This window comes from Pseudomonas sp. R1-15 (assembly GCF_051132085.1).
Lineage (GTDB): Bacteria > Pseudomonadota > Gammaproteobacteria > Pseudomonadales > Pseudomonadaceae > Aquipseudomonas.
Genome location: NZ_CP071660.1, coordinates 2,649,084 through 2,705,089, shown reverse-complemented (window position 1 = coordinate 2,705,089; position 56,006 = coordinate 2,649,084). Strand labels below are relative to the sequence as shown.

Sequence of the window (56,006 nt, the reverse complement as noted above, 5' to 3'; positions counted from 1 at the left end):
TTGCTCCTGCTGGGCAGCTGCATGGCCGGGAGCGATGCCGCATCGGCCTCTTTGACAGCGGAGAAACCTGACATGTGGATGATCGTCGGCGAACAACGCTTTGCCATCACTCTGGCCGATGCCACCGCAGCCCAATCGCTTGCCGCGTTAGCCCCGCTGACACTGGAGATGAGCGATCTCAACCGCAACGAAAAATACGCCACCCTCCCCCGAGCGCTGCCCGTCAAGGCGAGCCGGCCGGGAACAATCCGCAACGGCGACCTGATGCTGTACGGCAAGGACACCCTGGTCGTCTTTTACAAGGACTTCAACTCAACCTACGCGTACACGCGCCTGGGCCACGTGAACGACACCTCAAGACTGGCTCAAGCGCTGGGCCAGGGGACGGTGCAAGTAGCGTTCTCCCACGATTGATGCCTACGCATCGGCAGGACCTCCCATGAAAAAGATCCTCGTTTTATTGACCCTTCTCGTCAGTTCGCTCTCAGCGATAGGAGCCGATATGTCCCAAGGCGCAGACAATTTTTATAGCAGTGATGAAGTGACCGTACAGAAGGTCAACTTCAAGAACCAATACCAAATGAACGTGGCGGGCAACCTGTTCATTCCGAAAAAGCTCAATGGCAAGACCCGCAATCCGGCAATCGTCGTCGGCCATCCGATGGGAGCGGTGAAGGAGCAAAGCGCCAATCTGTATGCCACCAAGCTGGCGGAAAAAGGCTTCGTGACCCTTTCCCTGGATCTGTCGTTCTGGGGCGAAAGCGAGGGACGACCGCGCAATGCAGTCTCGCCGGATATCTATGCCGAGGACTTCAGCGCGGCGGTGGACTTTCTCAGTGCCCAGTCCTTTGTCGACAAGGAACGCATTGGCGCTCTCGGCATCTGTGGCAGCGGCAGCTTCGTGATCAGCGCCGCCAAGATCGATCCGCGTATGAAAGCCATCGCAACCGTGAGCATGTACGACATGGGCGGCGTCAATCGCAACGGATTGAAGCATTCCCAAACGCTGGACCAACGCCGCGCCATCATCGCCCAAGCCACCCAGCAGCGTAATGTCGAATTCGCCGGTGGCGAAACGCTCTACACCAGCGGCACCGTGCATCAACTGGATGAAAACACCCATCCTATCCAGCGTGAGTTCTTCGATTTCTACCGCACGCCCCGCGGCGAGTTCACGCCCGCCAGCTCTTCCAGGGACCTGACCACGCACCCGACGCTGACCAGCAACATCAAGTTCATGAATTTCTATCCGCTCAATGACATCGAGACTATCTCGCCTCATCCGATGCTGTTCATTGCCGGCGCCGATGCGCATTCCAGGGAGTTCAGCGAAGAGGCCTACAAGCTTGCCGGTCAACCCAAGGAACTGGTCATCATTCCAGGCGCCGGGCATGTCGATCTTTATGACCGGGTCGATCTGATTCCTTTCGATAAGTTGACGAGTTTCTTCAAGAGCAATCTGAAGTGATGATATTTGCTCGACCGTCCTTGTCGGCTAGCCCCGCTTAAGCTTGCTGAACGCCAGCGGCTCCCACACTCGCATTGCCAGCAACAGCGCAGTACCGCGCTTCTCGGACAGTGGCGCGCTCAACGATTCGTTGTGGAGCGCCGCCAGTTTGCTGCGCAGCTTTTGGATCTCGCCTTGCAACTGGGCGTAAGCGGGCTGGGTCAGCATCCCATGGGTGAAATGCAGGGTTTCATCAGCAAGGTCGAATCGACTGGCCATGAAGTCCGGCAGGCCCTGTTTCAGGAAGAACCCTCGGATAGGGCCGTCCGGTAGCCAGTCGAAATCCCGCGCCACCAGCAACCTGATGCGATTTCCCGGTTTCAGGTCTGCCAGGCCCATCCGCTCCAGCACGATCAAGTGGCCGATGCACTCGGCTTTCGATATGCAGTAGGCAGACACAATGTCTTCCAGCGTCCAGTGATTCACCGCACACACCGCTACCAACAACAGCTTTTCGTTTGAAACCAGTTGCGCTTCCTGTTCACGCGTCAGCATGTGCAAGCGCGGGGTCAAACGCTCCGCCTCCTGGAGCAATTCAGCCATCGTCATGCCCAGCAACTCACAAAGCTGGGCAAGGCGTTCGACCGTCAGGCGACCGCTCGCCAGCAGGCGCTTCACGCTAGGCTCTGACAGATCAAGCGCCTGGGCAACATCACGATAGGTCAGGCCGGCGGCTTTCAGCCGTTGCTTGATGGTGATGATGAGTTGAGAAATCTGGTTCACGAGTATTGATATCCGATACCTTTGGTATCAGTTTAGCGAAAAATCGACGAAGACGTTGCGAATCACGCCACCTGCTCCGCATGCTTGGCTCTCAAAAAAACCGAGAGCTCAGCATGTTTATCAAAAGCGTGACGCCCGTTTCCCCAACATCAGGCGAATCCTTCGCCGGAGATCTGCGGATTGGCGATATGGTGTTCATCCGGGTCCCCGCACGGCCCTTCCGAGAGGTTGCCAGCGCGACAAACTCTTGGACGAACCATGTCGGTGTGGTGGTCGACGACCATGGCGATGAGCCGCTGATTGCAGAGAGTACCTTTCCGCTTTCACGAACCACCTCGCTCAGCCGTTTCCTCAAGCGCTCCGAACAGGGACGCTGCGCCGTCGCCAGGCTCACGCACCCTCTTACCGACACGCAACGCGAGGCGCTCAGGAATGCAGCTGATCATCGGCTGGGCCGATTTTATGACACAGGCTTCAACCTGGCCTCGCGACGCCAGTTCTGCTCCCGTTTCGTTCGTGAAGTCATCGATGAAGGGGCGAACATCCAAGTCGGTAAAGTGGAAACGTTCGCGACGTTACTACAAGATAACGCCGAGCCGAATCTCGCCTTCTGGCGGCTGTGGTTCTTCGGCCGAATTCCTTGGCAACGTCGTACCGTCACCCCGGAAAGCTTGCTTCAAAGTTCGGAGGTGCGCATCATTTTCGACTCCCAGGCGAGTGGCACGGCATGATCCAACCAGGACCAAACACCATGGATGAACACCAGGAAGCCATCAAGAACAAGATCCGCGCCGCAGTAGCAACCAGCGATTCTGACGAGATCACCTATCGCTCTGAGTGGCTCGGTTACATGCCCTTCCCGGTTTTCCGATGGGTTGAACATCGAGGAAAGGATTTTTCCGGCGACTTTCCTGCCGATTGGACCCTGGAGGATCTGGCGAGTCTTGAGCGCGCGGGGTTTCTGGAACTGCTTGAAGCCTACGAGAACCCGGAAGACACGTTTGATCGGGATATCAGGTATCGCGTCTTGATTGAATAAATCAGAAAGTACCAAAGACGTCGGTCTGCGCTATCTACACAGGACGAACGCAGCAACCGTGGCGAGGGAGCTTGCTCCCGCTGGGCCGGTCCGGCGCTTCGGGCGAAGCGGCCCTGAACCAGCATCTCCGTTTTACCAGGCACACCGCATTGCTCGGTTTTGCGGCGGCTGCGCCACCGAGCGGGAGCAAGCTCCCTCGCCACGGTGGGTGTATTGGCATCGGAGGGTCAGCCCCGGGGCCGACAGCGGCAGCCAATATGGGGCCTGACTGCGCGCTTTTGAGCAAAAGCGGCTAGGCACGCTCTGCGCGTATAGTCGACTCTAACGCCGACCGCACCTCCAAGAGCCTTCCTCCGTGCCTGAGCTACCGAACGATTTTGCCTACAAAAAACGCTTCGGCGCTGTACTGGCGTACATCGATGCCAATCTGGAAGGTGATCTGTCGGTAACGATGTTAAGTCATGTGGCGAATTTCTCGGCATTTCACTTTCACCGCCAGTTCACGGCGTTCATGGGCGTGCCTGTTTCGCGCTACGTGCAACTGATGCGGCTACGACGCGCGGCACATCGCCTGGTCGCGTTTGCCGATTATTCGGTACTGGACGCCGCGCTGGATGCGGGTTTCAAGAGCCCCGAGGCCTTCTCCAGGGCGTTCAGCCGGGCGTTTGGCGCCGCGCCAAGCGCGTTCAGGAAGAATGCAAACTGGCAGGTCTGGAACACGGTTTTCGCCGTCCCTCATTTTTCCAGGACACTTCTCATGCAAGTACGCATCATCGAAATTCCTGAAATCAACGTAGCGGCGCTTGAGCACCGCGGGCCGTCCGGGCTCGTCAATGCGAGCGTCCGTCAGTTCATCGAATGGCGCATGCGCAGCGGACAGTCACCGGTGGCATCAAGCCGCACGTTCGGCATTCCTTATGGCAACCCCGATACGACGCCTGCGCACGCCTTTCGATTCGCGATCTGCGGTGAGATTCACGAGGACGTGACACCGAATGAGTTCGGCGTACGCCCGCTCGTCATTCCCGGCGGTCGCTACGTGGTGGTACGCCATGCTGGATCGCCCGATCACATCGGCGAAACGATCTACCCGATCTACCGCGACTGGCTCCCCGCAAGCGGTGAGGAACTGCGTGACCAGCCATTGTTTTTCCACTACCTGAGCGTCTTTCCCGAGACGCCACAGGAGCAATGGCAGACTGACGTTTATGTTCCGCTGCGATAGCCGATGAGCAGCCCGTCTCCCATGTACCCGGATGATCGGGTCCCCCGTGTTCTAATCGCCAACACGTCTTAAGCAGCCCGGCAAACTGATAGTTCTGACAGGTCACACGTCCGTTCGAGCGGCGCATATATCTCGGACCGGCTAAAGGAAGCAACCGACTTCCTTCATAGCCCACCTCAAGGACCGTGATCATGAACATACTGCGTGCCGACGAAATCACTGCGCCAAGAATTCCAGCAAAAGGCGAGTACACCGAAGCCGCCCGACAGGAGCGCCTCGCGTTCCTGAGGCGGCAGACCGGGGCCGGCCTGGAACAGATCGCAACCATCAGTTTCGAAAGTGAACGCGTAAGGCACAACACCGAAGCACTGATCGGCTCGGTTGAAATTCCAATCGGTGTCGCGGGGCCGCTGAAGATCAATGGTCTGTTTGCCAAGGGCTTCTTTTATGCACCCTTGGCGACCACCGAAGGCGCGCTGGTAGCCTCCATTTCCCGCGGTGCGACAGCGTTGACCCTGGCAGGCGGAGCCAATGCTGCGTTTCTGGGCCAACGCATGATGCGGGTGCCGAGTTTCGAACTGGACACCCTGGGTGATGCCCTGCATTTCAGCGCTTTCGCTGTCGGCCAGTTGAGCGTCCTGCAAGCCCTCGTCAAAACGTTATCCCGACACGGTCAGCTTGTCTCCCTGGAACCGCAGGTGATGGGACGCATCGTCCACGTGCACTGTGTCTACGAAACGGGGGATGCCGCGGGTCAGAATATGACGACCACCTGTACATGGCAGTTGGTTCAGAAGCTTCGAACGGACTTCGAGCAATACTGCGGCAAGGCCGTCAGGAATTACTTTATCGAGTCCAACCTGTCCAGCGACAAGAAAGCCTCTTTCCAGTCATTGATACGCGGCCGGGGGGTACGGGTCGTAGCAGATTGCATCTTGCCTGGAGACGTCGTACGCAACGTGCTGCACACGACGCCCCAGAACCTCATCCGTTGCTATCAACGTGGCGCCAGCGGGGCCATTGCCGCCGGCACGCTGGGGTTCAACATGAACATCGCCAACGCACTCGCCGCCCTCTTCACCGCAACAGGCCAGGACATCGCCTGCGTGCACGAATCGGCAATCGGCTATCTGAATCTGGAACAAACCGACGATGACAACCTGTACGCAGCCTTGATCCTGCCAAGCCTGGCCATCGGCACGGTAGGCGGTGGCACCGGTCTGCCTCAACAACAGGAATGCCTTGAACTGCTGGGTTGCGTCGGTCAGGGAAGCAAGTCGAAGCTGGCGGAAATCCTGGCCGGGTTCTGCCTGGCGCTGGATTTGTCGACGTTGTCCGCCGTGGCTTCCGACGAGTTCGCAAATGCCCATGAACGGTTGGGCCGTAACCGTCCGACGTAGGCCAGGTGGGCTTGCATCAAGCGCTGGGTGCTTGCACTCGATCTACGTGTGCACACCTTATGTGCGACTGACGGACCGTCGATGAAACGCTGGTTTAGTGGTCTCGGGGGAATAGTTCAGACAACCAAACACCTGACAAATCTGCTAGCTATACAGCTCTGGTAAACAGGCAGATTGTGAGGTTTCGATAACTATTCCCCCGAGCTTGGCACATGAACGAACCACGTAAAATCACCGCCAACGTCTATGTTTACGACCCCTTGGATCGGTTGGTGAACGCTCACTCGACTCAACGGTTCTACAAAGGCACCCGTATCGCGACTGAGATTCAGGGAGAGCGGAGAACCTGTTTTTTCGAACATGAGGCCACGCCCCTGGCAGAGTTACACCCCGGCGATGTTGTCAGCTTGCTTGCCACGGATCAGCAAAGATCGGTGCTGCACGGTGTCAGTCATGCAATTAGCCAACCGCAGAGTTACGCCCCTTACGGCCATCGTCCAAAGACGAATGGGTTACTTAACGTACTGGGATTCAACGGCGAACGGCCAGACCCAGTCACGGGCCATTATCTGTTGGGACAAGGCCATAGATCCTACAACCCCATACTGATGCGTTTTAATTCCCCTGATTCTTTAAGTCCTTTTGACGAGGGTGGCATTAATTCGTATGCATACTGCTCAGGAGACCCTATAAATTACATCGACCCCACCGGCACCAACTCAATCTTCAGCTTGATCTCCGACGGACTTAACTTATTTAGAAACCGAACAACCAGAGCCTATTATAAAAGCTCTGGAAAATTAAGGGCCAGAGCATCTTCATCTCTCGCCAACGTTGAATCAGCACCTCGAACAATAGCCGGTGAAGATGTGGTGTTGAAATGGAATATAAAATACAGTAAAACGTCAATAAAAACCATATCCAAAAAAAGTGACTTGGGGATCCTGGAGCAGCCTGGGCGGGTGAACAAGTATGTGTTAAACAAGGATAACACCCTTGTTGTGGGATCAATTGCAGATGATATGGATGAAAGCATAGTCCCTTCGCATGCAAGCATAATAAAATACGCAGCCACCCACGATAACGTAAGCCGCGAAGTGGTAAGTGCGGGCTATATCATAAGGTCTGATGACGGATACATCGTCACCAACCATTCCGGTCATTACATGCCAAAACCCAAAAGAACAACGCTCGCCAAGTTCAAATTAAGAGCTTTAGGCGTTAGAGCCAGCTCTGAAAACGTAGACTTTACTTAGATGGCATAGACGCAATCGATCGTGGTGCATGATTAGTCGCCATGCCCTCTCATTCCAAGCATGGGTTCACTCTGCTTGAGAATCAATCCGCTCCACCAGCCGCGCCTGCAACGCTTCAAGCTCCTGCGGATCGGCCTTGCCCCGTCCATGAGCCTCGGGCGCCTCGCCGTTCCAGCGCGGGATGATGTGGACGTGGATATGGAAGACCGTTTGCCCGGCGGGCGCGCCGTTGAACTGCGCGATCTGCACGCCATCCGGCTGCAGCTCGTCGACGAGGATGCGAGTGAGGCGTTGCGTCGCCGACATCATCTTGCCCAGCACCGCGGGGTCGACATCAAGAATATTGCGCGCCTGGGCCGCCTTCGGGATGACGAGCACATGACCGCGCGACTGCGGAAAAATATCGAGGAAGGCCAGTACATCGGCGTCTTCGTAGATTTTATAGCAGGGCGCTTCGCCGCGAAGAATCAGCCCAAAGATGTTCTGCGGATCGTATTGGCCGTACAAGCTCATGGTTGCTCCTCGCAAATACTTCAACTTTTCAGCGTCAGCGCTATCTTCAGCTGCAATTCGTTTTCGGAAAAGGGCTTGTGCAGAACCGGACACTGAGCGAAGTCAGCGGGCAGGCCGCTGACGCCGTATCCGGTGCTGAACAGGAAAGGAACGTTACGTGCACGTAGGATATCAGCCACCGGGAACACTCGTTCACCAGCCAGATTGACGTCCAGAATTGCCAGGTCAACCTCCAGGGTGTCCGCTTTTTCCCGAGCCTGGGCGAGTCGTGGGACTGACGCCACCACCGTGCAGCCCAGCTCTTCGAGCATTTCCTCGATCAACATGGCGACCGCGCCTTCGTCCTCGACAAGCAGAACCCTGATACCAGCAAACGGGGTCATGCAGATTGCTCAACGACCATGAACGAGAAGCGACAGAGAACGCCCTCAGGTGCAAAAGTCAGGACAAAGATTCCGCCAAGATCGCGCTCGATGCAGCGCTTCATCAACCGCGAACCGAGCCCTTCACGTTCCGGCGGAAACACCGGAGGGCCGCCCTGCTCGCGCCAATCCAAGGTCAGCAAGGTGCCGTTCGATTGCGGCTGGACGTTCCAGTTCAGCGAAAGCCTGCCCGTCTCGACCGACATCGCGCCGTACTTGAGCGCATTGATCGCCAGTTCGTTGAGGGTCATGGTCAGGCCGAGCGCGACCCGGGTATCGACGTCGATGGCATCACCCTCGATGGTGATACGGCCAGGGTCGGCCCCGAATATCGGCACCAGCACTTCCCGGGCCAGGGAGGCCAGTGGGGTCTGGCCCCAATGCCGCCTCGTCAACAGATCGTGGGCGCGGGACAACGCGAGAAGCCGGGCTTCGAAACGGTTGTAACCATCCTTGGCATCCACCGCATTGCGGGCGGTCTGGGCTGCCAGGGATTGCACCGTGGCCAGGGTATTCTTGACCCGGTGGTTAAGCTCGTCGATCAGGGTTTTCTGCCGGTCTTCGGCCTGCTTGCGCTCGGAGATGTCCACCAGCATGTTGATGGCGCCAACCAGGTTGCCCTCCGCGTCGTGTAGCGGCGTGGGATAAGGCGCGAACGGGACCCGGCTGCCGTCGGGACGCTCCGCGACTGCCTCCACCCCGCGTATCGGCCGGTTTTCCTTCAAGGCCACTGCCATCGGGCACTGATCGTGGGGCAGGAAATTGCCATCGGTGGTGAACAGTTTCCAGGTCACGCACCAAAGGTCGCCCAGTTCAGGCGTACGCCCCGACAACTCGACCGCTGCCCGGTTGAAAAAATTGATCCGGCCTTGCGCGTCCGTGGTATAGACCGCCGCGGGCAGCGCCTCGAGCAGGTTGCGCATGTGCCGTTCGCTTTCGAGGATCTGGTTTTCCATGCGCCGCGCCTGCGTGACGTCCTGGATAACCCGCACGCCATAACGAAACACGCCTTGGGAGTCCCGGACCGATGAGCTGTGGATGTCCAGGTAGACGGTTTCGCCGTCAGGCTTGAAGGCGCGTTTGCGCAGCACGTAGTTATCCAGCTCGCCAGCCACCTGGCGAGCATACAGCGCGGCGTCTTCGTCGGTGCTGTCGGAGTGGGTATACCCCAGGAAAGTCATGTTCAGCAGTTCTTCGCGCGAGCGCCCGAGCATGTTGCAGAGCGCATCGTTGACCCGCAACAGACGGCCATCCGCCCCGGCTTCGGCAATGCCGATCGTCGCCGCCTCGTAGGTCGCGGACAACCGGTCGTCGCTCTCCTGGCGCGCCGTCTCGGCCGCATGGACCGAGGTCACGTCCACGGTGAAGCACCGGGTGTTGAAAAGCTTGCCGTCCTCGAACCGCCCGTTGGAGGTGATGGTGACATGCTTGATCGAACCATCCTTGGCTCGAAGGCGAGCCGGATAGTCTTCCAGGCATTCGCCGTTGCTCAATTTGCTCAGGATGTCGCCGATGACCAGCTCATCGACATGGAACTCGGTGATGTGGCGGCCGATGTACTCCTGCGCCGAATAACCGAGCAAGGCCAACTCAGCCTTGTTGGCACGCACAATAGTGCCTTCGCCGCTGACGATGTGCAGGCCCACCGCACTGTTTTCGAAGAAGTCTTCCAGGTCGGCATTCTTGCGCCGTAGCTCTTCGGCCATCGCGTGGTGCGCCGAGACGTCCTGAAAACAGTTGATAGCCCCTTGGATAGTGCCCTGCTCATCCCTCAGGGCCCGGATGTTCACCAGCGCGACGATCCGCGAGCCGTCCGGACGCTCGATGAATACTTCCTGGTTGCGCGTCGCCGTACCCGACTCCAGCGCCCAGGCCATCGGGCAGTCCTCCAATGCCAACGGCGTACCGTCGGCCAGGAACAGGCGATAGGAACCGCAGAAACGGTCGCCGCCCTCTCCCAATATCGGCGCTCGTCCCCACAAAGTGGCCGCCTCGCTGTTGTAGCGGACCAGCCAGCCGTTGTGATCACACAGATACACCGCGCCAGGAATGGCGTCGAGCGCGTTTGCGCCCATCGCCAAGAGTCCTTCATATTCGCTCGGTGTACGCGTCTCCCTGGGAAACGCTTCAATATTCGACATTTCTATCCCCAATCCGCCTGGCTGAATGCGCCTGCTACACAACGACCCGGTATCCCCTGAGTCGGCGATCCCAGCCCGGACTATTCCTTTACATGCCGGAGCGGATTTTTTCATGCAGCTGCAATGGATACTAGATCCTTATTCAACCGGCGAGTTCAGGAAAATTGCGCGGTATGGCACGCCAGTCTCAGAATCGGAACAAGGCGCGGGGCGTTTCTACCATAAGCGCGCGCATAAACGGCAAAGAAATCTGCAAATCCTGCAGCTGGCGCATCACCGTATCGAAGCCGATGACTGCCTCGTGTTGTGTATGCGGCCAATCACTGCCCCATACCAGGCGATGGGCGCCGAAACTCTGCTCCAGCAGGCCCAGTGCGGACCTGGCGAATGCCAGATTCTGCTGCTCGGTGCCCGCCAGCCGATAGATGCCGGAAACTTTCATCCAGACTTGCCCACTGGCGCCCAGCGTCATCAGCTCGGGATATCCCGGTTGATCAAGGCCCGAACGGGCATCGGGGCGACCGAAGTGGTCGACCACCAAGCGCACGCCGAACGGCATCAACTGGCGAATCAGTCCCGGCAGATGTGCTACCGGGGCATGCAATTCGACATGCCAATCCAATTCGGCAAGGTGGCCAAGGAAGTCTTTCCACAGGGTTTCGCGAAAGTCGGGCGAGGCCGTGCCCATCAGGTTCAAGCGAACGCCGACCACGCCCAGCCGCGCCATCTCCTCCAGCTCGACTCGGCTGATATCCGGTTCCACCACCACGACCCCGCGCAGTTGCTCCGGCGCCTGTTCCAGCGCGGCGAGCAGGTAGCGGTTATCGGTGCCGAGAAAGCTCGGCTGGACCAGAACCCCATGGCTCAAGCCATGGGTCTGCAGATGGTCCAGGTATTGCGCAAGCGTAGCGTCATAGTCCGGTGTGTAACGCCGCACGGCAGCCAGCTCCAGCTCACGGCTGAACACGTGGGCATGGCAGTCGATGCCGGTCATCGACGTAGTACAGGAATCAACCATGGTTCTCATCTATCAAAATTAAAGTGATCAGGCCCGGGCGCTCTCGCTGGCAGATGCCACGGCGGGCGCCGGTGACGCAGATGCCTCAAGGCTACGGCCGCGGGTTTCCGGCAGGCAAAGCGCCGCGAGCACAGCCACGCCGTAGGCGATGCCGGCGTCGATGCCGATGGCTGATCCCAGGGACATGGAATCGCTCATGTGCCCCACCAGGAACGGGAATACCGCCGACAGCACCCGGCCGAAGTTGTAGCAGAAACCGACGCCGGCACCGCGTACATCCGCCGGGTACAACTCGTTGAAGAACGCCCCGAGGCTGGCCGGAATGCCGGCTGCGAAAAAGCCGAGCGGGAAGCCCAGGAACAACATCTGCGTATTGCTCAGCGGCAGGAATACGTAGCACTGCACGGTCACCACACAGCACAGCGCGAACAACAGGATGTTCTTGCGCCGGCCGATGCGATCGATCAGCAAGCCACTGACGACACAACCGCACCAGAAGGCAAAGATGATCACCGCCAGGTAGCCGCCGGAATTGAGCACCGACAGGTTGCGCTCGGTCTTGAGGAAGGTCGGCAGCCAGGTCATCACCGCGTGATAACCGCCGTGGGCACCCAACCCCAGCAAACCGCCGAACAGGGTCACGCGAATCAGTTCGGGGCGAAAGATGCCGCCCAGGGACTTGAAGAAACTCTGTGGAATCGCCTGTTCCTTTTGCAGCCGCTGGAAACTGTCCGGCTCCTCGACGTTACGCCGCACCCAGATGATCAGGAACGACGGCAGCAGGCCGACGATGAACATCACCCGCCAGGCCATGTCCTGCGGCACCAGGGAGTAGATCAGCGTAAAGACCCCGACAGCCAGCCCCCAACCCACCGCCCAGGCGCTCTGGACCGTGCCCATGACCTTGCCGCGGTATTTCGGGTTGATCGTCTCGGCCATCAGCACCGCGCCGGCGGCCCACTCTCCGCCAATGCCAAAGCCCTGCAATGCCTTGACGATCAACAGTTGGTGAAAGCCCGTGACGAACGCCGACAGGAAGGTGAAGAACGAGAACCACAGGATCATCCATTGCAGCGTGCGCACCCGGCCATAACGGTCGGACAGCGTCCCGCCGACCCAGCCACCCAGGGCCGAGGTCACCAGCGTAACGCCGCTGATCAGCCCCGCATCGCCCTTGGACAAGGCGAACGCGGCGATCAACGCCGGTATCGCCAGGCCGAACATCTGGACTTCCAGCGCGTCGAGCGACCAGCCGCCAAAACACGCCCAAAACGTCTTGCGCTCCCGCGAAGTGATCTGGCGATACCAACTGAACATGATTCTTATCCTTATGAGTGGAACAAAAGGCAGCCGAGAGCGAACCGCGCCGCTACAGGGCCAGTCAGGAAAAACACACAGGGCAAGGGCAGCGGCGTTCGAGACGCCGCTAGCCCGCCGAAGTCAGCGGATTTCGACGCTGTAGCGGAAATGCTCGGCATGCCCGCGCGAACGGCGCCATTCCAGGGGGTTGCCGGCGTAATCGCGGGCCAGGCGCTCGATCACCACCACCGGGCTGTGGACCGGAACCTGCAACAAGCGCGCATGCACCTCGTTGACCGATTCGGCCGTGAGGGTTTCCTGCGCATAGGCAACCACCTGCCCGCAGATTTCCTCGTAGATGGGATAAAGCAACGGCCCTTTCTGGTTCAGGTCGATCTCTAGCAACGGCTGGAATCGGCCACGTGGCAGCCAGATTTCTTCGGCGAGCACCGGCTCGACTTCCAGCAGGCGCACCCGGACGATGCGGATCACCGGCGCATCGACCGGCAACCCCAAGGCCTGTGCGACCGCCGATGGCGCCGCCACCGGCTCGACAGACAGAATGCGACTCTCCGGAACCCGGCGTTCACCGGACGCCGACTGAAAGCGAAAGAAACGAAACAACGATGACTGGAACTGGGGACGACGAATGAAGGTGCCCCGCCCTTGCTGGCGCTCCAGGATGCCCTCGCTGACCAAAGCATCAATTGCCTTGCGCACGGTTCCGGTGGACAGCTGGTATTCGGCTGACAACGCCGCCTCGGTGGGAATCGCCTCCCCCGGACGCCAGCGATTATTGGCGATCTGCTCCGCCAACTGGTCACGCAAACGTTGATATAGCGGCAGGCGGGCGTCGCTGGACAGGGCGTTCATAGGACTATATTCACCTTGTTATCTAGTCATATATATGAATTTGAGCCGAGTATTTGCTTCGCCCCGCCGTATTGTCAAGACGGGGCCTGATACTTTGCAGACCAACGGAAACAGCAAGCGCAGCGAATCAGTGCGTTGCGTGACGAGGCAATGCCAACGAAATCAGGGCAGCGAGCAACACGAATGCACTGGAAATCCACAGGCACGCCGCCAGCCCGTACCCCTGGTAGACCCAACCGGAAAGCAGCGTCCCGGCCAGCCGGCCGATGGCGTTGGACATGTAATAGAAACCCACGTCCAGCGACACGCCGTCCTCCTTGGCGTACGACACGATCAGATAACTGTGCAGGGAAGAATTCACCGCGAACAGCACGCCAAAGACCATCAGCCCGCCCAACAGCATCGCCTGTTGTGACAGCCCCAGGGCCATCGCCGCTGGCAAGCCCGCCAACGCCAGCGCCCAGAGGAACGCGGCGCGTCCATCCGGCACCTGCCCGCGTTTCTTGCCGGTGATGTTCGGCGCCAGGGATTGCACGATGCCGTAGCCGATGACCCACGCGGCGAGAAATCCGCCCACGGTCGAAAAATTCCAGCCGTAGACACTGCTCAGGTAGACCGGCAGGGCCACCACGAACCAGACATCCCGGGCGCCGAACAGGAACATTCTCGCGGCCGACAAAATATTGATCGCCCGGCTCTTGGAAAGGATGTCGCGAAATCTGGGCTTGGCCTTGGCCTTGCCCAGGTCCTTCTTCAGCAGGATCAGGCTACCGCCCCAGATCAGTGCCAACACGGCGGCCATCGCCAACAATGCGCCCTGGAAACCGATCCATGCGAGCAACGCCCCGCCGAGGAAAAAGCCGACGCCCTTGAGCGCGTTCTTCGAGCCGGTGAGGATCGCTATCCAGCGATAAAGCCTGCCTTGTTCACCGTCAGGCACCAGAAGCTTGATGGAGCTCTTGGCGCTCATCTTGTTCAGGTCCTTGGCGATTCCCGAAAGCGCCTGGGCCATCATCACCCAGGCGATGGTCAGCCAGGCGGACGGAACGGTCAGCATCAGCAGTGCCACCACTTGCAGGCCCAGGCCGATATTCATCGTCCGATTCAGGCCCAGCCGGGCACCGAGGTAGCCGCCCAGCAGGTTGGTGATCACGCCGAAGAGTTCGTAGAACAGGAACAGCGCGGCAATCTGCAACGGGCTGTAGCCCAACGCGTGGAAGTGCAACACCACCAGCATGCGCAGGGCGCCGTCGGTCAGGGTGAAGGCCCAGTAATTACCGGTGACGAGCAGGTACTGTCGCACTTGCGGCGCTAAGGCTGACACGGCTTTCATCACGATTCCTCAGACGGCCAGGCCAACCATCCGGGCCAGTTCGACGGTGCGGTTGGCGTAGCCCCATTCGTTGTCGTACCAGGCATAGAGCTTGACCTGGGTGCCGTTGACAACCATGGTCGACAGCGCATCGATAATCGACGAGCGCGGATCGGTGCGGTAGTCGATGGACACCAGAGGGCGCTCCTCGAAACCGAGGATGTCCTTGAGCTCGTGCTCGGCTGCGTCCTTGAGAAAACCGTTCACTTGTTCGACCGTGGTGGCTCGCTCGACCTCGAACACGCAATCGGTCAGCGACGCATTGGCCAACGGCACCCGCACGGCGTGGCCATTGAGGCGCCCGCGCAGCTCGGGAAAAATTTCGGCGATGGCGGTGGCCGATCCGGTGCTGGTGGGAATCAAACTCATACCCGACGCCCGGGCGCGACGCAGGTCCTTGTGCGGCTGGTCGAGGATGCTCTGGGTATTGGTCAGGTCATGAATGGTGGTGATCGAGCCGTGACGGATGCCGAGCTTCTCGTGGATTACCTTGACCACGGGTGCCAGGCAGTTGGTGGTGCAGGAAGCCGCCGTCACGATGCGATGCCGGTCCGGCTCGAACTTCTGGTGATTGACGCCCATGACGATATTCAAGGCGCCTTGCTCTTTCACCGGGGCACTGACCACCACGCGCTTCACGCCCTGATCGAGATACGCCTGGAGCACCGCGACCGTCTTCATCTTGCCGCTGGCCTCGATCACCACATCGCAGCCCGACCAGTCGGTGTCGGCAATCGCTTTGTTGGCTGTGACCTTGATGCGCTGCCCCTCGATGATCATGCTGGCGCCATCGGCGTCGGCCTGGCGGTTCCAGCGGCCGTGCACCGAATCGAAGTTCAACAGATGCGCATGGGTCGCCGCGTCGCCCGCCGGATCGTTGACCTGCACGAACTGGAATTCCGGCCAGCCCCAGGCCGCACGCAAGGCGAGGCGACCGATGCGTCCGAAACCGTTGATGCCTACTTTGATCGTCATTTTGAAGGGGCCGTCTATTGGTGTTCAGTCGAATATATGTGTTTGCGAATACAAGAGGAAATCGAAAGTGGCGCCCCCCGTGGCGAGGGAGCTTGCTCCCGCTCGGCTGCGCAGCAGGCGTAACAACTGTCTGCTGGGATTGGGGCCGCTACGCAGCAGCGGGAGCTTGCTCCCTCGCCACGGAGTCCGTTGTTATTTCAGAAGGGAGAGTGCTCCGCTCACGCTCTCGTAGTACAGTCTGCACCCGATATCAGCCCCAATTTGAACGACATCAGGCGTCTGGGAATTTTGCTTGAACAGACCCGTGCCTCATGTTCTTCGTCAGCCGAAGCGGTAACAGCATGATTGAAATCACCGAAGTCTCCATTGCCCAGCTCCGGGCTGCGCTGGAATCCGGCCAGACCACGGCGGTCGAGCTGGTCCAGGCCTATCTCGCCCGGATCGACGCCTATGACGGTCCCGACACGCCTACCGCCCTCAACGCGGTGGTGGTTCGCAACCCTTCTGCGCTGGACGAGGCCAAGGCGTCCGATGCCCGGCGGGCCAAAGGCCAGACTCTGGGCCCCCTCGATGGCATTCCTTATACCGCCAAGGACAGTTATCTGGTGAAGGGGCTGACCGCTGCGTCTGGAAGCCCGGCCTTCAAGGACCTGGTTGCCCATCGCGACGCCTTCACTATCGAACGCCTGCGTGCCGCCGGGGCGATCTGCCTGGGCAAGACCAATATGCCGCCGATGGCGAACGGCGGCATGCAGCGCGGTGTTTATGGCCGCGCCGAAAGCCCTTATAACGCGGATTACCTCACCGCGCCTTTTGCCTCCGGTTCGTCGAACGGCGCGGGCACTGCCACCGCTGCCAGTTTCGCCGCCTTCGGCCTTGCTGAAGAAACCTGGTCCAGCGGACGCGGCCCGGCCTCCAACAATGGCTTGTGTGCCTACACGCCCTCGCGCGGGGTGATCTCGGTACGCGGCAACTGGCCCCTGACGCCGACGATGGACGTTGTGGTGCCCTACGCCAGGACCATGGCCGACCTGCTGGAAGTGCTGGACGTGGTGGTGGCGAACGACCCGGACCCTCGTGGCGACCTGTGGCGCCTGCAACCCTGGGTGCCGATTCCGTCCGTCGATTCGGTCCGTCCCGCCTCGTACCCGAGCCTTGCCGCCAATCCCGAAGCGCTGGCCGGCATCCGTTTCGGCGTGCCGCGCATGTACATCAATGCCGACCCCGAGGCGGGCACCGCTGAAAAACCAGGCATTGGCGGCCCGACCGGGCAACGGATCATCACTAGCCCGTCGGTGATTGCCCTCTGGGAAGCCGCGCGCAAAGCCTTGGAGGCCCAGGGCGCCGAAGTGATCGAGGTGGATTTCCCGCTGGTATCCAACTGCGAGGGCGATCGTCCTGGCGCGCCGACGGTGTTCACCCGCGGCCTGGTGTCCAAGGAGTTCCTGCACCATGAACTCTGGGACCTGTCGGCCTGGGCGTTCGACGATTTCCTGCGGGCCAACGGCGATCCGAAACTCAATCGCCTGGCCGACGTCGACGGACCGCTGATTTTCCCTCACGACCCGGGCACCCTGCCCAATCGCGAGGATGATCTTGCCGCCGGCATGGACGAATACGTGAAGATGGCCCAGCGCGGCATCACGCCGTGGGACCAGATCCCGACCTTGCCCGATGGCTTGCGCGGCCTCGAACAGACACGCCGGATCGATCTTGAAGACTGGATGGAGCGGCTCGGGCTGGACGCGGTGATCTTCCCTACCGTGGCGGACGTCGGGCCCGCCGACGCGGACGTCAACCCGGAGTCAGCCGACATTGCCTGGAGCAATGGCGTATGGGTCGCCAACGGCAACCTCGCCATCCGCCACCTGGGCGTGCCTACGGTCACCGTGCCGATGGGCGTCATGGCGGACATCGGCATGCCGGTCGGGCTGACGTTCGCGGGTCGTGCCTATGACGATTCGAAACTGCTGCAACTGGCCTCGGCATTCGAGTCGACGGGCTCGAAACGGATGATCCCGGCGCGCACTCCGCCGTTGTCTGGTGACCATCCGCGCGCGTGATCGCGGCGGGTACATGAAACAGGAAAGCAGGCTCACCGCGTCAATAGCGTGTGAGGCCTGCGTCATCAGCGCCTGCTGCTGGCTAATCGAACCTGCCCACCGCAAGCCGCCCCGTCTCGGGCCGCGCATAGAGATACCCCTGCATCAGCTCGATGCCCAACTCCAGCAGCGTCGCGCTTTCTTCTCGCGTCTCGACGCCCTCGGCGATGACGGTAATCCCCAGCCGGCCGGCGACCAGGATGATCCCCTCGACAATCGCGCGCCTGACCGGATCCTGGTCGATGCCTCGGGTCAACGCCATGTCGATCTTCAGCACTTGGGGCTGGAACAGCGCAAGCAGATTGAGCCCCGAGTAGCCAGAACCGAAATCATCGATTGCGGTAGTGAAACCCTGACGTTCGTACTCCAGAAAGATCGACTTGAGGTGCTCGGGGTCGTCCACCCTTTCGCCTTCCGTGACCTCGAACATGAGCCTGTCCGGCGGAAAGCGGCTTTGACGCGCAGCCTCCAATGTCGCCCGTATACAGGTCTCGGCCCGGTACACGGCGTTGGGCAGGAAGTTGATGCTGAGCAGGCAATCGGGAATGTCGAGGATACCCAGCCTGGCAGCCTCCTCGATCGCTTTTACTCGGCAGGCCTGGTCGAACCGGTAGCGGTTGCCGTCATTCACAAGCCCGAGGATATAACCTGCCGATTCGCCGTTTACGCCTCTGACCAGTGCCTCATAGGCAAAGGCCGTGCGCGTGCGGACATTGAAGATCGGTTGGAACGCCATGGTGAAATCAAATCCCAACGCCGAATGGTCGCGACACTCGGCGCAACCAAGGGATTTGAACGTTTGAGGAGAAGAAGATGCGGTCATATCAGTGTTCCGTCGCGGCAGCGGGTGTCCCTGTGTTGCAGAAACTATAGGCAATCTCCCTTGAATCGGCACGGGTCGCGCTTTCTGGAGTGCGGTCGGGCCCGCGTTACGCAATTAACAACGTTTAACTCGCCCCTGCGCGCGACCTCACCAAGAATGGCGCTCTGCCCAGGCCTTGGTTCACACGGAAAAGACGCATGTCGCCCGCATCCACAAACATGATTGTCCCCGGGCCAGCACCGGTCGCCCTGAAGCCGATCTGGCTGCTGGCTTTGCTAGCGGGAAGCGCACCCGCGCTGGCAGGACAAACCGCCGAGGGTTTCTTGCAAGGGGCAACATTTGAGGTGTTGAGCCGCAACTTCTACCTCAACAATGACTACCGGTCCCCGACCCCGGCGGGCAAGAGCTACAAGGCGGAATGGGCCCAGGGCTTCATCGCCACGTTCGAGTCCGGCTTCACGCCCGGCATCGTCGGTGCAGGCATCGACGCCCATGGGTTCGTCGGTTTGAAACTGGACGGCGGCAAGGGCCACTCGGGGACGGGATTGCTGCCGCTGGATCAAGACGGACGCAGTGAAGACGAATACTCCAGCGCCGGCGCTGCGCTGAAATTCAACACCTCGCGAACCACCCTGGCGCTCGGCGAAATGACCGTGGCGACACCAGTATTCGATACGGCTGACAAGCGCCTGCAACCGGAATACGCCAGCGGCGTGTGGCTGTCGAGCCACGAATTCGATGAGGTCGATGTGCAGGCGGGTCATTTCAACGCCTTCAAAAATCAGGATGCCTCCACCGCCAAAGGCGATTTCTCTGGTTATGGCGCAAGTACCCGCCACGGCAGTATCGACTTCATCGGCGCCGACCTGTTCAGCGGCCGCACGGTGGGCGGCGCGCTCTATGCTTCCGAGCTGAGCGACACCTGGCGCCAGTACTACGCCAATCTGCATTCGACGCTGGGCCAGTTGTTCCTCGACGGTAACGTCTACTACACCCACGACCATGGCCAGGCCAGCGCAGGCGCCATCGACAACACGGCTTTCAGCCTGTCCGGCAAATATCGACATGAAGCCCAGGCACTCACCTTGGCGTACCAGAAAATCAACGGCGACACGCCTTTCGATTTCGTTGGTGGTGACTCCATCTACCTGGCCAACTCGATCAAATACGCTGATTTCAATGGCCCGGGCGAGCGCTCCTGGCAAGCTCGCTATGACCTTGATCTGGGCACCTTGGGCATCCCCGGCTTGAGTTTCATGGCCCGCTATGTAACCGGCAACGGGATAGATGGCAGCCATGCGCCAAGGGGCGGCGCCTACAACCCGTTCGACAGCGACACCGGAACCTACAGCCCGCAGCAGGGGGACGGTGGCCGTCATTGGGAGCGCGACCTGGACCTGCATTACGTCGTGCAATCAGGGCCGGCCAAGGACCTGTCGCTGCAACTGTCCCACGTCACCCACCGCGCCAACAGCGCCCAGGCCGGCGATGACATCGACAGGCTGTACGTCGTCCTCCAGTACCCGCTGAAGCTCGGGCCGTTCTGAAGCCCCCCTCTGTGGGAGCGAGCCTGCTCGCGAAGGGGCCGGTACATCCGACATCTTCACCGACTGACTTGCTGCCATCGCGAGCAAGCTCGCTCCCACAATGATTTCCAGCGGACATAAAATTCATATGCACTGCAGAACCCATGTGGGAGCGAGCCTGCTCGCGAAGGGGCCGGTACATCCGACATCTTCATCGACTGACTTGCCGCCATCGCGAGCAGGCTCGCTCCCACAATGATTTCCAGCGGACATAAAACTCACGTGCACTGCAGAACCCATGTGGGAGCGAGCCTGCTCGCGAAGGGGCCGGTACGTCCGACATCCTCATCAACTGACTTGCCGCCATCGCGAGCAGGCTCGCTCCCACAATGATTTCCAGCGGACATAAAACTCACGTGCACTGCAGAACCCATGTGGGAGCGAGCCTGCTCGCGAAGGGGCCGGTACGTCCGACATCTTCATCAACTGACTTGCCCCCATCGCGAGCAGGCTCGCTCCCACAATGATTTCCAGCGGACATAAAACTCACGTGCACTGCAGAACCCATGTGGGAGCGAGCCTGCTCGCGAAGGGGCCGGTACATCCGACATCTTCACCGACTGACTTGCTGCCATCGCGAGCAAGCTCGCTCCCACAATGATTTCCAGCGGACATAAAATTCATATGCACTGCAGAACCCATGTGGGAGCGAGCCTGCTCGCGAAAAGGCCGGTACGTCCGACATCTTCATCAACTGACTTGCCGCCATCGCGAGCAGGCTCGCCCTCAGAGTAGCCACAGGGGTTTTACGCTTGTTCATGACGGTTCTCCTCTGTTGGCTCAGCCAGCGGTGACAGTCATGCCGCCATCAGCCATGACCACCGAGCCGACCATGAAGCTGGCGCGGTCCGAGGCCAGGAAGGCGACCACCTCGGCGATTTCTTCAGGTTGCGCGGCCCGGCCGATGGGGGCGGCTTCGCCGTGCTGGGCGAGAAACTGCGGGCCGTCCTCGACCACGTCATTGAGGATATTGGTGACCACATCGCCAACGCCGACCGCATTGACTCGGATGCCATGCTCGATGGCTTCCAGCGCCAGCGTGCGGGTCAACTGCGCCAGGGCGCCCTTGGACGCGGTGTAGGCGGCGATGGTCGGGAAAGCGAAATAGGATGCATAGGAGGCGATGTTGACGATGGCCCCGGACTGGTTGGGCATCATCGCCTTGACCGCTTCGCGTGAGTGCAGGAACGCCGCGGTGGCGTTGACGGCCTGGATGCGTTCCCAATCCTGGCGCGTCATGTCGACCACCAGTTTGTTGATGATGATGCCGGCGTTATTGACCAGGATGTCCAACCGGCCGAACTGCTCGACCGCCAGGCCCACCGCGCGCTCGGCGGCGCCGTCCTCGGTAATGTCAGCCACCAGCGGCACCAGTCCCGGGCGGGCCAGCTCGTTGACGGCGGGGTTGATGTCCTCGGCGATCACCTTGGCGCCACGGGCATGCAGCAACAGGGAAATGGCCTTGCCGATACCGCTGGCGGCGCCGGTGACCAGGGCGACCTTGCCTTCGACTTCGTGGGGAATGTTGTGTTTGATACCGCTCATGGTAGCTCTCCTCGTTGACCGACCGACGAGACATTCGCCGGTGCGCTGTCGTGATTGACGGCTTCACTGTCGCGCAACGAGGGTTACCGGGCTTTGGTGATGTTGCGGGGACTGTCGGGGTTTTGCGCGAACGTGCAAAACCGGCGGGATTACCCGGGACGGCAGCGCGTCCCGGGCATCGGGTTCATGGCTTGCGAGTCACCCGCCACACGGTGTTCGCCAGGTCATCGGCGATGATCAACGCACCGCGCGGATCAACGGTCACACCCACGGGCCGCCCACGGGTCTTGCCATCGTCGCCGCGGAAACCCGTGGCGAAGTCCACCGGCTCACCAGCGGGACGACCGTTGCGAAACGGCACAAAAATGACTTTGTAGCCCACCGGCTGGTCGCGGTTCCAACTGCCGTGCTCACCCACGAAGGCGCCTTCGGCAAATTGCTCGCCCATGGCCGGGATGGAGAAATCGACACCGAGTGCCGCGACGTGGGACCCGAGGCTGTAGTCGGGTTTGACCGCAGCGGCGACTTTTTGCGGATCCTGCGGTTGTGCGCGCGGATCGACGTTCTGCCCCCAATAGCTATAGGGCCAGCCATAAAACGCACCTTCGCGCACCGATGTCAGGTAATCCGGTACCAGGTCGGGACCCAACTCGTCGCGCTCGTTGACCACCGCCCACAACTGTCCGGAGCCAGGCTCGACCTTCAACGCCGTCGGGTTGCGCAGACCGGTCGCATAGGGTTTGTGGGCGCCTGTCTCGGCGTCGATCTGCCAGACCATGGCCCGGTCGATTTCGACTTCCATGCCGCGCTCGGTGACGTTGCTGTTCGAACCGATGCCAACGTACAGCGAGCGTCCGTCGGGACTGATGGCCAGCGCCTTGGTCCAGTGGTGGTTGATCTCGGACGGCAGGTCGGTAACTTTCGTGGGTGACCCGCTGGCCTTGGTCTGGCCCTCTTCATAATCGAAGCGCACCAGTGCGTCCTGGTTGGCGACGTACAGCTTGCCGTCGGCAAACGCCAGGCCATAGGGTGCGTTGAGGTTTTCGGCGAAGACCGTCTTGAGCTCGTAGGTGCCGTCACCGTCAGCGTCGCGCAACAGCGTCAGGCGGTTGCCGCCCTTGACCTGGGTGTTGCCCTTGGCCTTGATGACACTGGCGATGACGTCCTTGGGCTTGAGCTTCGCAGCGTTTCCGCCACGGCCTTCGGCCACCAGGATATCGCCGTTGGGCAGTACCAGGGTCTGGCGCGGAATCTTCAGGTCGGTGGCGATAGCGGTGATGTCGTAGCCTTGCGGCACCGTCGGTTTCTGCTCGCCCCAGGGCACCGGCTCGGCGATTTTCATGCTGGGCAACAACCCGCGCTGGGGCTCCGGCAATTTGGGGTCCGGACCGCGTGCCTGAGTGGCGTCCCCTTCTCCTCCGCAGGCGCTCAGCAACAACGCCAGGCTCAAGGCTGTCAATGCGATGCGCGGTTTCATTGCTCACCTCCGGAACGCAGATTGGTCAGCCCGACCCACGCCGCAGCGCAGGCCAACACGGTTACGACGACCGACAGAACCAGGCCCTGGGGCATGATGGCCCAGGCGTCCTTGGCATGTTCGAAGGCATTGATCAGCCCGAGTACCCAGGTCACCAGCAATAGCAGGAAATACACCACCGGACGCCCGCCCTTGCGCTCCGCACGGATCAGATTGACCAGCGCAAACAGCAATGCCAACCCACAGAACAGCAGTCCGCCGGCAATCAGCCAGGAGGCGAAATTGCTCCATTGGATCTGGTAGGTCTTGTAGTACGCGATGTCATTGAGCAGCGCCCCGAGAAACAACGGAACGGTGCCGGCGAGCAGGACCGCGTGAAGCGGACCTGGCGTGCTTCGGTAGAGGGGATGGGTGGTAACGGTCATGACAGCTCCTTATCGTTCAGCGTCCCGTGGCGGATTCCGTGAGATCCGGGCCGTCGGGGTCGCGTTGATTAACGCCTAGGGAAATGATCGTGCCGCCAAAGCGATAGTTCCGATTTTTCGCTTGGGATAAGGCGGCAGTTCCCAGCGTTTTCATGACAAGGAGTACGGGGCATGCCGATACAAACCGTGGCGAGGGAGCTTGCTCCCGCTGGGCTGCGTAGCGGCCCCAAGCCCTATCACCGAGGTGTGCCAGGCTGATCCCGAACAGGCTTTTTGGGATTGCTGCGCAATCCAGCGGGAGCAAGCTCCCTCGCCACGGGGGACCGGTCTTCGAGATGGTTCGTGTTAAACCCGCACCATCAGGGCCTCGTCCGCATCCGCCGCGCCATGCAGCAACTCGATCAGCCAATCGATGAACACCCTCACCCTCGGCGACAGCTGTCGATGAGGCGGGTAGACCACTGAAATCGGCCATGACGGCACCGGATGATCGCTCAATACCTCGACCAACCGCCCCTCGGCGAGTTGCCGTTGCACGTGGTAACGCGGCGCCTGGATCAGGCCGAATCCCGCCTCGCAAGCCGTCACGTAGCCGTCGGCGTTGTTGACGGTCAGCTCGGATGACATTTGCAGCTCTCGGACCTGCCCTGCCACTTCGAATTCGAACGGGAAATAACGACCGTTACCGGACGCGAAACCGATGGCGCGGTGCTCTGCCAGGTCCTCCAGCGCCACAGGCGTACCTGAACGGGCCAGGTAGCCAGGGCTGGCGCAAGTCACTTGGCACAACCGCACGATCGGTCGCGCAACCAGCGCCTGGTCGCTGATGACGCCGGCCCGGATGGCGCAATCGACGCCTTCTCGCTGCAGATGAACCAACCGGTCATGAAACCCCAGGTCCAGTTTCAATTGCGGATAGCGCCGATAGAAGTCCGCCAGGTTCGGCACGATCCATGTGCAGCCGAAGGCGATGGGCATGTCCACGCGCAGGGTGCCGCGAGGTTGGCTGCGTTGCGCGGACAGCGAGGTTTCCAGGTCGTCCAGTTCATCCAGCAACTGGCCGCAGCGCTGGTAATAGGCTTCGCCATCCAGGGTTGCGCGCACCTGCCGCGTGGTGCGCTGTAGCAGTTGCACCCCCAGATGCCCCTCCAGTTGCTGGATCAACAGGCTGACGGTAGCCCGGGGCAAACCCAGATCGTCGGCCGCCTTGCCGAAACCGCCCAGTTCGACGATGCGCCGGAACACCTGCATAGCCTGAAATCGATCCATGATTCTTGCTCACTATTCAGAAATCACGAATAGTTAAACCAAAAACAGCGGCTTTATCCAGAAAACCGTTTTACGGAGACTGATCGCGTCACTTCAATCCAAAGGAACAACCTCATGATCACTCGTCAACTTGGCCATCAAGGTCCACACGTCAGCGCCATCGGTCTGGGCTGCATGGGCATGTCGGATTTCTACACCACGGGCACCGACGAGCGCGAATCCATCGCCACGCTCCACCGCGCCGTCGAGCTGGGCGTGACCCTGTTCGACACGGCCGACATGTACGGCCCGCACACCAACGAAGAACTGCTCGGACGCGCCTTGCGCGGCAAGCGTGAAGGTATCTATCTGGCGAGCAAGTTCGGCCTGGTGCGCAGCGATGATCCGCATGCCCGGGGCGTCAATGGTCACCCCGAATACGTTCGGCAGTCGATCGACGGCAGCCTCAAGCGCCTGGGTACCGATTACCTCGACCTCTACTATCAGCATCGCATCGACCCACAGGTACCCGTCGAAGAAACCATCGGCGCCATGGCCGAGCTGGTCAAGGCCGGCAAGGTCCGCCACATCGGGATTTCGGAGGCCAGCGCCGAGACCATCCAGCGGGCCCATGCCGTGCATCCGTTGGCAGCGGTGCAAAGCGAATACTCGCTGTGGTCCAGGGAGCCGGAACACAACGGCGTGCTCGACACGTGCCGGCGCCTGGGCATCGCTTTTGTCGCTTACAGCCCCTTGGGCCGCGGCTTCCTGACGGGCGAGTTGAAGACTCCGGACGATTTTGCCGAAGACGACTACCGCCGCTTCAACCCGCGTTTCCTGGCCGACAATTTCCAGCGCAACCTGGCCTTGGTCGAACGGGTCAAGGCGATGGCTGAGCAGAAGCAGATCAGCGCCTCGCAACTGGCCTTGGGCTGGGTCCTGGCCCAGGGCAGCAATGTGATCCCGATCCCGGGCACCAAGCAGCGCAAGTACCTGGAAAGCAACGTCGCCGCCGCCAGCGTCTTCCTGAGCGCCGAGGAGCTGGCTCAGCTGGATGCGATTTTCGGCACCCGAGGCGCGGTGGCCGGCGAACGCTACAGCGCCGAGGTGATGACCTTGCTCGACGGCTGATCAGGCCGGGCTTTTTACCAGCAACGGCACCGGGGACATTCGTCCCCCGTGCCACCCCGGCACGTTTTCGATCCGATTCTTGACCAGCGGCGCCAAATCCCGCTGCGATATTCTGGCTTACTGCGAATCCTCTGCTATAGCTTAAGCCCTTCACTTCATGCATGTGGGGCAAGGGAATGTCAGTCGCCAAGAAGATGAGTGTGAGCCAGCTGACCATGCTGACCGCCGTCAACATGCTGGGGTCCGGCATCATATTGTTGCCGACCAAACTCGCCGAAGTCGGCGGCATCTCCATCTTGTCCTGGCTGATCACCGCCACGGGCTCGCTGGCATTGGCCTACGCGTTCGCCCGCTGCGGCATGCTCAGCCGCAAGACCGGCGGCATGGGCGGTTACGCCGAATATACCTTTGGCAAATCCGGCAACTACATCACCAACTATACCTACGGCCTTTCGCTGTTGATTGCCAACGTGGCGATCAGCATTACCGCGGTCGGCTATATCCAGACGTTGTTCGAGATCAAGCTCGATTCCCTGCAAGTCGGCCTGGCGACCATCGCGCTGTTGTGGCTGACCACCTTCGCCAATTTCGGGGGCGCAGGCATCACCGGCAAGATCGGCGCCGTGACGGTGTGGGGAGTCATTGCCCCGGTGGTGCTGGTTTCCACCGTCGGTTGGTTCTGGTTCGACAGCAGCGTTTATGCCGCCGGCTGGAACCCTCACGACAAGACCTGGTACGAAGCGGCAGGCGCTTCGGTGGCGATCACGCTCTGGGCATTCCTCGGGCTCGAATCGGCCTGCGCCAACGGTGACGCGGTGGAAAATCCCGAGAAGAACGTGCCGATCGCGGTCCTCGGCGGGACCCTTGGTGCCGCAGTGATCTACATTGTTTCCACCAACGTCATCGCCGGCATCGTCGACAACGCCGAGCTGGTCTCCTCCACCGCGCCGTTCGGCCTGGTGTTCGCCAAGATGTTCACGCCGCTGGTGGGTGACATCGTCATGGGCCTGATGGTGCTGGCCTGCATCGGCTCGTTGCTCGGCTGGCAATTCACCGTGGCACAGGTCTTCAAGAGTTCGGCGGATACCGGCTATTTCCTGCCGATCTTCGCCAAGGCCAACAAGCATGGCGTGCCGATCATCAGCATGCTGATCTTGCTGGCGATGCAGACAACCATGGCGCTGCTGACCATCAGCCCGGACCTGGCCAAGCAGTTCGATACGCTGGTGAATCTCGCCGTGGTCACTAACCTGGTGCCCTACATTCTCTCCATGGCGACACTGGTGACCCTGCAAAAGGTTTCGAATGTCCCGGCGAACAAAGCCCTGGTCACCAATATCGTCGCGGGCATCGCCGCGGCCTACAGCTACCTGGCCCTCTACAGCTCGGGCGAACAAGCCTTGATGCTCGGCGGCGTCGCGGTGATCTTCGGCTATACGCTGTTCGGTTTCGTCAACACCCGCCTGATCCGCCTGGAGGCGTTGAACAACAGCGTACCGACCCAGACCGTCGCGGCGCAGCACATCGTTGGCGAGCCCGTTCCCGTCAACCACCTGAAGGCAGCTAACCTGGAGCCCTTGCCATGACGGAACATCGAAATCTGTTGGGGATGCTGGCCTTGCTGGTCTCCAATGCGCCCGACAAACGCAGCGTATTCGGTCGTGCCCTGATCCAGCTGATCAGCGACGTGGAGGACCGCGCCGTGAGCGTGCTGACCTCCGAAACCCTGAGTGATGCCAAGTCGATCCTGAGTTCCGACCCGGCCATCCAATGCGTGTTGCTCAGTTGGGAAATCGACACCAGCGACGACCACCGCGAATGCATCGACCTGCTCACCGCGCTACGCGAGCGCAACACCCGCGTACCGGTGTTCCTGATCAGTGATCGCAGCACGGCGTCCAACGTGCCGTTGATCGTCATGCAACATGCCGATGACTTCATCTGGTTGCCTGAAGACACCAGCCGTTTCCTCAGCGGGCGGATACTGGCGGCTATCGAGCGCTATCGCCAGGCAGTGCTGCCGCCGATGTTCGGCGCGCTGCTGAAGTTTGCCCGCAGCTATGAATATTCCTGGCACACACCGGGCCATGCGGGCGGCACGGCGTTCTTGAAAAGCACCGCCGGCCGGGCATTCTATGAATTTTTCGGGGAGAACCTGCTGCGTTCGGACCTGTCGATTTCCGTCGGCGAGCTGGGTTCCTTGCTCGACCACAGCGGCCCCATCGGACAGGGCGAGCGTTATGCCGCCAAAGTGTTCGGCGCGCACCGCACCTATTACGTCACCAACGGCTCATCGATGTCCAACCGCGTCATCCTGATGGCCAGTGTGACCCGCGACCAGATTGCACTTTGCGACCGCAACTGCCACAAATCCGCCGAGCATGCGATGACCCTCTCCGGGGCCATTCCGACCTACCTGGTGCCGACCCGCAACCGCTTCGGCATCATTGGCCCGATCCTGCCGCGGACCCTCAGCGCCGAGGGGGTGAAGGCCGCCATCGCGAGCAATCCGCTGGTCAAGAGTCACATCGACCCGACGCCGGTGCATGCGATCATCACCAACTCCACCTATGACGGCCTGACCTACAACGTCACTCGCGTCGAAGAGTTGTTGGGGCAAAGCGTCGACCGCCTGCATTTCGACGAAGCCTGGTATGGCTACGCGCGTTTTAATCCGCTGTACAAGGATCGCTTTGCGATGCATGGCAGCCCGGACGATCACGACCCGTCGAAACCGACCGTGTTCGCCACCCAGTCCACGCATAAGCTGTTGGCGGCGCTGTCCCAGGCCTCGATGATCCATGTGCGCAACGGCCGCAATCCGATCCCCCATGGGCGCTTCAACGAGTCGTACATGATGCACGCCTCGACTTCGCCGAATTACGCAATCATGGCCTCCTGCGACGTCAGCTCGGCGATGATGGAGGCGCCCAGCGGGCAGATCCTGACCAGCGAGGCGATCGAGGAAGCCATCGCTTTCCGTCAGGTCATCTCGCATATGCAGAACGAAATGCGCAGCCATGACGACTGGTTCTTTTCCTGCTGGCAGCCGCCGTCAGTGCAGGTCGACGGGTTGTCGATTGCGTTCCACGAAGCCGACCCGGCCAGGCTCAAGGTCGATCCAGGCTGCTGGGTCCTGCACCCCAATGAGGTCTGGCACGGCTTCGGTGACATTGAAGACGGCTACTGCATGCTCGACCCGATCAAGGTCTCGATCCTCAGCCCCGGGATGGGCGACGACGGCAACCTGCTGGACTTCGGTATTCCGGCCTGTGTGCTCAGTGCCTACCTGGGCACGCAAGGCATCGTGGTGGAAAAAACCACCGATTTCACCATCCTGTTCCTGTTTTCCATCGGCATCACCAAGGGCAAGTGGGGCACGCTGGTCAACGCGCTGCTCGACTTCAAGCGCGACTACGACGCCAACCTGGAACTGGAACTCTGCCTCCCCGACCTGTTGAGCGCCAACCAGCAACGTTATTCCGGCATGGGGCTCAAGGACCTCGCCGAGGAAATTTTCGCCGCCATGAAACAAACCAGGACCACTGCCGCCATGGCCCAGGCGTTCGGCACACTGCCTGAGGCGCACTTCAGCCCGGTGGAGGCGTACGAGAAACTGGTCAAGAACGAGATCGAGCAAGTCACCCTCGAAGAAGCGGCCGGACGCATCGCCGCGACGGGTATCGTGCCGTACCCACCAGGGATTCCCTTGCTGATGCCGGGAGAAAATGCAGGGCCATCGGAAGGACCGGTGCTGACCTACCTCAAGGCGCTGGAAAGCTTTGACCGATCGTTCCCCGGGTTCACCCATGACACCCATGGAATTGAAAGCGAAGCGGGCACTTATCGATTACTGGTGCTGAAACAGTAGTTCAAGCCGGGATCAGTCCGGCCTCCTGGTAGCTGAGGATCAGTTCGTCGAACAGGTTGATGTCGAGCCGCGTCCGGGCGATCAACTGGGCACCGGCGACAGCGGTGTAAATGGCCAGGGCGCGGCGTTCACACTTTTCCACGCTACCCGTGCCGGCGGCTGCCAGCACCTCGGCCAGCCACGCCACGTTGGCGTCGGCGAAGGCCTTGACCTCGCGCTTCACCGGCTCAGGCAAGTCTTCGTGCTCGGCCGCCATGAAGCTGGACAGGCAGAGTCTGTTGCCGTCTTCCAGTGACTTGCGAAAGATCGAGGGGTACAGCCGCAAGCAACCATGTGGGTCGGGGTTCTCCTCACGGATCGTCTTCAGAACGGCGACCGCGTCCTGCCAGTAGCGTTCAGCTACCGCCGCGCCCAGATCGGCCTTGCTGGGGAAGTGGTAGTAGATACTCGCGTTCTTGATCCCCACCGCTTCGGCAATGCTTCGAAAGTTGATTCCGCTGTAGCCATGGGTCTGCGCAGCGCTTTTAGCGGCTGCCAGGATGGCTTCCCGAGCGTTTTCGCTCACGTCCCGTTCCTCATTCTGAATGGCTGAAACCTGGCTGATTGTACCCGCAGCCAGTTTACCTGCCAAGTGACAGGTAGGGGTTGACAGCCGAAGAATTGTCGCCCAATCTTTTACCTACCAATTGACAGGCAGGTAACTTGATCATGACTCTTCCCCACTCCCACCACGACGTTTCCGAACTCCCAATGATGAAAATCCATGACTGGTTTGACGGCCCCTATCCGGCGCGAGTACGCATCGCCCTGGCAGAGAAAGGTCTACTCTCGAAAACCGAATTCGTCTCGGTCAATCTATGGACAGGCGAACACAAGAAGCCGGCGTTCCTCGCGATCAATTATTCGGGAACGCTGCCGGTATTGGAGCTGGAAGACGGCACGCTCATCGCCGAATGCACGGCGATCACGCAGTACCTGGACGCCCTGGTTGGCCCCCCTGCCCTGACCGGTGAAACGCCTTTGGAGAAAGGCCTGATCCAGATGATGACCAAGCGCGCCGAAATAGAATTCCTCGATGCGGTCAGCGTGTACTTCCACCATGCGACGCCGGGGCTAGGGCCGGAAGTCGAGTTGTACCAGAACGCTGAGTGGGGCATGCGCATGCGCGACAAGGCGATCAGGGGCATGCGTTATTTCAACGACCTGCTGAGCCAACGCCCTTTTGTTGCAGGCGAGCGTTTTTCGATGGCAGACATCGCGGTATTGGGCGGCATGATCTTCGCCTCGCTGGTCAAGTTGCCAGTGCCCGAGGAATGCCAGGCGTTGCTGGCATGGCATTCGAAGATGCAGGCAAGACCCAGCGTCCAGCAATGGCGAGCGATGGTCGAGCGCGGTGCAGCGCAACGTTGAAGGAAAAGCGCATCCGCCATTCGATGTAACGGCGGCGGATGCGCCTTGTCAGCCAGTCGCGGAACAGCTCGAGCGGCTCACGCCAACAATTCGCTGATCCAGCGAATTTGCCGTGCGATCTCCTGCACCTTTTCCTGCGCTACGCCCTGCTGCGCCCGGGTGAGGTTAGCCAGGTTTTTGTGTTTGAAGCGCAGCATGCGCTCCCACTTGTCCAGGAATACCGGGCTGCGAGCCTGCATCTGCAGCGGGCCGAAGTACAGTTCCTCGGCGCTGTACGTCACCGGCCCATCGCGCTCGGCGACGATGATTTCGTAGTAGAAGCGGTTTTCCCGCAGCATTTCCTCATGAAGGATGCGGTAGTCGTGGGCCACCAACCATTGGCGCAGTGGCTGCTCGCCGCCGTTGGGCTGCAGGATCAGCCGTTCCCGGCCGTTCAGGCGGGACTTGCCGGCCTCGAGAATGTCGCGAATCGTCTCGCCCCCCATGCCGCACAGGCTGATCGCCGTTATGCCGTCGCCGGGTTCGATCGCCCCCAGGCCGCTGGCCAGGCGCACGGCAATCGTGTGTTCCAGGCCGCTTTCGCGCACCGTGCGTTCGGCCGAGCGGAACGGCGTCAACGCCACCTCCCCGGCCACAGCGGCGCTGATCACACCACGACGTAGCAATGCCACCGGCAGGTAGCCGTGATCGGAGCCGATATCGGCAAGCCGGGCACCCGCCGGCACATGCGCTGCCACGCGCTCCAGGCGCATGGATAATGTCTGTTCGTTCAAACTTCCAGTCCTATTCTCGCCAGGCAGGCCCGGCGTCTGTAGCCACGGTCAGGCGCGACACTGTACCAGCGACGGAGGCAGCCAGGCTTGTGAACCCTCGCGCAGCCGGCACGGCACGGCACGCAACTGAGGGATCGTTCTCATAACGGAGCCGCAGCCGTCGTCAGGCACGTGTTTGGGTCTATGCTTGTCTTGGGTTCGCTCAGGAACGGCGAACCGCCTATCAGGAGAACATGTGAAGCATTCGATGCCTGCCGCAGCGCTGCTCTGTCTATTGCTCGGTTCAGGGGCCGCGGCCGAGCCATATCAGGTCGTGACCGAGGAATGGGCACCCTACAACTACGTCGAAAACAGTCAGCTCACCGGTATGACCACGGAAATCGTCCGAGCCATCATGACCCAGACCGGGGACGACTTCGAAGTCGTGCTGCAGCCCAGCATGCGGGCCACGCAAATATTGCGGACCCGGCCCAAGACCATCATGTACTCGCTGTTCCGCACGCCGGAGCGCGAACCGTTGTACAAGTGGGTCGGGCCGATTGTCGAAGAATCCATCCACGCCTATCAATTGGCAGACGCGCCGCCGATCACTTCGCTGGAACAACTGCTGCGCGCCCCGCAAATCACCACCCGCCATGCCGGCCTGGTGCCCCAGATGCTGAAATCGCTGGGCTTCAACAACCTGGACAAGAGCGCCACCGAGAGCAAGCTGCTCTACCGCATGTTGCTGGCCGGGCGGACGAATATCATCGTCGGCGATACCGATGCGGGAGTGGCGTATTACAGCCGCCAGTTGAAAATACCCGCCGGAACATTGCGCAGGATTCCCATCGAACTCTACCGCTCGTCGCTGTACATCGCCTTCAGTGTCGACAGCGACGAGCAGGTGATTGCCAAGTGGGCCAGCGCGCTTGAGCATCTGCGCCGGTCCGGTGAACTGGCGCGCATCCAGCAACGCTACGAGCAACCTGCCGAACGCTGAAGCACATCGGCTTCACGACGCGCCGGCAACCCGCCTGACCCGGTGACAATCCCACGGTTCGAGTTTCCGGCCGCTCGATGAACGAACCTCGATCGGCATCAGCGGCTGCCCCGACTCGTTGTCTACCAACAGCGACCTTGTTTCCTGCGGGGTGAACAGGAACCTTTCGCCCCACTGCCTCAAGCTGACCACCAGCGCAAAAGTCGCCTGGCCTTTTTCCGTCAGGACGTACTCCTTGTAGGCGCTCCCATCCGAGGCGGGCCGCACCTCGAACACGCCGACCTCGACCAGGGCCTTGAGTCGCGACGCCAGGATGTTCTTGGCCACCCCCAGGTTCTTCTGAAACTCGCTGAAGCGGCGAAGCCCATCGAAGGCGTCGCGGATGATCATCAGCGACCAGCGATCACCGATGACTTCCAGCGTGCGTGCCACGGGGCATTCGCGGTTATGCGACACATCGTTTTCAACCATCTTGTTTACCTTCGGACGGGCTGCGGTACGCCGTTTACTCGTCGCTCAGTCTCGCCCATGTGGTTGCAATTTAAAACCCAATCCCGCATAAATCGCAAACAGGTTTTCAATTGAAACCAGAATAGCCCACGGAGAGGAACATGAGCGCATTTACCCCCTTGGAACGAGGCTTGTCCAAAACGCTGACGTTATTGTTTTCGGTGACTTGCGCACTGGCCGTTGCCAATGTCTATTTTGCCCAGCCGTTACTCGCCTCCATCGCACAAAGCCTCGGCGTGACGCCCGGATCGATCGGCATCGTGGTGACGGCCACTCAGGCTGGATACGCGCTGGGGTTGCTGTTCATCGTGCCGTTGGGCGACAAGGTCGACAGCCGGCGGCTGATCCTGACGCTCGTGACCTTGTCGGTGCTGGCGCTGGCGGCCGTCGGTGCTTCCCGGCACTGGCTGGTCCTGTTGGCAGCCATGAGCCTCACGGGCTTGATGGCGGTGGTCGTGCAGGTACTGGTCGCCTACGCCGCGCTGCTGTCTCCACCCGCCCAACGCGGGCAGGCCGTGGGAGCCCTGACCAGCGCGATTGTGCTGGGCATTCTCATGGCTCGGTTCACTTCAGGGCTGATCGCCGACCTGGCGGGCTGGCGTGCGGTTTATTTCGTTTCGTCAGGACTGATGCTGACGATCGCGGCAGTGTTATGGAAAATAGCTCCACCCGCCAAACCGCTACGTAACCAGCATACCTACCCAGGGCTTATTCGATCGCTGTTCAAACTGTTCCTGACTGAACCGGTCCTGCGCAGCAGAGGCCTGTTCGCCCTGCTGATCTTCGCGGCGTTTTCCGTGCTATGGACCGCCATGGTACTGCCCCTCAGTGCCGCGCCGCTGTCGCTTTCACACACCGCCATCGGCCTGTTCGGCCTGGCCGGCGTTGCCGGGGCGCTCGCCGCCAGGAGGGCCGGCCGTTGGGCTGACCGAGGCTGGGGGCAACGGGTGACCGGCCTTTCCCTGGGGCTCCTGGCGCTCTCCTGGTTGCCCATCGCCTTTGCCGAGTCGTCGTTGATCGCGCTGGTCGTGGGGGTGATCCTGCTCGATTTCGCCGTGCAGGCGGTGCATGTCACCAACCAGAGTTTTCTTTTCGCCGCGCGGCCCGACGCCCAGAGCCGCATGGTTGGCGCGTACATGTGTTGCTACTCGGTCGGCAGCGCGCTGGGGGCGGCAGCTGCCACTCAGGTGTATGCGCTTTGGGGCTGGCAGGCGGTGAGTTTACTGGGCGCCTCGATCAGCCTAGCGGCGCTGGTTGCATGGTATTTCTCGGCGCGGAGCTAGGCCTTTTTGACCCCTGGCAAAAACTATCGATAACGGCGTTTTCGCCAATATATTGGCGACAGAAACGGCAGTTTTAAAAACATTCGAAAAAGCGACAATATTCCGACAAATGGCACTGGCGTGCCATTGCTGAAGGTTCGATGAAGCGCTCATCATCCGCCTCATCGGCCCTGCCTGTTCAACTGAACAGCGGCAGGCGCTGAGGTAGTCAATCGCATCGCCCAGCGGAGCAATACAAGGATGATGACCGTATATTTTGTCGTTATGACGATTTGCAGTGGCTTCGAGGGCTGCGTTGAAGAACGCAGACCGGGGCCGACCTACGCTTCAAGGCAGATCTGCCTGGAGACGACCCGGGAGATGACGCCGCGCAAGGGCGTGAAGTTCAAGTGCCGCAGCGAGCGTTCCAACGTGATTTTCACCGAGGCGCCGCATCCGGAAAGTTACGAGAGTCTCGTCTCGACCAAAGTTCAGGGACAGCCTTGACCTCGAACCTGTTCCCGCGCTAATCGGGTTTTCCATGGCCCAGCCGTTTGACGCCTCGTTTCAGCAGGCGCCCTGCCCCAGCAACCATTCACTGAATGCCCGCACCGCTGGCTGCCGCTCCCGTCCCGGTACGCACACCAGGGTATAGCGCGCGCCCGCCAGGCGAACCTCCGGCCGATAAGGCACTAACTGCCCACGGGCCACAGCCTCTGCAACCAGGACCTGGCTGGCGAGCACCAGACCGTGGCCGACGATTGCTGCCTGCAGCGCGTGTTGCTCTTCGTCATAGCCCCGCACGCGGGCATTATCCAGCCAGACCGAAGTGCCGGCCCGGGCGCACCAGGCCGGCCAATCGACCGCGACATCGGAACTGCTCAGCCACGGCACGTCGATCAACTCGACGGGAGCCCCCATTGCGGGCGGCTGCCAGCCGGGGTGGCAGTAGACGGCAAAATATTCATCCAGCAATGGCTGCTCGAACAGTTGCGGATCCGAGGTGAACACGGCGCGAATCGCCAGGTCGATGCTGGCGTCACGCTGCAGGTCGACGACGTCATTGCTGCTGTGCAGTCGGACGCTGATGTCCGGGTGCGCTCGATAAAAATCACCGAGCCGCGGGATCAGCCACAGGCTGGCGAAGGCCGGCGTCGTGCTCACCACCAGTGATTGCGCGACACAAGGCGGCGCCAACGTCTGCAAGCCGTGCTGGATCTCCGCCAAGGCCCGGTGGATATGCGGATAAAGCCGCTCGCCATCGAGGCTCAGGCGTACGCTCTGGCTGGAGCGTTCGAACAACCGCACACCCAGAAACGCTTCGAGGCTCTTGACCTGATGGGAGATCGCCGCGGCGCTGATACTCAGCTCTTGGGCCGCCGCCTTGAAGCTGCCCAGCCGTGCGGCGGACTCGAAGCCGCGCAAGGCGGTCAGGGGCTGTCTGGCAAACATGGCGGCAAGCATTACTCAGGTTGAGCGAGGCTCAATTTAGCTCAATTGTGCGCCGCCGCTCAACTCGCCAGGCTGTGGTCCTGCCCCCCTTCCCAGGAGACCACCGATGCAAGGCGCACCTCGAAAAATCCTTCAAGCCATCCTCTACGAAGCCGGCGGCGTGCTGTTCGTGGCCCCCGCACTGGCGCTGATCTACCAGCAGGGCATGGGTTATTCGACCCTGCTGTCGTTGCTGATTTCTTTCGTCGCGCTGGCCTGGAACATGCTGTTCAATGGTTTGTTCGAAGCCTGGGAGCGGCGCCAGGACAATCGCCAGCGCAACTGGCGGCGGCGCCTGTGGCATTCGCTGGGATTCGAAGGTGGCCTGACGCTGATCCTCACGCCAGTGATTGCCGCGTGGCTGGACATCAGCCTGTGGCAGGCATTGGCGACAAACCTGGGGCTCTTCGTGTTTTTCTTTTTCTACGCCCTGGTTTTTCAGTGGGCATTCGACCGGGTGTTTGATGTTCCGCTTTCGGCGCAGCCCGACCAGGCCTCGCCCTGCAAGGCCAACGCCGCCTGAAACAGCCCGCCTACAGTCGAAAACGCTGCTGCATGGCCTGGCCAAGCAGGTCTACCGCTTCATTGCCGCGTGACGCCTGGGAGCGCATGAACACCACTGCATGGTCGGCGATCACCGGCAGGCCATCGAGAATCCGCATGTGCTCGGTCACGCGGGCACGGTCGATCAGGCTGATCGCCAGGCCGGCTTCGACACAGGCCTTGACGGCCTGGTTGGACGGGCTTTCCAGAACTACGCGCAGCCGGTAACCGCTCTCCCTGAGCGCCTGCATCATGGCTTGCCGATAAGGGCACTGCGCTGCATGCACAGCCAACGCGAGCGGCTGCGCCGGGTTGGCCATCGCGTGAATCGCGCCGACCCAGACCGGCGTCGTGGTAGTCAACACCTCGGTTTCCTCCCTTGGCTGATCCATCGGCTGAGCGAGCACGGCCGCTTGCAGTTTCCCGCGCTGCACCTGCTCACGCAGGGCATAACTGGGGGCCGTCCTGAGCTCGAGGATCACGTTAGGCCAGGCTGCGGTGAATGTCGGCAGGATGTCGCGGATGACGTGGTCGGCGTACTCGTCCGGCACGCCTAACGTGATGCGACCCGCCAGCCGCGTGCCGTGCAGGTCGGCCAGCACCCGATCGTGGGTGGTGAGCAACTCGGTGGTGGAAAGCAGCAAGCGTTTGCCCAGCGCGGTCAGGGATACCGCCTGATTGTCGCGGTTCAGCAAACGGCCGCCAGCGACCGCTTCCAATCGCTGGATATGCATGCTCACCGCCGCCGGGCTTTTGTGCAGCTGCTCGGCTGCGGCGCTGAATTTGCCGATGCGGGCGACGGCGTGAAAGGTCCGTATCAGCTCGATATCCAAAATGGCGGGCATGATTCATCTTTCCTGAACGACTGCTGCAAGATATTTTGATTTATTAGATTAGGCTGCTTTCGTAGCCTGTGACCATGAACCTGCCCAAATCGATCACTTGCCCTTTGCCGTCCAGCGTTTATTGGCTGATCCCCTTGCCTTTGCTGGAGGCCGCCCTGCTTCTGGCCTGGAGCTCCGGGTTTGTCGGTGCGCGATTCTCCATTGATTACGCGCCGCCACTGCTGGTGGTGTTCTGGCGCTGCCTGGTAGTCACACTGGTGCTGTTTCCTTTTGTCGCCGGGCAGTTGCGGCGAGCCTCGCGAGTCACTTTGTTGAAAAACGCCGGCGTCGGCCTGCTCGCGATGGCTGGGTACCTGGCTGGCATCACCCAGGGCATCGCCTTGGGCGTGCCGGCCGGGCTGGCGGCGTTGTTCGCCGATCTGTTGCCGATAGGCCTGGCGTTGCTGGCCGCCGGTGCGCTGGGACAGCGCTTGGCGCCGCGAGTCTGGGCCGGGCTGATGGTCGGCCTGATCGGCGTTGCGCTTGGCACCCACGGCGCGCTGGCTTGGGGCCACGCGCCACTGTGGGCGTACGGGCTGCCATTGCTGGGAATGTTTTCGCTGGCTATCGCGACCCTCTGGCAAAAGCAGCTGCCTGCCTCGCAATCGCTCGGCCTGCTGCCTAACCTCTGGCTGCAATGTGGCGTCTCTGGCCTGGCATTCGCCGTGATCGAGGGCACGCAAGGCAGCCTGGCGCCGATACCGAGTACGGGGTTTGCGCTGAGTGTGTTGTGGACGGCAGGTTTGTCGACAATGGGCGGTTACGGGCTCTATTGGCTGTGTCTGCGCCGGGCGTCCACCACCCGCGTCGCCAGCGTCCTGTACCTGAGCCCACCGATCACGATGCTGTGGGCCTGGGCGATGTTCGACGAACCGCTTTCATGGCAGATGGCACTGGGGATGGCAGTGTCCGCCATCGGGATCTGGCTGGTGGTGCGTGAAGAAAGCCGAGAAACGCGACGTACTGAAAACCGGCGGGAGTCATCGCGAGTTCGCTGAGTCGGGCGGATAAATCAATTTGAGCCCGATCACAGTGCTACAGTCGCGCACCAATTACGAGGGACCGCCATGCGCATCGTGGGAATTGCTTTGACCATCGCACTGCTGACAGGGTGCGCGACGGCCAACGAAACCTTTGGCACCGGGCAGCTTTGCGGTATTCATCCTTATTGCGGCGTGTCCGTCGATCTCCAGGTGCTCAAAGCGACGACCGAAGATAACGCGACCATCGCACGCGCACTGGCGCCGTTCGCAGTCATCGACCTACCCCTCAGCTTCGTCGCCGATACGCTGATCCTGCCCTATACCATTTTTCATATGAGACCGGCTGTGGAATAAATCCACTGTCCAGGGTGTTGAACACGCAGGCCCCTTCGCGAGCAGGCTCGCTCCCACACTTGAATGGGCCAGGCGTTGGATGTGTATGCGCCGCAGGGCCCATGTGGGAGCGAGCCTGCTCGAAGGCGGCGTGTCAGGCGATGAAGATGTTGGATGAACTGGCCCCTTCGCGAGCAGGCTCGCTCCCACACTGGAACGGGCCCGGCGTTGGATGTGTATGCGCCGCAGGGCCCATGTGGGAGCGAGCCTGCTCGCGAAGGCGGAGTGTCAGGCGATGAAGATGTTGGATGGACTGGCCTCTTCGCGAGCAGGCTCGCTCCCACACTTGGAATGGGCCAGGCGTTGGAGATGTATGCGCCACAGGATCCATGTGGGAGCGAGCTTGCTCGCGAAGGCGGCGTATCAGGCGATGAAGATGTTGGATGGACTGGCCCCTTCGCGAGCAGGCTCGCTCCCACACTGGAATGGGCCAGGCGTTGGATGTATATGCGCCGCAGGCCCCATGTGGGAGCGAGCTTGCTCGCGAAGGCGGAGTGTCAGGCGATGAGGATATTGGATGTGCTGGCGAAGGAACAAGCGCCAGCGCCGCACGCTAGACCTCCAGCACCAAAGGCTCGCTGCCCTGGGCCGGTACGGCGCAGCAGATCAGCACTTCGCCAGCGGCCACGGGCTCGGCCGGCTGGGTCAGGTAATGCACCTGGCCCTGGGTCATGCGGGTCTTGCAGGTGCCGCAGGATCCACCGCGGCAACTGAACTCCGGATTCAGACCCCGCGCCTCGGCCAATTCCAGCAGCGTCCCGCTTTCCGGTTCCCAGCGGGCCTCCTTGGCCGAACCGGCGAACAGCACCTTTACCGCTTCGGTGGCCGCCGGCACTTGCTCGGCCGCCGGTATGCTGACTTCGATGTCACGCACCAGCGTGGACGGACCGAAGGTTTCGGCGTGAATGCGATCATCGGGAATGCGCAGCTTGCGCAAGCCGTCGTACAGCGCCTGGGTAAAGCTGCCCGGCCCGCACAGGTAGTAATCGTAATCATCGAGGGGCAACAGTTGCTTGAGCAGCGTCACTTCGATTCTGCCGGCCACGTCGTAGCCTTGCCCGACCGTCCCGTCGGTGGGCGGCTGGCTGACCATGCGCAGCACTCGCAATTTGTCACCGGCACGGGCCACCAGTTCATCGATCTCCTCGCGAAAGGCCAGGTCGGCCACGTGGCGAGCGCTTTGCACCAGCCAGACCGGGCGCATCCGGCTGATGCGTTTCCCCTGGTAGACCACTTCGCGCAGCATCGACAACAGCGGTGTGATACCGACGCCCGCCGCCAACAGTACCAAAGGCCGGCGCTCAGTCGAATTCACCGTGAAATGACCCTGAGGCGCCCGGGCGTCAATCTGGTGGGACGCCTGGATCTGCTCATGCAGGTGCGAAGATACCGCGCCGTCACGCTTGACGCTGATGCGCAGAAAATCGTCCGACGGCGCGCTGGACACGCTATAGGTCCGGATCGATGGCACTTGCTGTCCTTCCAGCGTTATCCGTACGGGTAGATGCTGCCCGGCTTCGAACCGGGGTAAACCGACGCCGTCGTTGGTTTGCAGGTAGAAGGACCGAATGTCGTGACTTTCGTCCACCACCCGGGTGACCTGCAGCGCCCGCCATTGGCTGCGCAGGGCCTCGGCCTGCAAGCGCTCGGCGGTCTGCTCCCAGCTGCCGGTCATCAATGAATTGGGCGAGTCACCCTCGTCCTGGTCCTTCCAGCGCAACGGCAGCGCCGCCGGACGATGGACAATGCGCTGCGGAGTAAACCGCAACAGCCGCTCGGCGCCCTGGAACGCGGCGATCTGCGGATCGTCCAGCAACACTTGCGCCGATCCGCTCATCTGCAGCAAATCGCCCGTTTGGAAATCAACGAAGACCAGGCCCGCACGCGGGTTCAGCAGGATATTGCCCAGCGTATTGAAGAACAGGTTTCCAGAGAAATCCGGAATGGTCAGCGTGCCGTCCTCGTCCATGCGCACAAAACCTGACTTGCCGCCGCGATGGGACGCATCGACTTGCCGCTCGCCGTCGCGTACCACGTAGGTGGCGATGTAGAACGAATCGGCCGCGGTGACCAACTGCCGGACCAACGGGTCGGCCGCCTCCAGTTGGCGCGATTCGGCGGGCTGCTCATCGACGAAACGGTACTGGCGCAGGTTGATGTAGCGTGGGCAGTTGCCATAGGCCTGGCTCACCGAGATCTCCAGCCCGCGCTCAAGCCGGCGGCGCACGACGCCGTTCATGCGGTTGCGGCGACGGGTATGCAACTCGATGCCGAGCATGCCGATGGCATCGCCCTCGCCCATACCTTGCTCGGCCGGGTCTTCGGGCTCAGGGTCGAAATGGATGTGCAGCGTTTCCGGGTCCGGTGAATTCATGAAGCCGGGCTGCCCGGTGCGCAGGGTCGCCCAGACATCACCCTGGCGATCCACCGCGCCCAGCACCACGAAAGGCAACTGAGCGTAGAACTCGCGGTGCTGATCCGGCATCCAGCTACGCGCCAGTTGCCGCTGGCCGACACCCGCCATCATTTCTACTGCCCCGACGGTGCGCTGCAAGGCCAACTCGCCTTCATGCCAGGGCGAAGGGGCTACTTTCGAGGCTTCGTTCATCGATCACTCCTTGCGCCTGCGGCATTGCTGCCTGGGTCAGTGCGCTACGGTCAGGGTTCGTCCGTCACCCCCTTGATCGGGTGTGTGGGCGGGTGGAGTCATCTTCTGCCCAATGCGTCGGCGCAAGAATACGCACGGATTGAAATCCATTGTTTCATCAAATGAAATGACCGTTGACCCTCGGCATTATTTTCGACGGCCCTTGTCTGCCTGACAGAGCGCCCATAGATTAGAGTCCATGTCCCCGACCTGAGCCATAGCGCAAATGTGCTATGGCTTCGCTTCAGGATCAGCGCATTCAAACGATAAGGTACGTCCCATGAGCCAAGCGTCTTACGTCCCGCCCAAAGTCTGGAAGCACGAAGCCCCCTCGGGCGGCCATTTCGCCAGCATCAACCGCCCTGTCGCCGGGCCGACCCATGAAAAAACCCTGCCGATCGGCGAGCATCCGTTGCAGCTCTATTCGCTGGCAACGCCCAATGGCGTGAAAGTGACCATCCTGCTCGAAGAGCTACTGGCGCTCGGGCACACCGGCGCGGAATATGACGCCTGGCTGATTCGCATCGGCGAAGGCGACCAGTTCTCCAGCGGTTTCGTCGAGGTCAATCCGAATTCCAAGATCCCGGCCCTGCTGGACCGCAGCGTCGAACCTGCGATCCGGGTGTTCGAGTCCGGTTCGATCCTGCTGTACCTGGCGGAAAAATTTTCTGCGCTGCTGCCGAGCGATCCGGCCGGGCGCACCGAAACCTTGAACTGGCTGTTCTGGCAGATGGGCTCGGCGCCTTACCTGGGTGGCGGCTTCGGACATTTCTACGCCTACGCGCCGGAGAAACTCGAATACCCGATCAATCGCTTCACCATGGAAGCCAAGCGGCAACTGGATGTGCTGGATCGTCGCCTGGCTGAAAACCGCTACCTGGCCGGCGACCAGTACACCATTGCCGACATCGCGGTCTGGCCCTGGTATGGCCAGTTGGTGCGGAACAACGTGTACTCGGCGGCCGAGTTCCTGGCGGCCCACGAATACACCCACGTGCAGCGTTGGGCGGAGGAAATCGCCAAGCGTCCCGCCGTGGCGCGCGGACAGCGTGTCAACCGGACCTGGGGCGACGAAACGAGCCAGGTGCCAGAGCGGCATAGCGCGCAAGACCTGGACTGAATGACGCGCGCAACCTCCTGTGGCGAGGGAGCTTGCTCCCACTCGGCTGCGCAGCAGTCGTCAGCCGGTCAATGCGATATGCCTGAATGACTGCGTTGGCTGGGTTGGGTCTGCTGCGCAGACCAGCGGGAGCGAGCTCCCTCGCCACGAGAGCTTTCGCCAGCGCGTTAGCTTCCGGGCCCGATCAGCACGCTCTCGATCTGCACGCCGGGCATCATCGACTGCAACCCTTCTATCAGCCTGTCGCCCGCTTCGGTCAGCGCTTCGAGCGGCATCGCCGGCAAGCTTTCGAGGATGAACCACATCTGCCGGGCCTCCGCGTCCAAGCGGGTCCTGACGCCCTGGCGCCAGTTCCAGCGACGGCACGTCACGCCCTGGTCGTCGCGCCAGACCACTTCGCCGGCGTCGGGATATTCATGGGCAGGCGCGCCCTCTTTCATCGTATCGAACGGTTCGCCACCCTCGGCAATCACCAGTCGCGGCGAGCCTGCGTAGGCCTCGATATTTTCCCCGCCCACCGGGATCGCATATTCGAGACTGATGGCGTTGTAGAGGTCAACGACCGGATCAAGGCTCGGCAAACCGCCGTCGCGCAGCACCCGCTTGCGCAACGCTTCGGCTGAACAAGGTGTGCGTTGCGGCTTGGCACCGAACAGTCGGAACGTTTGGGCCCACTGCTGCAAATGGGCCTCCGCCCAGGCCGGCCCGCCCGCCAGCACCGATTGACAGGCCCGCTCCAGCGCCGCGCGGGCGACGTCGGGATCGGTGAGCGGCGCAGCTTGCGCGACGATGCTCAGGGCCCTGAATCCCGGCGCCAGCTCGGCAACGGCTTGGTCGATCAACGGCTGTACCGACAGCATCAGCATTCTCCAGCAACTCAAAATCGGTTTTCATGCTAGTCACCGCCGGCCGCCAAAGTCAATATATCGACTTTTTAGTCAGCAAAGTGCGATGAGCCGATTGACGCCGTCCCCGGCAAACGCCGAGAATCCCTGGCACATTTATCGCGATCCTTGGTGACGCCCCTGAACAGCCCTCTATCGACCGTCCCTGGTGCGGACGCCCACGCGGTGAGCCTGGCCGTTGCGCGCACGCTCAAGCAGGCGCGCAAGGCTCAGAAAATCACGCTGGACGAACTGTCCCGGCGCTCGGGCGTGAGCAAAGGGATGGTAGTGGAAATCGAGAAATGCACGGCCAACCCGAGCATCGGCATTCTGTGCAAGATCGCCGCGGCGCTGGGCCTTTCGGTGGCCGACATTGTCAACGTGGCGGAAGCGCCCTCGGCCCATGTCATCGACAGCCAGGACATTCCCACGCTCTGGACCGGAGAGTTGGGAGGCAGCGCGCGCCTGCTGGCCGGCACGCCAGGCCCGAACATGATCGAGCTGTGGCGCTGGGAAATGTTTCCCGGCGAAACCTTCGCCTCGGCCGGACACCCTCAAGGTACGCTTGAGCTGTTCCATGTAGAAAAAGGCACACTGAAATGTGTGGTGGGAGAAACGGAACTGGTCGTCCCCGCCGGTAGCTCGGCGGTCGCGAAAACCGACGTGGCGCACACGTATTCCAACGCCGGCAAGTCGAAGCTGATCTTCACCATGTCGGTTGCCGAAATACATCAATAGGCAGGCCGCGGGCCCATCCCCCATGAGGATGGGCCCGCTCGCCATTCAGTCGTAGAACGGCTCGACCAAGGTCCGGCTGCCGACGAAAAAGCTGTCCGCAACCAGGCGCAGCGGTTGCAGGTCCAGGTCACTGGCCTTGTTACCGATCAACTGCTGGAAGCGCCGGTACACCGCCGCGTACTCGCCCTCCTCCGACACTGACTGGCGCACGCCGTCGATGCTCAACAACGCACCACCGTTGTCCAGTCGCAAAACGCCTTCGGCGCAGCGAATCTCGATGCTCCAGAGCTCATCATGACCATGGTCGAAATCGAATTCGGCGCGGATATCGAGATGGCGGGCATCCGACATCCTGATGCTCGCGGCAATCGGTGACTGGCAATTGTCGGGAACGCGCAACTCGGCCGACTCGACGAACAGCGACAGCGGCAGCAGATGGGTGACGATCGACAAGGCGTTGATGCCCGGATCAAAGACCCCGAGGCCACCCGGTTGCCAGATCCACGCCTGGCCGGGGTGCCATTTGCGCACGTCTTCCTTCCAATCGATCCGGACGCTTTGCAGCGTGCGACTGGCGAGCCAGTCCCGGGCAACCTCGATGCCCGGGGCGAAACGCGAATGCCAGGCGAACAGGCCGCTGACGCCTTGCTCGCTCGCCTGCTCCACCAGCGCCATCGCTTCGCCCAGGGTGGCACAGGGCGGTTTCTCCACCAGCACATGCTTGCCGGCAGCCAGCGCCTGCCGGACCAGACCGAATCGCCCTTGTGGCGGCGTGCAAAAGGCAATTGCATCGACGTGCGGGCCGTTTTCCAGCAACTCACCCAAGGATTGGAAATTCTCCACACCGGCGCAGGGCTTGCCTTGCGTGGCGACCGCTACCAGTTCGAACGCGGGGTTGGCCTGGATGGCGGGAACGTGTTGATCCTGGGCGATCTTGCCGTAGCCCACCAGGCCGAGACGAATCGGTTGCATCGATGACTCCTGACTTTTGTACTTATGATGGGCCAGCAAACTAGACGTAAATCGTCTGGCGGACAATGGGTCGAATCCCCTTGCCTTGCGTTATTGCTGCTCGACCGCCCTCACGACTTTGGAGATTCGCTCGAAAAAGGGGCCGAGTCGCTCTTGCGGCGCGTCTTGCTCCACCACCAGCGTGGTCACCTCTTCACAAGAAGCCACTTGATAATGAGCGACGCTGGACAGCTTCTGGTTGGTCACCGCCACCACCACCTGACCGCTGGCCGCGACCACCGCGCGCTTGAACTCGGCGTCGTCCAGGCCAAACGCCGTGACGCCATTGTCCGGGTCGATGGCGCAGGCCCCGACAAAGCACAAGTCGAAATTGAACTGGCGCAATTGCTGGACGGCGGCCAGACCGATCGCCCCGCCTGCGACGCGGTTCATGCGACCGCCGAGCAGGATGACCTCGGCGCGGGGCAGCTTCATCAGTTCCACCGCGATCAGCGGGGAGTTGGTGCTGAGCGTCAATTGCAGCCCCGGGTCGATGGCACGGGCAATGGCCAGGTTGGTCGAGCCGGCATCCAGGAATACATGCTGGCCTGCGCTAAGCAGCGCGGCTGCCGCCTGGCCAAGATTATCCTTGCGCGCTGGATCCTGGTGGATCCGCACATCGATCGGCGCTTCGGCGGCCGGCAGGCGAATCGCGCCGCCATAGACGCGCTTGCACAAGCCCGCCGCCGCCAATGTGCCCAGGTCTCGGCGTATCGAATGTTCAGAAACGTTGAATTCAATGGCCAGATCAGCCGCGATGACCCGGCCATACAGGGCAAGCCGCTCGCTGATCAAGCGTTGGCGTTCGCCGGGAAACACTTCGTGGGTAGCACTCATGACAGCTGAACCTGCATAAACGAGCATAAATATACACAACCGAGCACAATATGCCGCGTCTCCCTCGGGTCGTCAAACCCTCGACGTTGCCCAAGGGCAAGGCTGCCTTTCGTCACTCTCCGCCGCCAGGTCGCTGAACAGTCTTTTCTTCATGCAGGTCAACACAAGGTCGGTAGCGTCAATTGGTCAACGAGCGACTCCTCGGGTCGCCGAGGATGGAACTATGAACAGAATCATTATCGCGGTCCTGCTGGGCGCTGCGCTCTTATCAGGCGTCAACGGGGCCCAGGCGGCGGAAACGAAGAAGGTCGACGTGCTGCTGGTAGGCGGCGGCATCATGAGTTCGACGCTGGGCATCTGGCTCAACGAGCTTGAGCCTGGCTGGTCGATGGAAATGGTCGAACGCCTGGATGCGGTAGCCGAAGAAAGCTCCAACGGCTGGAACAACGCCGGCACCGGGCATTCGGCACTGGCGGAGCTCAATTACACGCCGATGGATGACCAGGGCAACGTCAACATTTCCAAGGCCATCGAGATCAACGAAGCCTTCCAGATCACTCGCCAGTTCCTGGCCTGGCAGGTGCGCAACAACGTGTTGAAGAATCCGCCTTCATTCATCAATTCCACCCCCCACATGAGTTTTGTCTGGGGCGACGACAACATCAAATTCCTGAAAAAACGCTACGAGGCGCTGCAAGCGAGCCCGTTATTCCGGCCGATGCAGTATTCAGAGGACCCGGAGCAGATCAGGAAGTGGGTGCCCTTGATGATGGAAGGCCGCGATCCGAACCAGAAGCTCGCGGCCACCTGGACGCCGATCGGCACCGATGTGAATTTTGGCGAAATCACCCGCCAGTACGTCAGCTACTTGCAGAGCCGGCCCAACTTCAGCCTGAAGCTTTCCAGCGAAGTGCGCGACATCACCCGCAATGACGACGGTACCTGGCGCGTGGAATACAAGAACCTCAAGGACGGTGAAACGACCACCACCGACGCCAGGTTCGTATTCATTGGCGCCGGCGGCGGCGCACTGCATCTGCTACAGGAATCGGGCATCCCGGAGGCAGACGACTACGCCGGGTTCCCGGTCGGCGGCTCGTTCCTGGTCGCCGAGAACCCTGGCATTGCCGAGCGACACATGGCCAAGGCGTACGGCATCGCTTCCACTGGCGCGCCACCGATGTCGGTGCCGCACCTGGACACCCGCGTACTGGATGGCAAGCGCGTCATCCTCTTTGGTCCGTTTGCGACCTTCTCAACCAAATTCCTCAAGGAAGGCTCGTACTTCGACCTTTTCACCAGCATGACCCCGCACAATATCTGGCCGATGACCAAAGTAGGCATCGAACAATACCCGCTGGTTGAATACCTGGCCGGCCAGCTCATGCTTTCCGATGATGATCGGTTCAAGGCCCTGCAGGAATATTTTCCCCAGGCCAGGAAGGAAGACTGGCGCCTCTGGCAAGCCGGCCAGCGCGTGCAGGTCATCAAGCGCGATGAAGAAAAAGGTGGCGTGCTCAAACTGGGCACCGAAGTAGTCGCCTCCCAGGACGGCAGCATTGCCGGCCTGTTGGGCGCGTCCCCTGGTGCCTCGACGGCAGCCCCGATCATGCTGGAAGTGATGCAGCGGGTCTTCAAGGACAAGGTGGCCTCGCCGGCCTGGCAGGAAAAACTGCACCAGATCGTTCCCAGCTATGGCACACGGCTAAACGATGATCCTGATCGTGTCTATGAGGAATGGAAATACACCAGCGATGTGCTAAAACTGGCGCCGCCGCCGGACATCCGTGGAAACGCCGAATCGAAGGCCCCGACCAACAGCGATCCCGTGGGGCAGAAAAACAGCGATTCCGACCCGGATCTGGCGTTGTGAATGCTTCGACTGACAAGGATGGGAAACGTGGACAAGGAAGCCATCAGGATTCGTACCCTGCAAGTCGCCGATACCGAGTCATTGCTGGCGTTTGAAGTGGATAATCGCAAGTGGTTCGAGCAGCACATCGATGCGCGCGCGCCGGCGTTTTATTCGTTGCAGGGGGTCAGCGAGCACATCGGCGATTACCTGTCCGGCTTCGCCGCCGGGACCTGGCACCCATTTGTCATCGAGGACGCCGGCGGAATGATCATCGGACGAGCGAACCTCAAGGACATCGACACCAGCGAGCGAACGGCGCAAGTCGGCTATCGAATCGCCCAACACGCTTGTGGCAAGGGACTGGCGACGCTGGCAGTGAAGCACTTGATCGAGCAGGCCCGGTCACGCTGGCGACTCGAACGGTTGCTCGCCGAAGTCTATGTACAAAATGCCGGCTCGGTGAAAGTGCTCGATCGTTGTGGTTTTGTGGTGGAGCCTACCCAGGCAGAGGCCAACGGGCAGCATCATTGGTACTCGCTTTCAATCCAGCCCCGGTAGTTCTGGACGTCCGATGAGCGACTTTCTCATCGAGCCACAAACGGATAATGCTCGATACGGCAAGGATAGTCGTTGCCGTCGCCCTTGCAGATCCCATCCAGATAGCGGTACTTGATCCGGATCGCCTGGCCTTTCCCGGGCCATTTGCGGCGTGGCAGGGTGGCCTGGTAGTCGGCGGTTTCCGGAATGAAGCTGATCACCGCGCCCTCTTCCGGGCATTCCACACTGGGCGAGGCCGGGCGCGCCTTCAGGACTTGGGCCTGGAGCTTCGGCGTGGGCCGTTTCACCACTTCGGTGACGTGCAGCTGGATTTCGCAGATCTGCCACGTCGCGGCCTGCGCCGGTGCGCAAAAGGCTGCAAGCGCCAGGGCGAATGGCGCGGAGTACGCTGGGAGCATGGTCATTTCAGTCCTTTTTTCTGCGGCGGATTTGCGTCCGCCATCCTCTCACACCAAGGTATGTGAGGTCCCCGGACAAAAAAAGCCCCGCGACCGAAGACGGTGCGGGGCAAGGGAATTGGTTGGTTGCGGCCAACCAAAGGAGCACGGAGAAAAGCGTTTACGGGCCGGTCAGATGCATTCCTGTGCGGCGCGCTCGAAACTCGAAGGCAGGAGATTGGACGCCAGCAGGTGGCGCTCGTAGACAAACACCTTGCCGCCACTGCCGGCCTTGTAGGCTTCCAGCACGTTGTCCGCCGAAATCTTGCTCGGCACGACGATGCGGTAGCTGCGCTGGCTCTGCGAGACCATCGGGTGCAAAGCGCTGCCTTGCAACTTCGGCACGACGCATTCAGCGTATTCGGCCGGGGTCTTGCTGGTCTGCAAGGTCAGGGTCGGATCGTTCGGTGCCGAGGCACATCCCGCCAATAACAGCGGGGAAAACGCCAGGGACAGTAGAAATAAAGGGCGCATGGATCGGTCCTGAAAATAAAAACGTTGGGCTGCGTCTCGATGGCGCTGATTTTCCAATGATTGCCCGCAAAGCAGAACTTGCATTTGCTAATGGTCACTATTACTCATAGCAATAGTTGCAAGCCGGATGATGATGAGGAACGGATGAGAACGTTTGACTTGATTCGTGACGCGGTACTGCCCGACTTCCGTGAGCGGGTGGCTGAGTACCTGGTCCAGTACGAAAGCGTGCTGTTGAGCAATGCCGAAATCGCCCCCCAGCTCAAGCGGGACACGGCCAATCAACTGCGCGGTTACCTGCGCGGGTTGAACACTACCCGGGTGTTGGGCATGGCGGACTGGGAGGAACTGGATCGGCGGGTGATGAGTACCTGGCTATCCGACTGACTGGCGAAATCCCCGAGGCGTACAGCCGAATTCGCGGCGAAACACCGTGTGCAGGTACTGCGCCGACTTGAAGCCGCAATCGCGGGCGATATCGGCAATTGCCAGCTCGGTGTTCTCCAACCCGCTGGCCGCCGCCGCCAGCTTGAAGCGCAGGATCTCGTCGTGAACGCTGCAACCACGCTCCTTGCGAAAATGCGACTCCAGGGATGAACGCGACACGCCGACATACGCCGCCACTTGCGCGGTCTTGATGCCCTGGCAGGCGTATTGGCGAATGAACAACAAAGCCTGCATGACATAAGGATTGCCCAGTGGCTGGTGCAGGCTCGACGCTTGCACGTTGATCGCCTCGGGCGGTATCAACACCTGGGTGCCGGTGGAAGGCATGCCGTGCAGCATCTGATGAAGCAGGCGCGCGGCGGTCCGGCCCATGGTTTCGGTGCCCTGCACCACCGAACTGAGCGGCACCCGGGTCAGGCTGCGGGTCAGCGGGTCGTTGTCGATGCCGATCAACGCGACTTGCTCCGGCACGGCGATCCCGGCTGTCAGGCAAGCTTGCAACAACTGCCGGGCCCGCGCGTCGCTGACCGCGATGATGCCGATGGGTTTGGGCAGGCTCTGCAGCCAGGCGATCTGCTGCTCGACCGCGCTGTCCCAAAGCGGCGCGCTGGTGCCCATGCCCCGGTACACCTGCGCCGGCAGGCCATCGCGCTGCATCAACTGACGAAAGGCCTTTTCCCGTTCCTGGGCCCAGCGATTGGCCTGGGCTTCGGGCAGGCTGAAACAGGCGAATTGCGTCAACCCGGCTTCGATCAGATGCGCGTAGGCCAACTTGATCAGCGCGTGATTATCCGTAGCGACATATGGAATACCCTTTGGATAGGCGCGCTCGTCCTGATACGAGCCCCCCACCGCCACCACGGGCAGCTTGATCCCGGCCAGCGCCTCGCCGATCAGCGGGTCATCGAAGTCGGCGATGATTCCATCGCCCTGCCAGCGCTCGATCCCTTTCAACCGGCAGTGAAAATCCTCCTCGAGAAACAGGTCCCAGGACGCGCGCGTGCTGCTCAGGTAGTTGCCGATGCCGCTGATGATGCCGCGGTCGTAGATCTTGCTGCCGTTGAACAGCAGGGCGATGCGGTGAACGGGCGGGACGATTTTCATTGTTTTTACCCTGGGCCGATGGACACAGACTAGGCGCGCGAACGGCGAATCTCAATACTCAAAATCGAACTGCCGATTGGTGATTTTCATAATCAGCAGCCTGCGGGCCGGCGGTAGTATCGGGACACCGCCAAGAATAAAAAGGAAACCCGCCCATGTCGTACTTTCCCGATGTCGAGCCGATTCGTTATGAAGGCCCCGGCAGCGACTCGCCGCTCGCCTTCCGCCATTACGACGCCAACAAGCTGGTGCTCGGCAAACCCATGCGCGAGCACCTGCGCATGGCCGTCTGCTACTGGCATACGTTTGTCTGGCCAGGGTCCGATGTGTTCGGCGCCGGGACCTTCAAGCGCCCGTGGCAGCACGCCGGGGACCCGCTGGAACTGGCGATAGGCAAGGCCGAGGCGGCGTTCGAGTTCTTTTCCAAGCTGGGCATCGACTACTACTGCTTCCACGACACCGACGTCGCGCCGGAAGGACAATCGCTGAAGGAATACCGCAACAACTTCGCGCAGATGGTCGATCACCTGGAGCGCCATCAGGAACAAAGCGGAATCAAGCTGTTGTGGGGCACCGCCAATTGCTTCAGCAACCCGCGTTTTGCCGCCGGCGCCGCCAGCAACCCGGACCCACAGGTCTTCGCCTGCGCCGCCGCCCAGGTGTTCAGCGCCATGAACGCCACTCAACGTTTGAAGGGTTCCAACTACGTATTGTGGGGCGGCCGTGAAGGCTATGAAACCCTGCTCAATACCGACCTTGCGCGCGAGCGCGAACAGTTGGGCCGCTTCATGCGCATGGTGGTCGAGCACAAGCACAAGATCGGCTTCAAGGGCGACCTGCTGATCGAGCCCAAGCCCCAGGAGCCGACCAAGCACCAATACGACTACGACAGCGCCACCGTGTTCGGCTTCCTGCAACAGTTCGGCCTGGAGAACGAAATCAAGGTCAACATCGAGGCCAACCACGCGACCCTGGCCGGGCACAGTTTCCATCATGAAATCGCCACGGCGGTCTCCCTGGGAATCTTCGGCAGCATCGATGCCAACCGTGGCGATCCGCAGAACGGCTGGGACACCGACCAGTTTCCCAACAGCGTCGAGGAAATGACCCTCGCCACCTATGAAATCCTCAAGGCCGGGGGCTTCGGCAACGGCGGGTTCAACTTCGACTCCAAAGTCCGCCGCCAGAGCGTGGACGACGTCGATCTGTTCCACGGTCATGTTGCCGCCATGGACGTGCTCGCCCTGTCCCTGGAGCGCGCGGCGGCCATGGTGCAGAACGATCAACTGCAGAAATTCAAGGACCAGCGCTACGCGGGCTGGCAGCAGCCGTTCGGCAAGGCGGTTCTGGCGGGGGACTTCAGCCTCGAATCACTGGCTGAGCACGCGTTCACCAACGAGCTGAATCCGCAGGCCGTCAGCGGTCGGCAGGAGATGCTGGAAAACGTCGTCAACCGGTTCATCTACCCCTGACGGCAGGCAACCTTCGTGGGCGCAGGGAGGTTGTTACATTCGCGCGACAAATCTGCGCCCGGAACGCCGAACAAGTCTCTACAGTTCTACCGGCATCATGTTCATCGTCAGGCAGTGTCTTTCAAAAAACAATAAAAGGACGCACCACCATGAAAACCTTCAAACGTACCCTGCTCGCCGGCGCCCTCGCCCTGCTGTCGCTTCCGGCCATGGCCGACGCGACCCACCCGAAAATCGGTTTTTCCATTGATGACCTGCGCCTGGAACGCTGGTCGCGCGACCGTGACTACTTTGTCGCGGCGGCGGAAAAACTCGACGCCAAGGTCTACGTGCAATCGGCGGACGCCAACGAGCAGAAGCAGATTTCCCAGATCGAAAACCTCATTTCCCGGGGTGTCGATGTGATCGTCATCGTGCCGTTCAACGCTACCGTACTGACCAACGCCGTCGCCGAAGCCAAGAAGGCCGGGATCAAGGTGGTGTCCTATGACCGGCTGATCCTCAACGCCGACATCGACGCCTACATTTCCTTCGATAACGAAAAAGTCGGCGAGATGCAGGCCGGCGGTGTCCTGAAGGCAGCGCCGAAGGGTAACTATTTCCTGCTGGGCGGCGCCCCTACGGACAACAACGCCAAGATCCTGCGCGAAGGCCAGATGAAGGTACTGCAACCGGCCATTGACAAGGGCGACATCAAGATTGTCGGCCAGCAATGGGTGAAGGAATGGAACCCCACCGAAGCCCTGAGCATCGTTGAAAACGCCCTGACCCGGAACAACAACAAGATCGATGGCATCGTCGCGTCCAACGACGCCACCGCCGGCGGCGCCATCCAGGCTCTGGCCGCGCAGAAGCTGGCCGGCAAGGTACCGATCTCGGGCCAGGACGCCGACCTGGCGGCGGTCAAGCGCGTGATCGACGGCACGCAGACCATGACGGTCTACAAGCCGCTGAAACTGATCGCTTCCGAAGCCGCCAAGCTCTCAGTGCAACTGGCGCGCAACGAGAAGCCCACCTACAGCTCGCAGTACGACAACGGCAACAAGAAGGTCGACACCATCCTGCTCACGCCCACCGCACTGACCAAGGACAACATCGACCTGCTGGAAAAAGACGGGTTCTACACCAAGGCGCAGATTGCCGGGCAGTGATCAAAGCGCACCCCGGGGACTTTTTGCCAAACAGTCCCTGTGGGAGCGAGCTTGCTCGCGATGGCGGCCTGACAGTCAACATTGGTGTCGGATGTGACGGCCTCATCGCGAGCAAGCTCGCTCCCACAGGGCTGGGTGGTGCTCCTCAACGCTGCCTGTGAGCCCTTTTTTACGAGCCCTCGCCATGTCCGAATACCTGTTGCAAATGAACGGCATCGTCAAGACCTTTGGCGGTGTCAAAGCCCTCAACGGCATCGACATCAAGGTCCGGCCCGGGGAATGTGTCGGCCTGTGCGGTGAAAACGGCGCGGGCAAATCCACGTTGATGAAAGTCCTCTCGGCGGTCTACCCCTTTGGCACCTGGGAGGGCGAAATCCTCTGGGACGGCCAGCCGCTGAAAGCCCAATCGATCAGCGAAACCGAGGCCGCCGGGATCGTCATCATCCATCAGGAACTGACGCTGGTCCCCGACCTGTCAGTGGCCGAAAACATCTTCATGGGCCACGAGCTGACCCTGCCCGGCGGGCGCATGAACTATCCGGCGATGATCCATCGCGCCGAAGCCCTGATGCGTGAACTCAAAGTGCCGGACATGAACGTCTCGCTGCCGGTCTCGCAGTACGGCGGTGGCTACCAGCAACTGGTCGAGATCGCCAAGGCGCTGAACAAACAGGCGCGTCTGCTGATCCTCGACGAGCCCTCCTCGGCCCTGACCCGCTCGGAAATCGAGGTGCTGCTGGACATCATCCGCGACCTCAAGGCCAAGGGTGTGGCCTGCGTGTACATCTCCCACAAGCTCGATGAAGTGGCGGCGGTGTGCGACACCATTTCCGTCATCCGCGATGGCAAACACATCGCGACCACCGCCATGGCCGATATGGATATCCCGAAAATCATCACGCAGATGGTCGGGCGGGAAATGAGCAACCTCTACCCCACCGAACCCCACGAGATCGGCGAGGTGATTTTCGAGGCGCGCCACATCACCTGCTACGACGTCGACAACCCCAGGCGCAAACGGGTCGACGATATTTCGTTTGCGCTCAAGCGCGGGGAAATCCTCGGCATCGCCGGGCTGGTGGGCGCCGGTCGCACGGAACTGGTGTCGGCCCTGTTCGGCGCCTACCCCGGACGCCATGAAGGCGAGGTCTGGCTGGACGGCCAGCGGATCGACAGCAGCACACCGCTCAAATCGATCCGCGCCGGCCTGTGCATGGTCCCCGAAGACCGCAAGCGCCAAGGCATCATCCCGGACCTGGGCGTCGGCCAGAACATCACCCTGGCGGTGCTGGAGAACTTCTCGAAGATGACCCGGATCGATGCCGAGGCCGAACTGGGCAGCATCGACCGGGAGATCTCGCGCATGCATCTGAAGACCGCAAGCCCGTTCCTGCCGATCACCAGCCTGTCCGGCGGCAACCAGCAAAAAGCCGTGTTGGCGAAGATGCTCCTGACCAAGCCACGGGTGTTGATTCTCGACGAGCCCACCCGAGGCGTGGATGTGGGTGCCAAGTACGAGATCTACAAGCTGATGGGCGCGCTGGCGGCCGAAGGCGTGTCGATCATCATGGTGTCCTCGGAGCTGGCCGAAGTGCTCGGGGTGTCCGACCGCGTGCTGGTGATTGGCGACGGCCAGTTGCGCGGCGATTTCGTCAATCGTGAACTGACCCAGGAGCAGGTGCTTGCGGCCGCGCTCAGCCATCCCGAAGCCCCTGACAACAATGATCGGAAATCCGCGTAGATGAATCAGGTCAAACAAGTGTTCACCCGCTACAAAATGCTCGCCCTGGTGATTGCCGTGGCAGTCATCTGGCTGTTCTTCAGCTGGCAGACCGAGGGCGGATTCCTGACTCCACGCAACCTCTCCAACCTGCTGCGGCAGATGTCCATCACCGGAATCCTGGCCTGCGGCATGGTGCTGGTGATCATCAGCGGTGAGATCGACCTGTCGGTGGGTTCGCTGCTGGGCTTGCTCGGCGGGCTCGCGGCGATTCTCGATGTGGTCTATCACATTCCGCTACTGGCGAACCTGAGCCTGGTCGCCCTGTGCGGGCTGGTCATCGGCCTCG

54 protein-coding genes (1 of these 54 only partly in view) are annotated in these 56,006 nt (G+C 61.1%); 28 read left to right on the top strand and 26 right to left on the bottom strand.

Going from position 1 to position 56,006, the window contains the following annotated elements; translation table 11 throughout:
- Positions 1-72: 72 nt before the first annotated feature.
- The gene (locus J3P97_RS12280) at positions 73-414 is read left to right on the top strand and encodes a cyclophilin-like fold protein (protein WP_434674290.1); all 342 of its coding nucleotides are present in this window, start codon (positions 73-75) and stop codon (positions 412-414) included.
- A gap of 25 nt (positions 415-439) precedes the next feature.
- Positions 440-1,468, top strand: coding sequence for an alpha/beta hydrolase (locus tag J3P97_RS12275; protein WP_434674289.1), 1,029 nt, complete (start codon positions 440-442; stop codon positions 1,466-1,468).
- A 27-nt stretch (positions 1,469-1,495) separates the two neighbouring features.
- Here J3P97_RS12275 and J3P97_RS12270 read toward each other — a convergent pair whose 3' ends face one another.
- Positions 1,496-2,230: a helix-turn-helix domain-containing protein gene (locus tag J3P97_RS12270; protein WP_434674288.1), complete on the bottom strand. Its 735-nt coding sequence runs from the start codon at positions 2,228-2,230 to the stop codon at positions 1,496-1,498.
- A gap of 113 nt (positions 2,231-2,343) precedes the next feature.
- Between J3P97_RS12270 and J3P97_RS12265 the strand changes: the two genes are divergently transcribed.
- The 5 genes from J3P97_RS12265 (at position 2,344) to J3P97_RS12245 (ending at position 7,150) form a co-directional block, all read left to right on the top strand.
- On the top strand, positions 2,344-2,961 hold the full coding sequence (locus tag J3P97_RS12265; RefSeq protein WP_434674287.1) for a YebB family permuted papain-like enzyme: 618 nt from the start codon (positions 2,344-2,346) through the stop codon (positions 2,959-2,961).
- A 20-nt stretch (positions 2,962-2,981) separates the two neighbouring features.
- Positions 2,982-3,269: a hypothetical protein gene (locus J3P97_RS12260; RefSeq protein WP_434674286.1), complete on the top strand. Its 288-nt coding sequence runs from the start codon at positions 2,982-2,984 to the stop codon at positions 3,267-3,269.
- A 355-nt stretch (positions 3,270-3,624) separates the two neighbouring features.
- On the top strand, positions 3,625-4,494 hold the full coding sequence (locus tag J3P97_RS12255) for an AraC family transcriptional regulator (RefSeq protein ID WP_434674285.1): 870 nt from the start codon (positions 3,625-3,627) through the stop codon (positions 4,492-4,494).
- 191 nt (positions 4,495-4,685) lie between these two features.
- Positions 4,686-5,894: a hydroxymethylglutaryl-CoA reductase gene (locus J3P97_RS12250; protein WP_434674284.1), complete on the top strand. Its 1,209-nt coding sequence runs from the start codon at positions 4,686-4,688 to the stop codon at positions 5,892-5,894.
- Between the two features lie 212 nt (positions 5,895-6,106).
- Complete coding sequence (locus J3P97_RS12245) at positions 6,107-7,150, top strand: RHS repeat-associated core domain-containing protein (RefSeq protein WP_434674283.1); 1,044 nt, start codon at positions 6,107-6,109, stop codon at positions 7,148-7,150.
- 66 nt (positions 7,151-7,216) lie between these two features.
- Here the strand turns inward: J3P97_RS12245 and J3P97_RS12240 are convergent, their stop codons facing one another.
- The 8 genes from J3P97_RS12240 to J3P97_RS12205 form a co-directional block, all read right to left on the bottom strand.
- A complete protein-coding gene (locus tag J3P97_RS12240) occupies positions 7,217-7,663 on the bottom strand; it encodes an HIT family protein (RefSeq protein WP_434674282.1) in 447 nt (148 codons plus the stop codon).
- Positions 7,664-7,683: 20 nt separating this feature from the next.
- Positions 7,684-8,046 carry a response regulator gene (locus J3P97_RS12235; protein WP_434674281.1) on the bottom strand — a complete coding sequence of 121 codons (363 nt, stop codon included), beginning with the start codon at positions 8,044-8,046 and terminating at the stop codon, positions 7,684-7,686.
- Positions 8,043-10,160, bottom strand: coding sequence for a PAS domain-containing sensor histidine kinase (locus J3P97_RS12230; protein ID WP_434674280.1), 2,118 nt, complete (start codon positions 10,158-10,160; stop codon positions 8,043-8,045). Before J3P97_RS12230 ends, J3P97_RS12235 begins: the two co-directional genes overlap by 4 nt.
- A gap of 253 nt (positions 10,161-10,413) precedes the next feature.
- Complete coding sequence (locus J3P97_RS12225) at positions 10,414-11,244, bottom strand: amidohydrolase family protein (RefSeq protein WP_434604700.1); 831 nt, start codon at positions 11,242-11,244, stop codon at positions 10,414-10,416.
- A 27-nt stretch (positions 11,245-11,271) separates the two neighbouring features.
- Positions 11,272-12,561 carry an MFS transporter gene (locus J3P97_RS12220; protein ID WP_434651871.1) on the bottom strand — a complete coding sequence of 430 codons (1,290 nt, stop codon included), beginning with the start codon at positions 12,559-12,561 and terminating at the stop codon, positions 11,272-11,274.
- Positions 12,562-12,684: 123 nt separating this feature from the next.
- A complete protein-coding gene (locus J3P97_RS12215) occupies positions 12,685-13,416 on the bottom strand; it encodes a GntR family transcriptional regulator (RefSeq protein WP_434604696.1) in 732 nt (243 codons plus the stop codon).
- Between the two features lie 127 nt (positions 13,417-13,543).
- The gene (gene arsJ, locus J3P97_RS12210; protein ID WP_434674279.1) at positions 13,544-14,749 is read right to left on the bottom strand and encodes an organoarsenical effux MFS transporter ArsJ; all 1,206 of its coding nucleotides are present in this window, start codon (positions 14,747-14,749) and stop codon (positions 13,544-13,546) included.
- A 9-nt stretch (positions 14,750-14,758) separates the two neighbouring features.
- The gene (locus J3P97_RS12205) at positions 14,759-15,763 is read right to left on the bottom strand and encodes an ArsJ-associated glyceraldehyde-3-phosphate dehydrogenase (RefSeq protein ID WP_434674278.1); all 1,005 of its coding nucleotides are present in this window, start codon (positions 15,761-15,763) and stop codon (positions 14,759-14,761) included.
- A 341-nt stretch (positions 15,764-16,104) separates the two neighbouring features.
- On the opposite strand from J3P97_RS12205, the gene J3P97_RS12200 reads away from it, so the two are divergent.
- The gene (locus J3P97_RS12200; protein WP_434674277.1) at positions 16,105-17,826 is read left to right on the top strand and encodes an amidase; all 1,722 of its coding nucleotides are present in this window, start codon (positions 16,105-16,107) and stop codon (positions 17,824-17,826) included.
- A gap of 82 nt (positions 17,827-17,908) precedes the next feature.
- Here J3P97_RS12200 and J3P97_RS12195 read toward each other — a convergent pair whose 3' ends face one another.
- Positions 17,909-18,688, bottom strand: coding sequence for an EAL domain-containing protein (locus J3P97_RS12195; RefSeq protein WP_434568647.1), 780 nt, complete (start codon positions 18,686-18,688; stop codon positions 17,909-17,911).
- 218 nt (positions 18,689-18,906) lie between these two features.
- Here J3P97_RS12195 and J3P97_RS12190 point away from each other — a divergent pair, with 218 nt between their 5' ends.
- Entirely contained in the window at positions 18,907-20,235 is a 1,329-nt protein-coding gene (locus J3P97_RS12190; protein ID WP_434674549.1) for an OprD family porin, read from the top strand.
- An 819-nt stretch (positions 20,236-21,054) separates the two neighbouring features.
- Here the strand turns inward: J3P97_RS12190 and J3P97_RS12185 are convergent.
- The 4 genes from J3P97_RS12185 to J3P97_RS12170 all read right to left on the bottom strand — a co-directional run bounded on the left by J3P97_RS12185 (position 21,055) and on the right by J3P97_RS12170 (position 24,990).
- A complete protein-coding gene (locus tag J3P97_RS12185) occupies positions 21,055-21,819 on the bottom strand; it encodes an SDR family NAD(P)-dependent oxidoreductase (RefSeq protein WP_434674276.1) in 765 nt (254 codons plus the stop codon).
- A 184-nt stretch (positions 21,820-22,003) separates the two neighbouring features.
- A complete protein-coding gene (locus tag J3P97_RS12180; protein WP_434604683.1) occupies positions 22,004-23,296 on the bottom strand; it encodes a PQQ-dependent sugar dehydrogenase in 1,293 nt (430 codons plus the stop codon).
- A complete protein-coding gene (locus tag J3P97_RS12175; protein ID WP_434674275.1) occupies positions 23,293-23,721 on the bottom strand; it encodes a DUF2231 domain-containing protein in 429 nt (142 codons plus the stop codon). The genes J3P97_RS12180 and J3P97_RS12175 overlap by 4 nt, the downstream gene beginning before the upstream one ends.
- Positions 23,722-24,066: 345 nt before the next feature.
- Entirely contained in the window at positions 24,067-24,990 is a 924-nt protein-coding gene (locus J3P97_RS12170; RefSeq protein ID WP_434674274.1) for a LysR family transcriptional regulator, read from the bottom strand.
- 114 nt (positions 24,991-25,104) lie between these two features.
- Here J3P97_RS12170 and J3P97_RS12165 point away from each other — a divergent pair, with 114 nt between their 5' ends.
- From J3P97_RS12165 to J3P97_RS12155, 3 genes are all read left to right on the top strand, one after another.
- On the top strand, positions 25,105-26,100 hold the full coding sequence (locus J3P97_RS12165) for an aldo/keto reductase (protein ID WP_434674273.1): 996 nt from the start codon (positions 25,105-25,107) through the stop codon (positions 26,098-26,100).
- A gap of 176 nt (positions 26,101-26,276) precedes the next feature.
- Positions 26,277-27,686 (top strand): putrescine-ornithine antiporter, encoded by a 1,410-nt coding sequence (gene potE, locus J3P97_RS12160; RefSeq protein ID WP_434674272.1) that lies wholly within the window; start codon positions 26,277-26,279, stop codon positions 27,684-27,686.
- Positions 27,683-29,971, top strand: a complete 2,289-nt coding sequence (locus J3P97_RS12155) for an Orn/Lys/Arg decarboxylase N-terminal domain-containing protein (protein ID WP_434604675.1) — start codon at positions 27,683-27,685, stop codon at positions 29,969-29,971. Before potE ends, J3P97_RS12155 begins: the two co-directional genes overlap by 4 nt.
- A gap of 1 nt (position 29,972) precedes the next feature.
- Here J3P97_RS12155 and J3P97_RS12150 read toward each other — a convergent pair whose 3' ends face one another.
- Complete coding sequence (locus J3P97_RS12150) at positions 29,973-30,536, bottom strand: TetR/AcrR family transcriptional regulator (RefSeq protein WP_434604673.1); 564 nt, start codon at positions 30,534-30,536, stop codon at positions 29,973-29,975.
- Positions 30,537-30,724: 188 nt separating this feature from the next.
- Here J3P97_RS12150 and J3P97_RS12145 point away from each other — a divergent pair, with 188 nt between their 5' ends.
- Complete coding sequence (locus J3P97_RS12145) at positions 30,725-31,381, top strand: glutathione S-transferase (RefSeq protein ID WP_434674548.1); 657 nt, start codon at positions 30,725-30,727, stop codon at positions 31,379-31,381.
- Between the two features lie 77 nt (positions 31,382-31,458).
- Here J3P97_RS12145 and J3P97_RS12140 read toward each other — a convergent pair whose 3' ends face one another.
- Entirely contained in the window at positions 31,459-32,154 is a 696-nt protein-coding gene (locus tag J3P97_RS12140) for a tRNA (adenine(22)-N(1))-methyltransferase (protein WP_434674271.1), read from the bottom strand.
- Between the two features lie 247 nt (positions 32,155-32,401).
- Here J3P97_RS12140 and J3P97_RS12135 point away from each other — a divergent pair, with 247 nt between their 5' ends.
- Positions 32,402-33,136 (top strand): substrate-binding periplasmic protein, encoded by a 735-nt coding sequence (locus J3P97_RS12135; RefSeq protein ID WP_434674547.1) that lies wholly within the window; start codon positions 32,402-32,404, stop codon positions 33,134-33,136.
- 12 nt (positions 33,137-33,148) lie between these two features.
- Here the strand turns inward: J3P97_RS12135 and J3P97_RS12130 are convergent, their stop codons facing one another.
- Positions 33,149-33,607, bottom strand: coding sequence for a winged helix-turn-helix transcriptional regulator (locus tag J3P97_RS12130; RefSeq protein WP_434674270.1), 459 nt, complete (start codon positions 33,605-33,607; stop codon positions 33,149-33,151).
- Positions 33,608-33,747: 140 nt separating this feature from the next.
- On the opposite strand from J3P97_RS12130, the gene J3P97_RS12125 reads away from it, so the two are divergent.
- Both J3P97_RS12125 and J3P97_RS12120 read left to right on the top strand, forming a co-directional pair.
- The gene (locus J3P97_RS12125) at positions 33,748-34,929 is read left to right on the top strand and encodes an MFS transporter (RefSeq protein WP_434674269.1); all 1,182 of its coding nucleotides are present in this window, start codon (positions 33,748-33,750) and stop codon (positions 34,927-34,929) included.
- Between the two features lie 240 nt (positions 34,930-35,169).
- The gene (locus J3P97_RS12120; protein ID WP_434651910.1) at positions 35,170-35,415 is read left to right on the top strand and encodes a hypothetical protein; all 246 of its coding nucleotides are present in this window, start codon (positions 35,170-35,172) and stop codon (positions 35,413-35,415) included.
- A 60-nt stretch (positions 35,416-35,475) separates the two neighbouring features.
- Here J3P97_RS12120 and J3P97_RS12115 read toward each other — a convergent pair whose 3' ends face one another.
- Positions 35,476-36,360, bottom strand: coding sequence for a LysR substrate-binding domain-containing protein (locus J3P97_RS12115; RefSeq protein WP_434604665.1), 885 nt, complete (start codon positions 36,358-36,360; stop codon positions 35,476-35,478).
- 106 nt (positions 36,361-36,466) lie between these two features.
- Between J3P97_RS12115 and J3P97_RS12110 the strand changes: the two genes are divergently transcribed.
- Positions 36,467-36,922, top strand: coding sequence for a PACE efflux transporter (locus tag J3P97_RS12110; protein WP_434674268.1), 456 nt, complete (start codon positions 36,467-36,469; stop codon positions 36,920-36,922).
- A gap of 10 nt (positions 36,923-36,932) precedes the next feature.
- Here the strand turns inward: J3P97_RS12110 and J3P97_RS12105 are convergent, their stop codons facing one another.
- Positions 36,933-37,787, bottom strand: coding sequence for a LysR family transcriptional regulator (locus J3P97_RS12105; RefSeq protein ID WP_434674267.1), 855 nt, complete (start codon positions 37,785-37,787; stop codon positions 36,933-36,935).
- A gap of 74 nt (positions 37,788-37,861) precedes the next feature.
- Here J3P97_RS12105 and J3P97_RS12100 point away from each other — a divergent pair, with 74 nt between their 5' ends.
- Positions 37,862-38,824, top strand: coding sequence for a DMT family transporter (locus tag J3P97_RS12100; RefSeq protein WP_434674266.1), 963 nt, complete (start codon positions 37,862-37,864; stop codon positions 38,822-38,824).
- Between the two features lie 69 nt (positions 38,825-38,893).
- Entirely contained in the window at positions 38,894-39,163 is a 270-nt protein-coding gene (locus tag J3P97_RS12095) for a YceK/YidQ family lipoprotein (protein ID WP_434674265.1), read from the top strand.
- Positions 39,164-39,755: 592 nt separating this feature from the next.
- Here the strand turns inward: J3P97_RS12095 and J3P97_RS12090 are convergent.
- Entirely contained in the window at positions 39,756-41,810 is a 2,055-nt protein-coding gene (locus tag J3P97_RS12090) for a 2Fe-2S iron-sulfur cluster-binding protein (RefSeq protein WP_434674264.1), read from the bottom strand.
- Between the two features lie 319 nt (positions 41,811-42,129).
- Here J3P97_RS12090 and yghU point away from each other — a divergent pair, with 319 nt between their 5' ends.
- A complete protein-coding gene (yghU, locus tag J3P97_RS12085; RefSeq protein ID WP_434568668.1) occupies positions 42,130-42,969 on the top strand; it encodes a glutathione-dependent disulfide-bond oxidoreductase in 840 nt (279 codons plus the stop codon).
- A 167-nt stretch (positions 42,970-43,136) separates the two neighbouring features.
- Here yghU and J3P97_RS12080 read toward each other — a convergent pair whose 3' ends face one another.
- Entirely contained in the window at positions 43,137-43,829 is a 693-nt protein-coding gene (locus J3P97_RS12080) for a B3/B4 domain-containing protein (protein WP_434674263.1), read from the bottom strand.
- Positions 43,830-44,039: 210 nt separating this feature from the next.
- Between J3P97_RS12080 and J3P97_RS12075 the strand changes: the two genes are divergently transcribed.
- Positions 44,040-44,591, top strand: coding sequence for an XRE family transcriptional regulator (locus tag J3P97_RS12075; RefSeq protein ID WP_434674262.1), 552 nt, complete (start codon positions 44,040-44,042; stop codon positions 44,589-44,591).
- A 45-nt stretch (positions 44,592-44,636) separates the two neighbouring features.
- On the opposite strand, the gene J3P97_RS12070 is transcribed toward J3P97_RS12075, so the two are convergent.
- Together J3P97_RS12070 and J3P97_RS12065 are read right to left on the bottom strand one after the other, a co-directional pair.
- On the bottom strand, positions 44,637-45,563 hold the full coding sequence (locus tag J3P97_RS12070; RefSeq protein ID WP_434674261.1) for a Gfo/Idh/MocA family protein: 927 nt from the start codon (positions 45,561-45,563) through the stop codon (positions 44,637-44,639).
- A 90-nt stretch (positions 45,564-45,653) separates the two neighbouring features.
- A complete protein-coding gene (locus J3P97_RS12065) occupies positions 45,654-46,439 on the bottom strand; it encodes a DeoR/GlpR family DNA-binding transcription regulator (protein WP_434568671.1) in 786 nt (261 codons plus the stop codon).
- Positions 46,440-46,662: 223 nt separating this feature from the next.
- Between J3P97_RS12065 and mqo the strand changes: the two genes are divergently transcribed.
- Both mqo and J3P97_RS12055 read left to right on the top strand, forming a co-directional pair.
- Positions 46,663-48,312, top strand: coding sequence for a malate dehydrogenase (quinone) (gene mqo, locus J3P97_RS12060; RefSeq protein ID WP_434604652.1), 1,650 nt, complete (start codon positions 46,663-46,665; stop codon positions 48,310-48,312).
- 18 nt (positions 48,313-48,330) lie between these two features.
- Positions 48,331-48,852 carry a GNAT family N-acetyltransferase gene (locus J3P97_RS12055; protein ID WP_434674546.1) on the top strand — a complete coding sequence of 174 codons (522 nt, stop codon included), beginning with the start codon at positions 48,331-48,333 and terminating at the stop codon, positions 48,850-48,852.
- Between the two features lie 26 nt (positions 48,853-48,878).
- On the opposite strand, the gene J3P97_RS12050 is transcribed toward J3P97_RS12055, so the two are convergent.
- Together J3P97_RS12050 and J3P97_RS12045 are read right to left on the bottom strand one after the other, a co-directional pair.
- Positions 48,879-49,256 carry a hypothetical protein gene (locus J3P97_RS12050; RefSeq protein ID WP_434674260.1) on the bottom strand — a complete coding sequence of 126 codons (378 nt, stop codon included), beginning with the start codon at positions 49,254-49,256 and terminating at the stop codon, positions 48,879-48,881.
- Positions 49,257-49,421: 165 nt separating this feature from the next.
- The gene (locus tag J3P97_RS12045; RefSeq protein ID WP_434604648.1) at positions 49,422-49,763 is read right to left on the bottom strand and encodes a hypothetical protein; all 342 of its coding nucleotides are present in this window, start codon (positions 49,761-49,763) and stop codon (positions 49,422-49,424) included.
- Between the two features lie 144 nt (positions 49,764-49,907).
- Between J3P97_RS12045 and J3P97_RS12040 the strand changes: the two genes are divergently transcribed.
- Positions 49,908-50,150: a hypothetical protein gene (locus tag J3P97_RS12040; protein WP_434568676.1), complete on the top strand. Its 243-nt coding sequence runs from the start codon at positions 49,908-49,910 to the stop codon at positions 50,148-50,150.
- Here J3P97_RS12040 and J3P97_RS12035 read toward each other — a convergent pair.
- Positions 50,139-51,314: a XylR family transcriptional regulator gene (locus tag J3P97_RS12035; RefSeq protein WP_434568677.1), complete on the bottom strand. Its 1,176-nt coding sequence runs from the start codon at positions 51,312-51,314 to the stop codon at positions 50,139-50,141. The genes J3P97_RS12040 and J3P97_RS12035 overlap by 12 nt on opposite strands.
- 155 nt (positions 51,315-51,469) lie before the next feature.
- On the opposite strand from J3P97_RS12035, the gene xylA reads away from it, so the two are divergent.
- The 4 genes from xylA to J3P97_RS12015 all read left to right on the top strand — a co-directional run.
- Positions 51,470-52,786 carry a xylose isomerase gene (xylA, locus tag J3P97_RS12030; RefSeq protein ID WP_434568678.1) on the top strand — a complete coding sequence of 439 codons (1,317 nt, stop codon included), beginning with the start codon at positions 51,470-51,472 and terminating at the stop codon, positions 52,784-52,786.
- Between the two features lie 149 nt (positions 52,787-52,935).
- Positions 52,936-53,937: a D-xylose ABC transporter substrate-binding protein gene (gene xylF / locus J3P97_RS12025; RefSeq protein ID WP_305494967.1), complete on the top strand. Its 1,002-nt coding sequence runs from the start codon at positions 52,936-52,938 to the stop codon at positions 53,935-53,937.
- Positions 53,938-54,121: 184 nt separating this feature from the next.
- On the top strand, positions 54,122-55,678 hold the full coding sequence (gene xylG / locus J3P97_RS12020) for a D-xylose ABC transporter ATP-binding protein (protein WP_434674259.1): 1,557 nt from the start codon (positions 54,122-54,124) through the stop codon (positions 55,676-55,678).
- Positions 55,679-56,006, top strand: partial view of a sugar ABC transporter permease gene (locus tag J3P97_RS12015; RefSeq protein ID WP_434568680.1) — the 5' portion only. The gene runs 809 nt beyond the window's last position; 328 of the gene's 1,137 nt are visible here — the first part of the coding sequence; it begins with the start codon at positions 55,679-55,681; its stop codon lies beyond the right edge, outside the window.

What these genes read in the sequence shown, in the direction of transcription:
- J3P97_RS12280 (WP_434674290.1), top strand. Translation starts at nt 73, where the DNA reads ATGTGGATGATCGTCGGCGAACAACGCTTTGCCATCACTCTGGCCGAT.
- J3P97_RS12275 (WP_434674289.1), top strand. Translation starts at nt 440, where the DNA reads ATGAAAAAGATCCTCGTTTTATTGACCCTTCTCGTCAGTTCGCTCTCA.
- J3P97_RS12265 (WP_434674287.1), top strand. Translation starts at nt 2,344, where the DNA reads ATGTTTATCAAAAGCGTGACGCCCGTTTCCCCAACATCAGGCGAATCC.
- J3P97_RS12260 (WP_434674286.1), top strand. Translation starts at nt 2,982, where the DNA reads ATGGATGAACACCAGGAAGCCATCAAGAACAAGATCCGCGCCGCAGTA.
- J3P97_RS12250 (WP_434674284.1), top strand. Translation starts at nt 4,686, where the DNA reads ATGAACATACTGCGTGCCGACGAAATCACTGCGCCAAGAATTCCAGCA.
- J3P97_RS12245 (WP_434674283.1), top strand. Translation starts at nt 6,107, where the DNA reads ATGAACGAACCACGTAAAATCACCGCCAACGTCTATGTTTACGACCCC.
- J3P97_RS12240 (WP_434674282.1), bottom strand. Translation starts at nt 7,663, where the DNA reads ATGAGCTTGTACGGCCAATACGATCCGCAGAACATCTTTGGGCTGATT.
- J3P97_RS12235 (WP_434674281.1), bottom strand. Translation starts at nt 8,046, where the DNA reads ATGACCCCGTTTGCTGGTATCAGGGTTCTGCTTGTCGAGGACGAAGGC.
- J3P97_RS12230 (WP_434674280.1), bottom strand. Translation starts at nt 10,160, where the DNA reads ATGGGCGCAAACGCGCTCGACGCCATTCCTGGCGCGGTGTATCTGTGT.
- J3P97_RS12225 (WP_434604700.1), bottom strand. Translation starts at nt 11,244, where the DNA reads ATGGTTGATTCCTGTACTACGTCGATGACCGGCATCGACTGCCATGCC.
- J3P97_RS12220 (WP_434651871.1), bottom strand. Translation starts at nt 12,561, where the DNA reads ATGTTCAGTTGGTATCGCCAGATCACTTCGCGGGAGCGCAAGACGTTT.
- J3P97_RS12215 (WP_434604696.1), bottom strand. Translation starts at nt 13,416, where the DNA reads ATGAACGCCCTGTCCAGCGACGCCCGCCTGCCGCTATATCAACGTTTG.
- arsJ (WP_434674279.1), bottom strand. Translation starts at nt 14,749, where the DNA reads ATGAAAGCCGTGTCAGCCTTAGCGCCGCAAGTGCGACAGTACCTGCTC.
- J3P97_RS12205 (WP_434674278.1), bottom strand. Translation starts at nt 15,763, where the DNA reads ATGACGATCAAAGTAGGCATCAACGGTTTCGGACGCATCGGTCGCCTC.
- J3P97_RS12200 (WP_434674277.1), top strand. Translation starts at nt 16,105, where the DNA reads ATGATTGAAATCACCGAAGTCTCCATTGCCCAGCTCCGGGCTGCGCTG.
- J3P97_RS12195 (WP_434568647.1), bottom strand. Translation starts at nt 18,688, where the DNA reads ATGACCGCATCTTCTTCTCCTCAAACGTTCAAATCCCTTGGTTGCGCC.
- J3P97_RS12190 (WP_434674549.1), top strand. Translation starts at nt 18,907, where the DNA reads ATGATTGTCCCCGGGCCAGCACCGGTCGCCCTGAAGCCGATCTGGCTG.
- J3P97_RS12185 (WP_434674276.1), bottom strand. Translation starts at nt 21,819, where the DNA reads ATGAGCGGTATCAAACACAACATTCCCCACGAAGTCGAAGGCAAGGTC.
- J3P97_RS12180 (WP_434604683.1), bottom strand. Translation starts at nt 23,296, where the DNA reads ATGAAACCGCGCATCGCATTGACAGCCTTGAGCCTGGCGTTGTTGCTG.
- J3P97_RS12175 (WP_434674275.1), bottom strand. Translation starts at nt 23,721, where the DNA reads ATGACCGTTACCACCCATCCCCTCTACCGAAGCACGCCAGGTCCGCTT.
- J3P97_RS12170 (WP_434674274.1), bottom strand. Translation starts at nt 24,990, where the DNA reads ATGGATCGATTTCAGGCTATGCAGGTGTTCCGGCGCATCGTCGAACTG.
- J3P97_RS12165 (WP_434674273.1), top strand. Translation starts at nt 25,105, where the DNA reads ATGATCACTCGTCAACTTGGCCATCAAGGTCCACACGTCAGCGCCATC.
- potE (WP_434674272.1), top strand. Translation starts at nt 26,277, where the DNA reads ATGTCAGTCGCCAAGAAGATGAGTGTGAGCCAGCTGACCATGCTGACC.
- J3P97_RS12155 (WP_434604675.1), top strand. Translation starts at nt 27,683, where the DNA reads ATGACGGAACATCGAAATCTGTTGGGGATGCTGGCCTTGCTGGTCTCC.
- J3P97_RS12145 (WP_434674548.1), top strand. Translation starts at nt 30,725, where the DNA reads ATGAAAATCCATGACTGGTTTGACGGCCCCTATCCGGCGCGAGTACGC.
- J3P97_RS12135 (WP_434674547.1), top strand. Translation starts at nt 32,402, where the DNA reads ATGCCTGCCGCAGCGCTGCTCTGTCTATTGCTCGGTTCAGGGGCCGCG.
- J3P97_RS12130 (WP_434674270.1), bottom strand. Translation starts at nt 33,607, where the DNA reads ATGGTTGAAAACGATGTGTCGCATAACCGCGAATGCCCCGTGGCACGC.
- J3P97_RS12125 (WP_434674269.1), top strand. Translation starts at nt 33,748, where the DNA reads ATGAGCGCATTTACCCCCTTGGAACGAGGCTTGTCCAAAACGCTGACG.
- J3P97_RS12120 (WP_434651910.1), top strand. Translation starts at nt 35,170, where the DNA reads ATGATGACCGTATATTTTGTCGTTATGACGATTTGCAGTGGCTTCGAG.
- J3P97_RS12115 (WP_434604665.1), bottom strand. Translation starts at nt 36,360, where the DNA reads ATGTTTGCCAGACAGCCCCTGACCGCCTTGCGCGGCTTCGAGTCCGCC.
- J3P97_RS12110 (WP_434674268.1), top strand. Translation starts at nt 36,467, where the DNA reads ATGCAAGGCGCACCTCGAAAAATCCTTCAAGCCATCCTCTACGAAGCC.
- J3P97_RS12105 (WP_434674267.1), bottom strand. Translation starts at nt 37,787, where the DNA reads ATGCCCGCCATTTTGGATATCGAGCTGATACGGACCTTTCACGCCGTC.
- J3P97_RS12100 (WP_434674266.1), top strand. Translation starts at nt 37,862, where the DNA reads ATGAACCTGCCCAAATCGATCACTTGCCCTTTGCCGTCCAGCGTTTAT.
- J3P97_RS12095 (WP_434674265.1), top strand. Translation starts at nt 38,894, where the DNA reads ATGCGCATCGTGGGAATTGCTTTGACCATCGCACTGCTGACAGGGTGC.
- J3P97_RS12090 (WP_434674264.1), bottom strand. Translation starts at nt 41,810, where the DNA reads ATGAACGAAGCCTCGAAAGTAGCCCCTTCGCCCTGGCATGAAGGCGAG.
- yghU (WP_434568668.1), top strand. Translation starts at nt 42,130, where the DNA reads ATGAGCCAAGCGTCTTACGTCCCGCCCAAAGTCTGGAAGCACGAAGCC.
- J3P97_RS12080 (WP_434674263.1), bottom strand. Translation starts at nt 43,829, where the DNA reads ATGCTGTCGGTACAGCCGTTGATCGACCAAGCCGTTGCCGAGCTGGCG.
- J3P97_RS12070 (WP_434674261.1), bottom strand. Translation starts at nt 45,563, where the DNA reads ATGCAACCGATTCGTCTCGGCCTGGTGGGCTACGGCAAGATCGCCCAG.
- J3P97_RS12065 (WP_434568671.1), bottom strand. Translation starts at nt 46,439, where the DNA reads ATGAGTGCTACCCACGAAGTGTTTCCCGGCGAACGCCAACGCTTGATC.
- mqo (WP_434604652.1), top strand. Translation starts at nt 46,663, where the DNA reads ATGAACAGAATCATTATCGCGGTCCTGCTGGGCGCTGCGCTCTTATCA.
- J3P97_RS12055 (WP_434674546.1), top strand. Translation starts at nt 48,331, where the DNA reads ATGGGAAACGTGGACAAGGAAGCCATCAGGATTCGTACCCTGCAAGTC.
- J3P97_RS12050 (WP_434674260.1), bottom strand. Translation starts at nt 49,256, where the DNA reads ATGACCATGCTCCCAGCGTACTCCGCGCCATTCGCCCTGGCGCTTGCA.
- J3P97_RS12045 (WP_434604648.1), bottom strand. Translation starts at nt 49,763, where the DNA reads ATGCGCCCTTTATTTCTACTGTCCCTGGCGTTTTCCCCGCTGTTATTG.
- J3P97_RS12040 (WP_434568676.1), top strand. Translation starts at nt 49,908, where the DNA reads ATGAGAACGTTTGACTTGATTCGTGACGCGGTACTGCCCGACTTCCGT.
- J3P97_RS12035 (WP_434568677.1), bottom strand. Translation starts at nt 51,314, where the DNA reads ATGAAAATCGTCCCGCCCGTTCACCGCATCGCCCTGCTGTTCAACGGC.
- xylA (WP_434568678.1), top strand. Translation starts at nt 51,470, where the DNA reads ATGTCGTACTTTCCCGATGTCGAGCCGATTCGTTATGAAGGCCCCGGC.
- xylF (WP_305494967.1), top strand. Translation starts at nt 52,936, where the DNA reads ATGAAAACCTTCAAACGTACCCTGCTCGCCGGCGCCCTCGCCCTGCTG.
- xylG (WP_434674259.1), top strand. Translation starts at nt 54,122, where the DNA reads ATGTCCGAATACCTGTTGCAAATGAACGGCATCGTCAAGACCTTTGGC.